General features: G+C 69.5%; 60 protein-coding genes and 1 other RNA gene (1 of these 61 cut by a window edge). 32 read left to right on the top strand and 29 right to left on the bottom strand.

Annotated elements, in window-relative coordinates; all coding sequences use genetic code 11:
- Positions 1-295, top strand: the end of a protein-coding gene (locus tag QQJ79_RS04050) for a S41 family peptidase (protein ID WP_284221371.1). 947 nt of this gene lie to the left of the window's left edge; the window shows 295 of its 1,242 coding nt (coding positions 948-1,242); its start codon lies off the left edge, out of view; the stop codon is at positions 293-295.
- On the opposite strand, the gene purT is transcribed toward QQJ79_RS04050, so the two are convergent.
- Genes purT through tkt form a run of 3 tightly spaced genes read right to left on the bottom strand, consistent with a single transcriptional unit; the run spans position 292 to position 3,835 of the window.
- Positions 292-1,485, bottom strand: a complete 1,194-nt coding sequence (purT, locus tag QQJ79_RS04045; protein ID WP_284221370.1) for a formate-dependent phosphoribosylglycinamide formyltransferase — start codon at positions 1,483-1,485, stop codon at positions 292-294. The two genes, QQJ79_RS04050 and purT, sit on opposite strands and share 4 nt — an antisense overlap.
- A 1-nt stretch (position 1,486) precedes the next feature.
- The gene (locus QQJ79_RS04040; RefSeq protein ID WP_284221367.1) at positions 1,487-1,882 is read right to left on the bottom strand and encodes a VOC family protein; all 396 of its coding nucleotides are present in this window, start codon (positions 1,880-1,882) and stop codon (positions 1,487-1,489) included.
- A gap of 3 nt (positions 1,883-1,885) precedes the next feature.
- Positions 1,886-3,835 (bottom strand): transketolase, encoded by a 1,950-nt coding sequence (gene tkt / locus QQJ79_RS04035; RefSeq protein WP_284221379.1) that lies wholly within the window; start codon positions 3,833-3,835, stop codon positions 1,886-1,888.
- 142 nt (positions 3,836-3,977) lie between these two features.
- Here tkt and QQJ79_RS04030 point away from each other — a divergent pair, with 142 nt between their 5' ends.
- From QQJ79_RS04030 to QQJ79_RS04000, 7 genes are all read left to right on the top strand, one after another.
- Complete coding sequence (locus tag QQJ79_RS04030; RefSeq protein ID WP_284221365.1) at positions 3,978-4,235, top strand: hypothetical protein; 258 nt, start codon at positions 3,978-3,980, stop codon at positions 4,233-4,235.
- Complete coding sequence (locus tag QQJ79_RS04025) at positions 4,235-4,546, top strand: cell division protein ZapA (RefSeq protein WP_284221364.1); 312 nt, start codon at positions 4,235-4,237, stop codon at positions 4,544-4,546. Before QQJ79_RS04030 ends, QQJ79_RS04025 begins: the two co-directional genes overlap by 1 nt.
- Positions 4,547-4,622: 76 nt before the next feature.
- Positions 4,623-5,105, top strand: a complete 483-nt coding sequence (locus QQJ79_RS04020) for a MarR family winged helix-turn-helix transcriptional regulator (protein ID WP_284221362.1) — start codon at positions 4,623-4,625, stop codon at positions 5,103-5,105.
- On the top strand, positions 5,102-6,454 hold the full coding sequence (locus tag QQJ79_RS04015) for a S41 family peptidase (RefSeq protein WP_284221360.1): 1,353 nt from the start codon (positions 5,102-5,104) through the stop codon (positions 6,452-6,454). Before QQJ79_RS04020 ends, QQJ79_RS04015 begins: the two co-directional genes overlap by 4 nt.
- A gap of 50 nt (positions 6,455-6,504) precedes the next feature.
- Positions 6,505-6,665, top strand: a non-coding RNA gene (ssrS, locus tag QQJ79_RS04010) — 6S RNA.
- Between the two features lie 112 nt (positions 6,666-6,777).
- Positions 6,778-7,323: a 5-formyltetrahydrofolate cyclo-ligase gene (locus QQJ79_RS04005; protein ID WP_284221358.1), complete on the top strand. Its 546-nt coding sequence runs from the start codon at positions 6,778-6,780 to the stop codon at positions 7,321-7,323.
- Positions 7,320-8,144, top strand: a complete 825-nt coding sequence (locus tag QQJ79_RS04000) for a TIGR00282 family metallophosphoesterase (protein ID WP_284221355.1) — start codon at positions 7,320-7,322, stop codon at positions 8,142-8,144. Before QQJ79_RS04005 ends, QQJ79_RS04000 begins: the two co-directional genes overlap by 4 nt.
- 13 nt (positions 8,145-8,157) lie before the next feature.
- Here the strand turns inward: QQJ79_RS04000 and QQJ79_RS03995 are convergent, their stop codons facing one another.
- Positions 8,158-8,346, bottom strand: a complete 189-nt coding sequence (locus tag QQJ79_RS03995) for a hypothetical protein (protein WP_284221353.1) — start codon at positions 8,344-8,346, stop codon at positions 8,158-8,160.
- Between the two features lie 170 nt (positions 8,347-8,516).
- Between QQJ79_RS03995 and QQJ79_RS03990 the strand changes: the two genes are divergently transcribed.
- The 3 genes from QQJ79_RS03990 (at position 8,517) to QQJ79_RS03980 (ending at position 10,218) form a co-directional block, all read left to right on the top strand.
- On the top strand, positions 8,517-8,957 hold the full coding sequence (locus tag QQJ79_RS03990; protein ID WP_284221352.1) for a hypothetical protein: 441 nt from the start codon (positions 8,517-8,519) through the stop codon (positions 8,955-8,957).
- 5 nt (positions 8,958-8,962) lie between these two features.
- Positions 8,963-9,280, top strand: coding sequence for a BlaI/MecI/CopY family transcriptional regulator (locus QQJ79_RS03985; RefSeq protein WP_284221351.1), 318 nt, complete (start codon positions 8,963-8,965; stop codon positions 9,278-9,280).
- Between the two features lie 107 nt (positions 9,281-9,387).
- Positions 9,388-10,218, top strand: a complete 831-nt coding sequence (locus tag QQJ79_RS03980) for a DUF5694 domain-containing protein (RefSeq protein WP_284221349.1) — start codon at positions 9,388-9,390, stop codon at positions 10,216-10,218.
- Positions 10,219-10,224: 6 nt separating this feature from the next.
- Here the strand turns inward: QQJ79_RS03980 and QQJ79_RS03975 are convergent, their stop codons facing one another.
- The 4 genes from QQJ79_RS03975 to QQJ79_RS03960 form a co-directional block, all read right to left on the bottom strand.
- Positions 10,225-11,793: an alkaline phosphatase D family protein gene (locus tag QQJ79_RS03975; protein WP_284221348.1), complete on the bottom strand. Its 1,569-nt coding sequence runs from the start codon at positions 11,791-11,793 to the stop codon at positions 10,225-10,227.
- Positions 11,794-11,846: 53 nt separating this feature from the next.
- Positions 11,847-12,278: a DUF305 domain-containing protein gene (locus QQJ79_RS03970; protein WP_284221346.1), complete on the bottom strand. Its 432-nt coding sequence runs from the start codon at positions 12,276-12,278 to the stop codon at positions 11,847-11,849.
- A complete protein-coding gene (purL, locus tag QQJ79_RS03965) occupies positions 12,278-14,494 on the bottom strand; it encodes a phosphoribosylformylglycinamidine synthase subunit PurL (protein WP_284221342.1) in 2,217 nt (738 codons plus the stop codon). The genes QQJ79_RS03970 and purL overlap by 1 nt, the downstream gene beginning before the upstream one ends.
- Positions 14,495-14,576: 82 nt before the next feature.
- The gene (locus QQJ79_RS03960) at positions 14,577-15,374 is read right to left on the bottom strand and encodes a hypothetical protein (protein ID WP_284221337.1); all 798 of its coding nucleotides are present in this window, start codon (positions 15,372-15,374) and stop codon (positions 14,577-14,579) included.
- A 110-nt stretch (positions 15,375-15,484) separates the two neighbouring features.
- Here QQJ79_RS03960 and QQJ79_RS03955 point away from each other — a divergent pair, with 110 nt between their 5' ends.
- A complete protein-coding gene (locus QQJ79_RS03955; RefSeq protein WP_284221335.1) occupies positions 15,485-15,715 on the top strand; it encodes a hypothetical protein in 231 nt (76 codons plus the stop codon).
- 45 nt (positions 15,716-15,760) lie between these two features.
- A complete protein-coding gene (locus tag QQJ79_RS03950; protein ID WP_284221334.1) occupies positions 15,761-16,795 on the top strand; it encodes an aspartyl/asparaginyl beta-hydroxylase domain-containing protein in 1,035 nt (344 codons plus the stop codon).
- Here QQJ79_RS03950 and QQJ79_RS03945 read toward each other — a convergent pair.
- From QQJ79_RS03945 to purC, 7 genes are all read right to left on the bottom strand, one after another.
- Entirely contained in the window at positions 16,792-17,343 is a 552-nt protein-coding gene (locus QQJ79_RS03945; protein WP_284221332.1) for a sugar O-acetyltransferase, read from the bottom strand. The genes QQJ79_RS03950 and QQJ79_RS03945 overlap by 4 nt on opposite strands.
- A 70-nt stretch (positions 17,344-17,413) precedes the next feature.
- Positions 17,414-18,076, bottom strand: coding sequence for a phosphoribosylformylglycinamidine synthase subunit PurQ (purQ, locus tag QQJ79_RS03940; protein WP_284221330.1), 663 nt, complete (start codon positions 18,074-18,076; stop codon positions 17,414-17,416).
- 33 nt (positions 18,077-18,109) lie between these two features.
- Positions 18,110-18,853 (bottom strand): HD domain-containing protein, encoded by a 744-nt coding sequence (locus QQJ79_RS03935; RefSeq protein ID WP_284221326.1) that lies wholly within the window; start codon positions 18,851-18,853, stop codon positions 18,110-18,112.
- The gene (locus tag QQJ79_RS03930) at positions 18,850-19,323 is read right to left on the bottom strand and encodes a YbhB/YbcL family Raf kinase inhibitor-like protein (RefSeq protein WP_284221324.1); all 474 of its coding nucleotides are present in this window, start codon (positions 19,321-19,323) and stop codon (positions 18,850-18,852) included. Before QQJ79_RS03930 ends, QQJ79_RS03935 begins: the two co-directional genes overlap by 4 nt.
- Positions 19,324-19,370: 47 nt before the next feature.
- Positions 19,371-19,502, bottom strand: coding sequence for a hypothetical protein (locus QQJ79_RS03925; RefSeq protein ID WP_284221322.1), 132 nt, complete (start codon positions 19,500-19,502; stop codon positions 19,371-19,373).
- The gene (gene purS / locus QQJ79_RS03920; RefSeq protein WP_284221321.1) at positions 19,499-19,738 is read right to left on the bottom strand and encodes a phosphoribosylformylglycinamidine synthase subunit PurS; all 240 of its coding nucleotides are present in this window, start codon (positions 19,736-19,738) and stop codon (positions 19,499-19,501) included. Before purS ends, QQJ79_RS03925 begins: the two co-directional genes overlap by 4 nt.
- A complete protein-coding gene (purC, locus tag QQJ79_RS03915) occupies positions 19,738-20,496 on the bottom strand; it encodes a phosphoribosylaminoimidazolesuccinocarboxamide synthase (protein ID WP_284221376.1) in 759 nt (252 codons plus the stop codon). Before purC ends, purS begins: the two co-directional genes overlap by 1 nt.
- A gap of 274 nt (positions 20,497-20,770) precedes the next feature.
- On the opposite strand from purC, the gene QQJ79_RS03910 reads away from it, so the two are divergent.
- Entirely contained in the window at positions 20,771-21,094 is a 324-nt protein-coding gene (locus tag QQJ79_RS03910) for a DUF1476 domain-containing protein (protein WP_284221319.1), read from the top strand.
- A gap of 76 nt (positions 21,095-21,170) precedes the next feature.
- Here the strand turns inward: QQJ79_RS03910 and QQJ79_RS03905 are convergent, their stop codons facing one another.
- The 4 genes from QQJ79_RS03905 to purB all read right to left on the bottom strand — a co-directional run bounded on the left by QQJ79_RS03905 (position 21,171) and on the right by purB (position 24,088).
- The gene (locus QQJ79_RS03905) at positions 21,171-21,764 is read right to left on the bottom strand and encodes a fasciclin domain-containing protein (RefSeq protein WP_284221312.1); all 594 of its coding nucleotides are present in this window, start codon (positions 21,762-21,764) and stop codon (positions 21,171-21,173) included.
- Positions 21,765-21,884: 120 nt separating this feature from the next.
- Positions 21,885-22,373: a DNA-deoxyinosine glycosylase gene (locus tag QQJ79_RS03900; RefSeq protein WP_284221310.1), complete on the bottom strand. Its 489-nt coding sequence runs from the start codon at positions 22,371-22,373 to the stop codon at positions 21,885-21,887.
- A 4-nt stretch (positions 22,374-22,377) separates the two neighbouring features.
- Positions 22,378-22,788 (bottom strand): hypothetical protein, encoded by a 411-nt coding sequence (locus QQJ79_RS03895; RefSeq protein WP_284221309.1) that lies wholly within the window; start codon positions 22,786-22,788, stop codon positions 22,378-22,380.
- A 1-nt stretch (position 22,789) separates the two neighbouring features.
- Positions 22,790-24,088, bottom strand: a complete 1,299-nt coding sequence (purB, locus tag QQJ79_RS03890; RefSeq protein WP_284221308.1) for an adenylosuccinate lyase — start codon at positions 24,086-24,088, stop codon at positions 22,790-22,792.
- A gap of 125 nt (positions 24,089-24,213) precedes the next feature.
- On the opposite strand from purB, the gene QQJ79_RS03885 reads away from it, so the two are divergent.
- Complete coding sequence (locus QQJ79_RS03885) at positions 24,214-24,864, top strand: glutathione S-transferase (RefSeq protein ID WP_284221307.1); 651 nt, start codon at positions 24,214-24,216, stop codon at positions 24,862-24,864.
- 186 nt (positions 24,865-25,050) lie between these two features.
- On the opposite strand, the gene QQJ79_RS03880 is transcribed toward QQJ79_RS03885, so the two are convergent.
- Both QQJ79_RS03880 and QQJ79_RS03875 read right to left on the bottom strand, forming a co-directional pair.
- The gene (locus tag QQJ79_RS03880; RefSeq protein WP_284221306.1) at positions 25,051-26,670 is read right to left on the bottom strand and encodes a lytic transglycosylase domain-containing protein; all 1,620 of its coding nucleotides are present in this window, start codon (positions 26,668-26,670) and stop codon (positions 25,051-25,053) included.
- Positions 26,671-26,878: 208 nt separating this feature from the next.
- Positions 26,879-27,667: a uracil-DNA glycosylase gene (locus QQJ79_RS03875; RefSeq protein ID WP_284221305.1), complete on the bottom strand. Its 789-nt coding sequence runs from the start codon at positions 27,665-27,667 to the stop codon at positions 26,879-26,881.
- Between the two features lie 96 nt (positions 27,668-27,763).
- Between QQJ79_RS03875 and QQJ79_RS03870 the strand changes: the two genes are divergently transcribed.
- A complete protein-coding gene (locus tag QQJ79_RS03870) occupies positions 27,764-29,515 on the top strand; it encodes an electron transfer flavoprotein-ubiquinone oxidoreductase (protein ID WP_284221302.1) in 1,752 nt (583 codons plus the stop codon).
- A gap of 1 nt (position 29,516) precedes the next feature.
- Here the strand turns inward: QQJ79_RS03870 and QQJ79_RS03865 are convergent, their stop codons facing one another.
- Positions 29,517-31,409 (bottom strand): S9 family peptidase, encoded by a 1,893-nt coding sequence (locus tag QQJ79_RS03865; protein ID WP_284221300.1) that lies wholly within the window; start codon positions 31,407-31,409, stop codon positions 29,517-29,519.
- Positions 31,410-31,559: 150 nt separating this feature from the next.
- Between QQJ79_RS03865 and QQJ79_RS03860 the strand changes: the two genes are divergently transcribed.
- The 3 genes from QQJ79_RS03860 to QQJ79_RS03850 are packed head-to-tail and all read left to right on the top strand — an operon-like array spanning position 31,560 to position 35,275.
- Entirely contained in the window at positions 31,560-33,428 is a 1,869-nt protein-coding gene (locus tag QQJ79_RS03860; RefSeq protein ID WP_284221299.1) for a tetratricopeptide repeat protein, read from the top strand.
- Positions 33,429-33,431: 3 nt separating this feature from the next.
- Positions 33,432-34,298, top strand: coding sequence for a 4-(cytidine 5'-diphospho)-2-C-methyl-D-erythritol kinase (locus QQJ79_RS03855; RefSeq protein WP_284221297.1), 867 nt, complete (start codon positions 33,432-33,434; stop codon positions 34,296-34,298).
- Positions 34,299-34,351: 53 nt separating this feature from the next.
- Entirely contained in the window at positions 34,352-35,275 is a 924-nt protein-coding gene (locus QQJ79_RS03850; RefSeq protein WP_284221294.1) for a hypothetical protein, read from the top strand.
- Positions 35,276-35,278: 3 nt separating this feature from the next.
- On the opposite strand, the gene QQJ79_RS03845 is transcribed toward QQJ79_RS03850, so the two are convergent.
- Entirely contained in the window at positions 35,279-36,019 is a 741-nt protein-coding gene (locus tag QQJ79_RS03845) for a polysaccharide deacetylase family protein (protein WP_284221292.1), read from the bottom strand.
- A gap of 115 nt (positions 36,020-36,134) precedes the next feature.
- Between QQJ79_RS03845 and QQJ79_RS03840 the strand changes: the two genes are divergently transcribed.
- From QQJ79_RS03840 to QQJ79_RS03830, 3 genes are all read left to right on the top strand, one after another.
- Positions 36,135-37,022 carry a glycine--tRNA ligase subunit alpha gene (locus tag QQJ79_RS03840; protein ID WP_284221290.1) on the top strand — a complete coding sequence of 296 codons (888 nt, stop codon included), beginning with the start codon at positions 36,135-36,137 and terminating at the stop codon, positions 37,020-37,022.
- Positions 37,022-39,085: a glycine--tRNA ligase subunit beta gene (gene glyS, locus QQJ79_RS03835; RefSeq protein WP_284221288.1), complete on the top strand. Its 2,064-nt coding sequence runs from the start codon at positions 37,022-37,024 to the stop codon at positions 39,083-39,085. The genes QQJ79_RS03840 and glyS overlap by 1 nt, the downstream gene beginning before the upstream one ends.
- Before the next feature lie 82 nt (positions 39,086-39,167).
- Complete coding sequence (locus QQJ79_RS03830) at positions 39,168-39,617, top strand: DUF3592 domain-containing protein (RefSeq protein WP_284221286.1); 450 nt, start codon at positions 39,168-39,170, stop codon at positions 39,615-39,617.
- 279 nt (positions 39,618-39,896) lie between these two features.
- Here the strand turns inward: QQJ79_RS03830 and QQJ79_RS03825 are convergent, their stop codons facing one another.
- From QQJ79_RS03825 to QQJ79_RS03805, 5 genes are all read right to left on the bottom strand, one after another.
- Entirely contained in the window at positions 39,897-40,847 is a 951-nt protein-coding gene (locus QQJ79_RS03825) for a glycerophosphodiester phosphodiesterase family protein (RefSeq protein WP_284221285.1), read from the bottom strand.
- Between the two features lie 52 nt (positions 40,848-40,899).
- Complete coding sequence (locus QQJ79_RS03820) at positions 40,900-41,805, bottom strand: cobalamin biosynthesis protein CbiG (protein WP_284221279.1); 906 nt, start codon at positions 41,803-41,805, stop codon at positions 40,900-40,902.
- Between the two features lie 234 nt (positions 41,806-42,039).
- Positions 42,040-42,546 carry a hypothetical protein gene (locus QQJ79_RS03815; RefSeq protein WP_284221375.1) on the bottom strand — a complete coding sequence of 169 codons (507 nt, stop codon included), beginning with the start codon at positions 42,544-42,546 and terminating at the stop codon, positions 42,040-42,042.
- 11 nt (positions 42,547-42,557) lie between these two features.
- Positions 42,558-43,355 (bottom strand): exodeoxyribonuclease III, encoded by a 798-nt coding sequence (locus tag QQJ79_RS03810; RefSeq protein WP_284221277.1) that lies wholly within the window; start codon positions 43,353-43,355, stop codon positions 42,558-42,560.
- Positions 43,356-43,462: 107 nt separating this feature from the next.
- Complete coding sequence (locus tag QQJ79_RS03805; protein ID WP_284221276.1) at positions 43,463-44,455, bottom strand: hypothetical protein; 993 nt, start codon at positions 44,453-44,455, stop codon at positions 43,463-43,465.
- Positions 44,456-44,595: 140 nt separating this feature from the next.
- On the opposite strand from QQJ79_RS03805, the gene QQJ79_RS03800 reads away from it, so the two are divergent.
- The 6 genes from QQJ79_RS03800 (at position 44,596) to QQJ79_RS03775 (ending at position 49,494) form a co-directional block, all read left to right on the top strand.
- Positions 44,596-45,687 carry an MBL fold metallo-hydrolase gene (locus tag QQJ79_RS03800; RefSeq protein WP_284221274.1) on the top strand — a complete coding sequence of 364 codons (1,092 nt, stop codon included), beginning with the start codon at positions 44,596-44,598 and terminating at the stop codon, positions 45,685-45,687.
- Positions 45,684-46,457: an enoyl-CoA hydratase gene (locus tag QQJ79_RS03795; protein ID WP_284221273.1), complete on the top strand. Its 774-nt coding sequence runs from the start codon at positions 45,684-45,686 to the stop codon at positions 46,455-46,457. The genes QQJ79_RS03800 and QQJ79_RS03795 overlap by 4 nt, the downstream gene beginning before the upstream one ends.
- A gap of 34 nt (positions 46,458-46,491) precedes the next feature.
- Positions 46,492-46,980, top strand: a complete 489-nt coding sequence (locus QQJ79_RS03790; RefSeq protein ID WP_284221271.1) for a GNAT family N-acetyltransferase — start codon at positions 46,492-46,494, stop codon at positions 46,978-46,980.
- Between the two features lie 86 nt (positions 46,981-47,066).
- Positions 47,067-47,633 (top strand): DUF1285 domain-containing protein, encoded by a 567-nt coding sequence (locus QQJ79_RS03785; protein WP_284221268.1) that lies wholly within the window; start codon positions 47,067-47,069, stop codon positions 47,631-47,633.
- Positions 47,630-48,289, top strand: a complete 660-nt coding sequence (locus QQJ79_RS03780) for a CoA pyrophosphatase (protein ID WP_284221266.1) — start codon at positions 47,630-47,632, stop codon at positions 48,287-48,289. Before QQJ79_RS03785 ends, QQJ79_RS03780 begins: the two co-directional genes overlap by 4 nt.
- Positions 48,290-48,339: 50 nt before the next feature.
- Complete coding sequence (locus tag QQJ79_RS03775) at positions 48,340-49,494, top strand: CCA tRNA nucleotidyltransferase (protein WP_431307568.1); 1,155 nt, start codon at positions 48,340-48,342, stop codon at positions 49,492-49,494.
- 50 nt (positions 49,495-49,544) lie between these two features.
- Here the strand turns inward: QQJ79_RS03775 and QQJ79_RS03770 are convergent, their stop codons facing one another.
- Entirely contained in the window at positions 49,545-50,459 is a 915-nt protein-coding gene (locus QQJ79_RS03770; protein WP_284221263.1) for an endonuclease/exonuclease/phosphatase family protein, read from the bottom strand.
- A gap of 114 nt (positions 50,460-50,573) precedes the next feature.
- On the opposite strand from QQJ79_RS03770, the gene QQJ79_RS03765 reads away from it, so the two are divergent.
- From QQJ79_RS03765 to QQJ79_RS03750, 4 genes are all read left to right on the top strand, one after another.
- The gene (locus tag QQJ79_RS03765) at positions 50,574-51,047 is read left to right on the top strand and encodes a DUF4112 domain-containing protein (RefSeq protein WP_284221260.1); all 474 of its coding nucleotides are present in this window, start codon (positions 50,574-50,576) and stop codon (positions 51,045-51,047) included.
- Positions 51,048-51,108: 61 nt separating this feature from the next.
- The gene (locus tag QQJ79_RS03760; RefSeq protein WP_284221257.1) at positions 51,109-51,669 is read left to right on the top strand and encodes a sigma-70 family RNA polymerase sigma factor; all 561 of its coding nucleotides are present in this window, start codon (positions 51,109-51,111) and stop codon (positions 51,667-51,669) included.
- Positions 51,666-52,394: an anti-sigma factor gene (locus QQJ79_RS03755; protein WP_284221255.1), complete on the top strand. Its 729-nt coding sequence runs from the start codon at positions 51,666-51,668 to the stop codon at positions 52,392-52,394. Before QQJ79_RS03760 ends, QQJ79_RS03755 begins: the two co-directional genes overlap by 4 nt.
- A gap of 281 nt (positions 52,395-52,675) precedes the next feature.
- Positions 52,676-53,512, top strand: an 837-nt coding sequence (locus tag QQJ79_RS03750) for a DUF2793 domain-containing protein (RefSeq protein WP_284221254.1), incomplete at its 3' end; no start/stop codon positions are given.

Here is a 53,512-nt window from a genome sequence, read left to right as displayed (position 1 = left end):
CCTTCAGGAGGCGCGACGCGCGGTGGTGATCGGGGCGCCGACGGCGGGAGCGGTGCTGATCTCGCAGGAGACACGTTTGCCGGACGGCGGAAGGCTGAGTCTGAGCCGGGCCGACTTCGTCACCTCGGGCGGGGTTAGGCTGGAAAAGCGCGGCGTGACGCCCGACGTGGCCGCCCCCCTGACGCTGGAAGACCGCCGCGCCGGACGCGACCCGGGGCTCGAGGCCGCCCTGGCGGCCCTGGCCGGGCCACGCCTGGAACCGGCGATGGCGCTCCAGGCTGCGCCGTCGCTCTAGCCGGGGACGACGCGAACTCTCGAAGCCGCTTCGCGCGCCCGTTCGCGGGCCTGTTCCACGGTTTCGCCACGCGCCGTGGCCACGCCCATGCGGCGGCTGACATAGCTCTCGGGCTTGCCGAACAGGCGCAGGTCGGCGGTCGGCACGGACAGGGCCTCGGCCACCCCCTCGAAGGCGACGCCCACCGCATCCACGCCTCCATAGATCACGGCGCTGGCCCCGATGTCGCGCTGGCTGACGTCGACGGGCAGGCCGAGGATGGCGCGGGCATGCAGGGCGAATTCGCTCATGGTCTGGGTGGCCAGGGTGACGAGGCCGGTGTCGTGCGGCCGCGGCGACACTTCCGAAAACCAGACCTCGTCGCCCTTCACGAACAGCTCGACCCCGAAGACGCCGAGCCCGCCCAGCGCGTCGGTGACCTTGCGGGCGATGTCCTGCGCCGTGGCCAGGGCGGCGGGCGTCATCGCCTGCGGCTGCCAGCTCTCGACATAGTCGCCCTTGACCTGCCGGTGGCCGATGGGGGCGCAGAAGTCAGTGCGCACCGCGCCATCGCGCAGTGAGCGGACGGTCAGCAGGGTGATCTCGAAGTCGAAATCGATCCGGCCCTCGACGATCACCGTCGCCGTCTCGACCCGGCCGCCGGACTGGGCGTAAGCCCAGGCGTTGGCCGCGTCCTCCAGGGCGTCGATCATCGACTGGCCCTTGCCCGAGGAGGACATCACCGGCTTGATGAAGACCGGCAGACCGATGCGGTGCGCGGCCTCGGCCAGTTCTGCGGCCGATGTGGCGAAGGCGTAGGGACTGGTGGGCAGGCCGAGCTCTTCCGCCGCCAGCCGGCGGATGCCCTCGCGGTTCATGGTCAGCTGGGTGGCGCGCGCGGTGGGGATGACCGTGGCCAGTCCGGCGGCCTCGATCTGCGCCAGCACGTCCGTGGCGATGGCCTCGATCTCCGGCACGATGATGTGCGGCGCCTCGACCATGATGACGCCGTTCAGGATGTGCGCGTCGGTCATCGGGATGACATGGCTTCGGTGCGCCACCTGCATGGCCGGAGCGTTGGGATAGCGGTCGACGGCGATGACCTCGGCCCCCAGCCGCTGCAGCTCGATGGCCACCTCCTTGCCCAGCTCCCCGGCGCCGAGGAGCAGGACGCGCACGGCGCTGTCGGAGAGGGGGGTTCCAAGACGCATATCAGTCTCCGGTGTGGGCAGGCTCGATCAGGTCCCAGGCGTTGCCGTACAGGTCCTCGAAAACCACCACCTTGCCATAGGTTTCATGCCGCGGGGTCTCGCGAAAGACGACCCCGGCGGCGCTCCATTCGGCGTGGTCGCGCATCAGGTCGTCGGTCTCGAGAAACAGCCAGACCCGGCCGCCGGCCTGGTCGCCGACACGGGCGCGCTGTTCATCGTTGGCGGCCTTCGCCAGAATTAGCGAGGTGTCGCCACCCCTCGGCGTCACCCGCACCCAGCGCTTGCCGCCGCCCATGTCCGTGTCCTCGCTCAGCGCGAAGCCGAGCTTGCCGACATAGAAGGCGATGGCCGCGTCATAGTCCCGGACCAGTAGGCTGACGGCGCCGAGACGGGCCATGGTCTAGAGGCGCGCCTTCGCCGCCGCGACCACGGCCGCCGTGGTGATCCCGAACTTCTCATACAGCACCTCGGCCGGGGCGCTGGCGCCGAAGCCGGTCATGCCGACGAAGGCGCCGTCCTCGCCGATGAACCGCTCCCAGCCCTGCTGGATGGCGGCCTCGACGGCGACGCGGACCGTGCCGCGGCCGATGACGCTGTCCTGGTATTTCTTCGGCTGCTGGAAGAAGAGTTCGAAACAGGGGACCGAGACGACGCGGGTCGGCGTGCCCTCGGCCTCCAGCGCATCGGCGGCGGCCAGGGCCAGCGCCAGTTCCGTCCCCGTGCCGAACAGGGTGACCTTCGCTTCGCCCTTGGCGGCGCGGATCTCATAGGCGCCTTTCGCGGACAGATTCTCATGCGACGCGACCGTGCGCACGGCCGGCGTCTTCTGGCGCGACAGGGCCAGGGCCGAGGGCGCTGCCTTGTGCTCCAGCGCCGCCTGCCAGCATTCCATTGCCTCGACCGTGTCGGCGGGGCGGAAGACCAGCAGGTTGGGGATGGCGCGCAAGGCGGCCAGATGTTCGACCGGCTGGTGCGTCGGGCCGTCCTCGCCCAGTCCGATGCTGTCGTGGGTCAGGACGTGGATGGCGCGCACCCCCATCAGGGCGCCGAGGCGGATGGCCGGACGGCTGTAGTCCGAGAACACCATGAAGGTGCCGCCGTAGGGGATGACCCCGCCATGCAGGGCCATGCCGTTCATGGCCGCGGCCATGCCGAACTCGCGGATGCCCCAGTTGACGTAGCGACCCTCATAGGTCGGGGCGTCGAAGATCGGCGTGCCCTTGACGAAGGTGTTGTTCGAGCCGGTCAGGTCGGCCGAGCCGCCGATCAGTTCGGGAATGGCGGCGAACAGTTCGTCCAGGGCCGCGCCCGACGACTGGCGCGTGGCCTGGGCCGGCCTGGTCTCGATCAGTTCGGCGATGCGGGCGTTCAGGGCGTCGAAGGCGCCGGCGGGCAGGTCGCCCTTCATGGCGCGGGTGAAGTCTGATGCCTGGGACGAGGCGTTCAGCCGGGCTTCCCAGGCCTTGCGCTCTTTCACGCCGCGCTTGCCGACCTTCTTCCAGGCCTTGTCGACGGCCTGGGGCAGTTCGAACGGCTCGTGGGTCCAGGCCATGCCCAGCCGGGTGGCGGCGATCTCGGCCGCGCCCAGGGCGGCGCCGTGGGTCTTGTGGCTGCCTTCCATGGTGGCGGCGCCGCGACCGATCTTGGTCTTGCAGGCGATGAGGGTGGGCTTGTCCTGGCGGGTCGCCCACTGGAGGGCCGACTTGATGGCCTTCATGTCGTGGCCGTCGATCGCCTTTACGGCCCAGCCTGCGGCCTTGAAGCGTCCCTTCTGGTCGGTGGCGTCCGACAGCGACACCGCCCCGTCGATGGTGATGCTGTTGTCGTCCCAAAGCACGGTCAGCTTGTTCAGCCTGTAGCGGCCGGCGAGGGCGATCGCCTCCTGCGACACGCCTTCCATCAGGCAACCGTCGCCGGCGATGACCCAGGTCCGGTGGTCAACCAGATCGTCGCCGAATCGCGCCGCCAGATGGCGCTCGGCCATGGCGAAGCCGACGCTGTTGGCCAGACCCTGACCCAGCGGGCCGGTGGTGGTCTCGACGCCGGGCATATGGCCGAACTCGGGGTGGCCCGCGGTCTTCGAACCCCACTGGCGGAAGTTCGACAGCTGGTCTTTCGTCGCCGCCTTGTAGCCTGTCAGATGCAGCAGGCTGTAGATCAGCATCGAGCCGTGCCCGGCCGACAGGATGAAACGGTCGCGGTCGGCCCAGTCCGGGCGGCTGGCGTCGAACTTCAGGAATTTCGAAAACAGCACCGTCGCGACGTCCGCCATGCCCATCGGCATGCCGGGGTGGCCGCTCTTGGCCTTCTCCACCCCGTCCATCGACAGCACGCGTATGGCGTCGGCCATCTGTTTGGCTGTGGCTTTTTCGGATACGGTCTTGCTGTCGGCCACGGGAGGACCTTTCGTCGGGAGGCGGAAAAAGGGAGGCGCGCCGCTTTACCCCGGCGCGTCGGCGGGTTCTATACGGATTCTGGAGGATGTGACCCGAATGGACGCTGCATCGGCCGCCAAGGACCGAGTCGACCGCGCGCTGGCGCTGCTGGAACGCCGCCTGCTCGAGCTCAAGAGCCGGGCGGCCGGGACCAGCCGCGTGCCGGACGACGACCTGTTCGCGCCTGAACCCTCGACCGAGACCGACCGCGCGAGAATCCATGAACTGGAAGCCGCCGGCCGGGACGCCGCCGAGGCCCTGTCCCACGCGGCGGACGCCATCCGCGACAGTCTGGCCGAACAGGAGTCCCGCTGATGGCGACGGTGACCGTCGAGATCAACGGCCGCCCCTACGCCGTCGGTTGCGCCGACGGCCAGGAGGAGCGGGTCCGCATCCTGGCCAAACAGTTTGACGGCCATGTGCGTCAGGTGGCGGGCGAGGTCGGCCATGTCGGCGACATCCGCCTGTTCCTCATGGCGGGCCTCATGCTGGCCGACGAACTGCATGAGGTTCGCCTCGGCAATCCGGGCGCGTCCGCCGTCGCCGCCGCCGCATCGAGCGATGGCGTGGCCGAGGCGCTGAACGCCGTGGCCGCGCGGCTGGAGAAGATCGCCCAGGGACTGTGACGACGAACACACCGACGCCTGAAGGCTGTCGAATTTGTCATTTGAGGAGATATATAAGCCCTTATATATCTCCCCCATGCCTTATTCTCTCCAGACCCACGGGGTCCTTCTTCGCCGGCTCATCGACCATCTGGATGGAGCGGTCGAACAGGCCTACGCCGACGCGGGGCTGGATTATCGGCCCCGGTTCACCCCCATCTTCCGCGCCCTGCTCAACAAGGGCCCGGCGACCCTTCGCGCGCTGTCCCGGCACACCGGGGTCAGCCATTCCGCCGTCAGCCAGACCATCACCCAGATGGCGGCGCGCGGCTGGGTCTCGCTCGAAGCGGGGACCGACGCCCGCGAGCGCATCGTGACGCTCACCCCGTTCGCGAGGGAGAGCCTGCCTCGACTGGAGCAGTGCTGGGCCGCCACGGAGGCCGCCTCCCGCTCGCTGGACGAGGACGTCGGCCAGCCCCTCGCGGGCGTCCTGATCCGGGCGCTCGAAGCCCTCGAGCGCCGTCCTCTCGCCGACCGCCTCGCGGCGGCTTCTTCCGACAATCATGGAGTCAATCGATGAACCGGGTTCGCCTGTTCCTGTCCGTCTGCGCCCTGGCCGGCCTCGCCGGGACGCCTGCCCTGGCCCAGCAGGCGGCGCCGGCGCCGGTCGCCCGCGCTGAAGCCATGGCCCCGTTGAACGGCGGGCAGCGCGCCGCCGCCGTCGCGACGATCCTCCAGACGGTGCAAACCCGGTATGTCTTTCCCGATCGCGTCGCCGCCATCCGGGACCGACTGAACGAAGGACTGTCCAGCGGACGTTACGACACCGCCGACCCCAGTGTTTTCGCCGAGCGCGTGACCGCCGACCTGCGCGAGTCGAGCGGCGACGGCCACATGTATCTGAACCATGCGCCGGATGAATACGCGGCGGTCGCGGGGTCCGAGGTGGAGACCGCGGACAATCCGGCCTTCCAGGCCATCTGGGCCGCCGCCGCACTGCGCAGCAACCACGGCCTGACCGAGATGCGCATCCTGCCCGGCAATATCCGGTACCTCCGCATCGGCCAGTTCCACTGGGTCGCCGACCGCACGGGACAGGCCTACGACGACGCCATGCGCTTCCTGCGCGACGGCGACGCCCTGATCATCGATCTGCGGGGCAACGGAGGCGGGGACCATGCCGCCGTGCGCTACCTGCTCAGCCATTTCATGGAGCCGGACCAGCTCGACATCACCTTCCTGGAGGCGGGCAAGGATCCGGTCCAGTCACGCACGCTCGACAATCTTCCGGCCGGGCGCGTGCGCGGCAAGCCCCTCTATGTCCTGATCAACCGGCAGGTCGGATCGGCGGCCGAGGCCTTCGCCTATGACGTCCAGCAATTCCGGCTGGGAACGCTGATCGGCGCGACCACGGCCGGGGCGGCCAACAACAACACCTTCTTCCCCGTTGCGCCCGGCTTCATGCTGAGCGTCTCCTACGGCCGCCCGGTTCATCCCCTGTCCGGAACGAATTGGGAGGGCGCCGGCGTCAGCCCGGATGTCGCCGTGGATCCGGACGCCGCGCTGGACACGGCGGCGGCGCAGGCGCTGGAGACGCTGCTGGCCCGGGCCGGGGCCGACCCGGTCGACCGCGCCGGTTGGGAATGGGCCCAGACCGCCGTCCGCGCCCGGCTGCATCCGCCCACCATCGCGCCCGACCGTCTGCAGGCCCTGGCGGGAACCTACGGCGGCCGCGTCATCCTGTTCGAGGACGGCGGCCTGGTCTGGCGACGCGCCAATGGCCAGAAGGCGAAGCTGGTGCCCATGACCGCCGATTCTCTCTTCTCGGTGGAAGGCTACGACGACCGGTTGCGCTTCCGGCTGACTGGCGACGCCCTCGAGATGCAGCGGATCGACGAGCCGGCGCCGTCCCGGTTCACGCGGGACTGAGTCCGGCCATTGTTCCGCCCCGGCTTAGGGACTATCTTGCTCGACGGCGGGTCCTGCTGCGGCTCTCGTCGAAGGCAACATTTCCTTGCGACCTTAATTCACTCAAAGGGAGCTGTCCCTGATCAGGCCCGTGGGCCTGGGCACACGGCGCCCACCTGGCTACCCAGGTCGAGAGGATTTAAACGCCCTTCACGGTTCTTGCGGCGCCGCCAACCTTCCCTTCCTGCGCTATTGCTCGCCGCGCGGCGGCTCACGGCTTGAGCGCGGTCCGCGCGCGCGTTAGGGCTGCGGGGCGTGTTCGACGCGGCCGGACGGTTCCTCCCATGACCGACAAGCATCAGCTTCGCGCCGCGATGCGGGCCACGCGCAAACGTCTGGCCGGGCTGGATGCGGGCGCCGCGGACCGCGCGGCGGAACAGGCCGGAGCCCTCCCGCCCGGCCGGATTGTCGCCGTCTATCGCGCCATCGGCTCGGAACTGGACGTGGCGGCCCTTTCGCTGGCCTTGGAGCGGGCGGGCCGCGAACTGTGCCTTCCGGTCGTGGTGGAGCGCGATGCGCCGATGATCTTCCGCCGCTGGTCGCCCGGCGAGCCGCTGGAACTGGACGAGGCGGGTGTGCCGGCCCCGTTTCCGCTCGCCGGGGTCGTCGATCCCGACCTGATCCTGACGCCGCTACTGGCCTTCGACGCCCGGGGCGGACGTCTGGGGCAGGGTGGGGGCTATTACGATCGGACCTTCGGGGCGCGCCCCGACGTCGCCCGGATCGGCTTCGCCTATGCGGGGCAGGAGGTCGATGAACTGCCCGTCGAGGCCCACGACGTCCGTCTGCATGGCGTTCTGACCGAGACCGGCTATAGACCCTTCGCATGAGACTGGCTTTTTTCGGTGATGTCGTCGGCAAGTCTGGACGGGACGGCCTGAGCGACCACCTGCCCGGGCTGAAGCGCGACCTGAAACTCGACTTCGTGGTGGTCAACGCCGAGAACGCCGCGGGCGGATTCGGCATCACCGAGAACACCGCGCGCGAGCTGTTCATGGCCGGCGCCGACTGCCTCACCCTGGGCAACCACAGCTGGGACCAGCGCGAGGCCCTGACCTATATCGTGCGCGAGCCGCGCCTGATCCGCCCGCTCAACTACCCCCGCCTGATGGACGCCCCCGGCGCCGGCGCCAATCTGTTCGAGACCCACAGCGGCAAGACGGTGCTGGTCATGAATGTGCTGGGCCGCATCCACATGGACCCGATGGACTGCCCGTTCAGCGCGGTCGAGAAGGAGCTGGCGGCCTGTCCCATGGGCGCCGTCGCCGACGCCATCATCGTCGACATGCATTGCGAGGCGACGTCGGAGAAAATGGCCATGGGCCATTTCTGCGATGGCCGCGCCTCGCTTGTGGTCGGAACCCACACCCACGTCCCGACCGCCGACTGCCAGATCCTGCCCGGCGGCACGGCCTATCAGACCGACGCGGGCGGCTGCTGCGACTACGACAGCGTCATCGGCAATGAGAAGGAAGAGCCGCTGCGGCGCTTCACCACCCGCCTTTCGGGCGGCCGCTACGTTCCGGCGCACGGCCCGGCGACGGTCTGCGGCGTCTATGTCGAGACGGACGACAGGACGGGACTGGCCACACGGGTGGAGCCGATCCGGGTCGGCGGTCGGTTGAGCCAGGCGGTTCCTGTTCTGGCCTGATCCGCGCCGCGCCTTACAGGCGCGTCAGGGCCGCCATCATCTCGCCGATGCCCAGGGCGATCCCGAGGATCACCGGCGCGCCCTTGAACAGCACCAGACCGGCCAGAGCGACGATCAGCCAGGTCTCGATTTTCTCGGCCCGTGCGCGCCGCCTGTCGGCCTGCTCGATTCGCCTGCATCTCGCGGCTCCGGCGTCGTTCATGAAGAATCTCCAGGGGGCGTCTGTTGCTCAAGGCGACTTGACAGGGAGGTTTACAATCGTAATCTCACAAGATTACAGCTGTAGTCAATGTGTGGCGGCAGGCCCCCGCCTTTCCCGAATTTCAACCAAGGAGCGCCTCGATGTCTGATCCTCGAATTTCCGGAGCCGGTATGGCCGTCCTCCTGGCCGGGCTGGCGTCGCCGGGCGTGGCCCTGGCGGCGCCCCCCGGACTCACGCCGGGCGATGTGTTCGGTGATGCGGCGCCGAGCGTGAAGCTGGTCATGCTGGCGCTGGTCGTGGGTGCGCTGGCCGCCGTGATCGTCACAGCGCTCAAGCTGGCGTCCGGGCGGCGACTGTCGGGGGGCTCGGCCTATGTTTCCGCCTTGCGGTTGGGCGGTCCGTTGCTGGGGTTGATGGGTGCGATGTACGTGCTGCTCATGGGCTTCATCGGCATCGCCAACGCCAGGGCAGCCGTCCCAGTGGCGGTATTGGCGCCGGGCTTCGCCGAGGCTGCCCTGCTGTTTCTGCTCGGACTGCTGGCGGGCGTCGTCGGCGTGATCTGTCACTGGATCATCGAGGCGCGCATCGACCGCACCGTCCTGGGATCCTGAAGGCGGTGCGCCTGCACGTCACCGAGGCTGAAAGCGCGATCCTCGCCGCCCTCTGGTCCCGCGGCCCGCTCTCCTTCGCCAGCCTCATCGAGGAGGTGAAGGCCGCCAACGCCTGGGGCGACGCGACGATCAAGACCCTTCTGCATCGCCTGATGCAGAAGGGCGCCGTCCGCTCGCAGAAGGAGGACGGACGCCAGCGCTATCATGCCGTGATCGACCGCCAAGCCTATGTGGAGGGCGAGGTCCAGGACCTGCTCGACCGCCTGTTCGACGGCAAGCCCGACCGCCTCGTCGCCCTGCTGGCGGACCGGCTGGACCTCTAGGCTACGGGTCAGGTCCGCCGCCGCTGCTTCCCGTCGGAAAAAATCGCGGCCGCTGCATCCGAACGGTCGGGTTCCGGCCTCTCGTCTCCAGACCCGGAGCCCTGCCCATGCTGAAACTTCTCGCGGCCGTGATGGCCCTCGTCCTGCCGACCGCCGCCATGGCCCAGACGCCCGAACCGGCGCCGATCGAGGTCATGGTTCTGGGGACCTACCACATGGGCAACCCGGGTCAGGACCTGCACAACGCCCGTATTGATCCGGTCACCACCCCGGAGAAGCAGGCGGAGCTCGAGGCTGTCGCCGAGGCGCTGGCCCGGTTCCAGCCGACCGCCGTCGCCGTCGAACGGATCGCCCGCGACCAGTCCACCCTGCTGGATCACCGCTACCCGGACTTCACCCCGGCGGACCTGACGACCAACCCCGACGAACGGGTCCAGGTCGCCTATCGGCTGGCCCACCGGCTGGGGCTTGCGCGCGTCTACGCCATCGACGAGCAGGACCGCGAGGGCCAGCCGTCCTATTTTCCCTTCGAGGACGTGCAGCTCTGGGCCGAGGCCAACGGCGCCGGCGAGCGTCTCGGCGCCATGCATGGCGAGATCGCGACCATGCTCGCTGACCTCGAGCGACGCCAGGCGACCGAAACCGTTAGCCAACTGCTGGCGCGGATGAATACGCCCGAGCGGGTGCGATGGGACCAGGGCTTCTATGCGCGCCTGATGACCTTCGGGGCCGGAGACGCCCAGCCCGGCGCGGTGCTGAACGCGCGCTGGTACGCCCGCAACGCCCAGATATTCGCCCGTCTCCTGCAGGTCGCGCGGCCCGGGGATCGCATCGTCGTCGTCTACGGCTCGGGCCACAACTACTGGCTCCGGCAGATGGTGGAGACGACGCCGGGGTTCCGCCTCGTCGAGCCTGCGGAATACCTGCCGACCTCCTGACGGCTGTCAGGCCGGGACTACCCGGGCGTCGCCGCTGGCCACCGCGAATTTCGCCCGGGTGCTCAGCGTCCCGCCGCGCTCCGACACCTTGTCCAGCACCTTGAACTCGGTTTGCCAGCGTTCGGGCGTGACGTCGCAGACGACATAGCCGCGCTGGGCGTTGTTGAATTTCAGGAACGGATTGTCGGCCAGATAGCGACGGCCCTCGGCGCGCTGGTCCTGACCGTCGCCCGATGAGCTGATCGAGGTCGCGACGAACTCCGAGGCGATCGGCGCGCCCTCGGGGTTGCGGCTGTCGCGATACAGCTCGCCGGCGTAATTCTGGTGTTCGTCCCCGGTCAGGACCACGGTGTTGCCGATGCGGCGCTCGCGCAGCCGGTCCAGCAGCCGCTGGCGCGGGATCGAATAGCCGGCCCAGCTGTCGAGGTTGTAGCCGGGCTCAGGTCCCTCCTTGCGGTCCAGGTCCATCACCATGATCTGCTGCGCCAGCACCTTCCAGTGGGCGCGCGACTGGTCGAGGTTTCTGTACAGCCAGGCTTCCTGCGCCTGGCCCAGCACCTGGGCGTTCGCGGCCGAGACCCCGGCGCAGGTCGTGGCCCAGGCGTCGTCGCAGGGCTGGTCCGAGCGGTGGGAGCGGGTGTCGAGGAAGTTCAGGTCCAGCAGGTCGCCCCAGGCCGCGTGGCGGTACAGCTGCATCTCCGACCCGCGCGGGAAGGCCGAGCGGCGCAGCGGCATGTGTTCGTAGAAGGCCTGGGCCGCCGCCTGCCGCCGCAGCAGGAACACCTCCGGCGGCACGCCGTCGTCGAGGTCCGAAACCCAGTTGTTGGCGACCTCGTGATCGTCCCAGGTCACGTACCACGCCGTCGCCGCGTGGCTGGCCTGCAGGTCCGCATCCAGCTTGTACTGGGCGTAGCGCCGCCGGTAGTCGTCGAGGCTGTAAATCTCGCCGCCCAGATGCTGGCGCGGGTTTTCGACCGTGCCGCCGGAGCCGGTGTAGGTGCGGTTGCCGCGACCCTCGTAGATGTAGTCGCCATAGCAGTAGACGAAGTCGAGGTCCTCGCCCGCCGCCTTGCGATGGGCGGTGTAGAAGCCCTGCTCATAGGCCTGGCAGCCGAGCACGCCGAACCGGGCCCGGGCCACTGCGGCGCCCGCCGTCGGCGCCGTCTTCGCACGGCCCGAGGGGGTGCGCTCGGCCCCGGCGATGAAGCGGTAGAAATAGTCCCGGCCGGGCTCCAGCCCCGTGACCTCGACATGGACCGCGTGGCCGAGTTCGGGTCGAGCGATCACCTCGCCTCTCTGCGCCACGTTGGAAAAGCCGCGATCCGTTGCGATTTCCCACCTCACCGGCACGGGCGCCGAGGGCATGCCGTGGCCGATCTCGAGCGGTCGGGGGGCCAGCCGGGTCCAGATGACGAACCCGTCGGGGGCGGGATCGCCGGCGGCGATGCCCAGCTGGAAAGGATATTCGGCGAACACCGGATCGGCCAGCGCCTGGCGGCCTGAGCCCACAGCGACGCCGCCGGCGCCCAGCGCCAGCATCAGTCCACGGCGGGAGACGGAATCAGGCAGGCGCATAGGGACCTCCGGGGCTGCGAAGATCCTGACCTAGCCCGGAAATGTGACGCCCGTCACGGGGCGGGTCTGGCGGCAGGCCTCCACGCCCGCATCTCGGCGATCTCGCGCGTCTGGGCGTCCTTGACCAACCCCGCCATGCGGCGGATTTCCGGGTCGCGCGATTGCGCCAGCGCCACGTCGGCCATGGCCACCGCGCCGCGGTGGTGTTCGATCATCTTGGCGATATAGGCCTCATCCACCGTCGCGCCGGACGCCCTCGCCATGCCTGTGTGCATGGCGGCTTCCGAGGCCGCGAAGGCCTCGTCGCCCGGCGTCGCGCCATGGTCCGCTGCGTGGGCCGGCGCGGAAACAACGCCCTCCTGCACCGTCGCGGCATGGTTTTCCGCCGAGGCGTCGCGCAGGGCCTGTTGGACAGGATCGCCTCCGCCGTCACAGGCCGACAGGGTCAGAGTCAGGGTGGTCAGGGCGATGGGTGCAAGGCGCATCAGGCGTTTCCTTCAATCCAGCCCGGCATCCAGCCCTCATGCATCTCGCGCAGATGATCCAGCGGCAGGCGGAAAAGGTCGCCGCCCGGCCCGCCCGAGGCGAAGTCGCGGCCCTTGGCCCGGCCGACCACGGCGGCGCGCACGCCGGCCGCCTGGGCCGCGGCGAGGATCTCCGTCGCGTCCGCCACGGCGACCAGATAGCGGGCCTGGTCCTCCCCGAAGAGCAGGATGTGGGCATGGGCTTCCGAGGTGGCGTCCAGTTCGACGCCGCAATCCGAGGCGAGGGCGATGTCCGCGGCGGCGCCGATCAGCCCGCCGTCCGACAGGTCATGCACGCAGGTCAGGGCCCCGGCTTCGATCTGCTGGCGTACGAAGTCGCCGGTCTTCCTCTCCAGCGCCAGATCGACCGGCGGCGGCGCCCCGTCCTCGCGCCCCAGCACCTCGCGCAGATAGAGGGACGAGCCCAATTCGCCCTTGGTTTCGCCGATCAGCACGAGCACGTCGCCCTCGACCATGCCGCCGAAGCCGACGACGACGTCATAGTTGGTCAGCAGGCCGACCGCCCCGACCGTCGGGGTCGGCGGAATGGCCGCGCCGTTGGTCTCATTGTAGAGCGACACGTTGCCGCTCACGACCGGGAAGTCCAGCACCCGGCAGGCCTCGGCCATGCCGTCGATGGCGCGCACGATCTGGCCCATGATCTCGGGCCGTTGCGGATTGCCGAAATTGAGATTGTCAGTGATGGCGATGGGCAGGCTGCCGACGGCGGTCAGGTTGCGCCAGGCCTCGGCCACGGCCTGTTTGCCGCCTTCATACGGATCGGCCTGGACGTAGCGGGGCGTGCAGTCCGAGGTCATGGCCAGACCCTTGTCGGTGCCGTGGACCCGCACCACGCCCGCGTCGGCGGCGGTGGCCGAGTCGTGCAGGGTGTCGGCCATGACGTGGCGGTCGTACTGCTCCCAGATCCAGCGCTTGGAGGCCATGTCGGGGCAGCAAACCACCTTGATCACCGCATCGACCCAGTTCTCGGGCGCGGGCACATCCGCAGGCGCCAGGCGCGCCTGCAGCGCGGGCTGGACCCACGGACGGTCGTACAGGGGGGCATCGTCGAACAGCGGGGCCAGCGGCACGTCGCACACCGTCTCGCCGTGGTGCTTCAGCACCAGATGGCCGGTGTCGGTGGTCACGCCGATGACGGCGGCGTCCAGACCCCACTTCTTGAAGATGCGGTGGCCGTCTTCCTCGCGGCCCGGCTTCAGCACCGCCAGCATCCGTTCCTGGCTTTCCGACAGCATCATCTCATAGGCCGTCATGCCCTCTTCGCGCTGGGGCACGGCGTCCATGTTCAGCTCGATGCCGACCGCGCCCTTGCCGGCCATCTCCACGGAGGAACTGGTCAGTCCCGCCGCGCCCATGTCCTGGATGGCGGCCACGGCCCCCGAGGCCATCAGCTCCAGCGTCGCCTCGATCAGCAGCTTCTCGGCGAAGGGGTCGCCGACCTGCACGGTGGGACGCTTCTCGTCGGAATCCTCGTCGAACTCGGCCGAGGCCATGGTCGCGCCGTGGATGCCGTCGCGGCCCGTCTTCGACCCGAAATAGACCACCGACAGGCCCGGCGCGGGCGCCGCCGAATAGAACAGGGCGTCGGCCTTGGCCACGCCGACGCACATGGCGTTGACCAGAATGTTGCCGTTGTAGCCGCGGTGGAAATTGGTCTCGCCGGCCACCGTCGGCACGCCGACGCAGTTGCCGTAGCCGCCGATGCCCGAGACCACGCCCTTGACCAGCCGTTTCGTCTTCTCGTGCGACGGGTCGCCGAACCGCAGGGCGTTCAGCAGGGCCACGGGGCGCGCGCCCATGGTGAAGACGTCGCGCATGATCCCGCCCACGCCCGTCGCCGCACCCTGATAGGGCTCGATGAAGCTCGGGTGGTTATGACTCTCCATCTTGAAGATGCAGGCGTCGCCGTCGTCGATGTCGATGACGCCGGCGTTCTCGCCCGGACCGCAGATGACGCGCGGCCCCTTGGTCGGGAATTTGCCGAGATGAATTTTCGACGACTTGTACGAGCAGTGCTCGGACCACATCACCGAGAAGACACCCAGTTCGACGTGGTTGGGCTCGCGCCCCAGCCGGTCGAGGACGACCTGATACTCGTTCGGGGCCAGGCCGTAGTCGGCGGCCAGTTCGGCCATGGTCTTCTGGGGAGCGCTCATGGGGGCGCCTTCTAGCCGCTCAACGGAGTCGTGTCAGCCACTGCGGCGGAACATCGTGGCGACCGGTCCGTCGGCGTGTCTGTCAGCCCGCCGTCCGCTCGACGCCGGAGCTCAGCCGGAATGTCAGAACGATCGCTCCCACCAGCACGGCCACGGCGGCGGCGAGGGCCACATAGGCCAGCACGGGATTGCGCGGCTGCTCCGCCACGAAGGCGCCCAGCAGGCCCCAGGCGATCGGCAGGCCATAGGCCAGGGTGCGCAGGCGCAGGGTCACGCCGAGGGCGACAACGCTCACGACGAGGACGGCCAGGATCGCCCAGACGGTCGGCGTCAGCGCGCCGGGCAGGGCGTCATTGCCGGTCGCAACCGTGATCAGGTTCAGCGGCGCGGCGACGGTCAGCCAGCCGGCGAGCAGGCTCAGGGGCCAGACCGTCATCCAGCGGTCGCGGTCGCCGCGCGGCAGGGCGCGGATGGCGTCGGCATTGGCCAGCAGGGGAACCAGCAGCGCCGCCAGCGACCCGAAGATCAGCACGATCGTCGCCATCTCCCAGTCGAAGGCCGCGGCCACAACCCACCAGCCGATGCCGAGGAGGGCGGCGACCGAGGGCCAGCCCAGCCGATGGATCAGCAGGCTCTCGCCCGTCTGCGGCAGGGCCTGCCGCACCGCATAGACCAGCAGCCACAGATAGATCACGCCCCAGATGGCGAAGGCGTAGCCCGCCACCCGCAGCGTGGCGTCGCTGTCGGCCGAGAATTCTGCGGGGGACTGGCCCCAGCCCAGCAGGACCTGCGTCTGGCCGATCACGACGGAGAAGACGGTCGCAGCCAGAACCAGCAGGCGGCGGGTCATCTGGGCGGACGTGGGACGAATGATGGACATGACGGCTCCCGGCGACGATCGTCAGACTACGCCTGCGCGCTGTGAAGGTTCAATCGCAAGGAACCCGCCGGCGCCGGAGGCGGTTGTTTCCCTGTAGCAGGAACCCCGCCATGACAGACCCCAATCGCCCCCCTCGGACCGTTTCGCCCGACGGCGGAAGCTCCGGACCCGAAGATCCCGACTCCGCGGCCCCACGCGACCCCGCCGCCGACCGCACCGGAGAGGCGGCCGGGGTCGAGAGCTCCGGCGGCGGCGGCGGCGACCCCGATGCGCTCGACCAGTCGGTCGGCCGGGACGAGGCGGGTCAGGGCGATGCGCGGACCCGCGACGGGGCGATCTGACGCTTTCGCCTTGACGAGCGCGGCTCGCCGACCTCCGATCATCGGATGGCTGATACGGAACAGGACCGCCGCGCCGCGCTCGAGGCGGCTGATCGGGCGCTTGCGCTCGATCCCCGCGACCTGAGCGCGCTGATCGCCAAGGGCGACGCCCTCGCCGGACTGGGCGACGACCGGGCGGCGGCCAGCTTCTACAGTTCGGCCCTGCGCGCGGCGGGCGACGGCAAGGGGCTGGCGCCCGAAGTGATCGCTGACCTGCGCCGCGCCCGGACCGCGGTTCAGGCCCAGGCGCAGCGGTTCGAGGCCCATCTGGCGACCAGCCTCGCCGGGGCCGGTTTTTTCGAGGCGGCGACGTCCAGCGACCGCTTCGCCCTGTCGCTGGACCTGATGGCCGGCCGCAAGCGGCTGTATCAGCAGGAGCCGCGCTTCTACCTGTTTCCCGGCCTGCCGCAGATCCAGTTCCAGCCGCGCGAGACCCTGCCCTGGCTGGCGGGCGTCGAGGCGGCGACCGAGGACATCCGCGCCGAACTGGACGCGCTCCTCGCGGAGCCCGAGCTGTTCCGCCCCTATGTCGAACCGCGCGCCGACCGACCCAACCGGGACGCCGTAGGCATGATGTCCAACGCCGACTGGAGCGCCCTGTTCTTGTGGAAGGACGGCGAGGAGCAGCCCGACATCGCCCGACGCTGCCCCCGAACGCTGGCGGCCCTGGCCGAGGTCCCGCTGTGCCGGGTGCCGGGACGGACGCCGTCGATCCTGTTTTCGAAGTTGAAGGCCGGCGCGCGCATTCCGCCGCATCACGGTCTGATCAACACCCGGCTGATCTGCCATCTGCCCTTGATCGCGCCCCCGGGCAGCCGCTTCCGCGTCGGCAATGACACGCGCGACTGGCGCGAGGGTCAGGCCTGGGCCTTTGACGACACGATCGAGCACGAGGCCACGAACGACAGTGGTCAGGACCGCACCATCCTGATCTTCGACGTGTGGAAGCCGGAACTGAGCGAGGAGGAGCGGGCGCTGGTCTCGGCCCTGTTTCAGGCCGTCGACGGGTACGGCGCCGGCGGCCAGGCCTGGGGGGTCTAGGTCTTCACCCGGGCGGGGTTGCCCACGGCGGTGGCGCCTTCGGGTACGTCGCGTGTCACCACCGACCCGGCGCCGATCACCGCGTCATCGCCGATCGTGACGCCCGGCAGGATGATGGCGCCGCCGCCGATCCAGACGTTGCGGCCGATGACGACCGGCTTGCCGAACTCGACGCCCTCGGCCCGCTGGGCGGCGTCGCGCGGATGGTCGGCGGTGAGGATCTGCACGGCGGGACCGAGCTGGGTCTGGTCGCCGATCTCGACCTCGCAGACGTCCAGGATGATGCAGTTGAAATTCATGAACACGCCGCGGCCCAGGCGGATGTTGTACCCGTAGTCGCAGTGGAACGGCGGGCGGATGATCGCGCCTTCGCCGACCTCACCCATGCGCTGGCGAAGCAGGTCGCGGCGTTCGGCGGGACTGGCGGCCATGGCGGCGTTGTAGCGCGCCATCCATTGTTTCGCGGCGGTCTGGTCGGCCTGAAGCTCCGGATCGCCGGGATCGTACGGCAGGCCCGAGATCATTTTCTGGCGTTCGCTCATGAACATCGGTCGGCCCCCGGTCTGTGCCGTTGGAGATCGACTGACAGGAGGCGTCAGGTCAAGTCCGCAGGCCGCTTCAGGCGGCGGCGAAGACGCTGCGGAACAGGGTCGCGCCGTCGGCGGAGCCCAGTTCTTCCTCGAAGGCCCGGTCGGGGTGGGGCATCAGGCCCAGCACATTGCCGCGTGCATTCTGGATGCCGGCGATGTCGGCGACCGAGCCGTTGGGATTGTCGACATAGCGGAACACCACCTGTCCCTCGCCTTCGATCCGGGCCAGGGTTTCGGCGTCGGCGAAATAGTTTCCGTCGCCATTGCCCTGGGTCATGACCACCTCGCGCTGGCCCTGATAGCCGGCGGTGAAACGGGTCTGGCCGTTGGCGACGGTCAGGGCGATCGGCTTGCAGACGTATTTCAGCCCCGCGTTGCGCAGCAGCGCGCCCGGCAGCATTCCGGCTTCGCACAGGATCTGGAAGCCGTTGCAGATGCCGACCACGGCCACACCGTCGTCCGCGGCCTTCTTCACCGCCTGCATCACCGGCGACAGCGCCGCCATGGCCCCGCAGCGCAGGTAGTCGCCGTAGGAGAAGCCGCCCGGCAGGACGATCAGATCGAGGCCCGACGGCAGTTCCGTCTCCTGGTGCCAGACCATTTCGACCTGCTCGCCGGTCGAGCGTTCGATGGCGACCTTGCAGTCGCGATCGCAGTTGGAACCCGGAAAGACGATGACGGCTGCGCTCATGGCGCGGCCCTGTAGCAGCGTTTGTCGGTCATGTCAGGGCCTGGCGCCCTCGGGCGTCTCGCGCCGCACCTCGGCGAGGAAATCCGTCATCACCGCGATGCGCTGCGTGGCCAGATTGCGGGCTGCGGCGGTCTTGAGGCGCGGCGGGATGTCGACGGCGAATCGCTCGATCCGCCCCAGCGCCTGATCATAGTCCGGCCGGTCTCCGGTCGCCGCCAGCAGCCGGGCCGCCCCCAGGGCCCCCAGAAAATCCAGCGCGTCCGCGTCGTGCAGCACGACCGCCTCGGCCCCCTCCGGCTCCTTGTCGTACATATGCCCCAGGATCGCGGCGCGGACGGCCGGGAATTTCTCCATCGGGAAGCCGGCTTCAGTCAGGAAGGGTTCGGCCAGCTCCACCGAACGCACCGCATGGTCCGTGCCCGCGACGGCGAACGGCGCGATCCCGCCCCAGTCGTGCAGGAAGGCGGCGGCGAACAGGACGTCCGCATCGACGGTCAGGCCCTCCGCCCCGGCGAGGGCCATCCCCAGCACATAGTTGCGCTCCGAATGACGCACGCCCCAGCTCGGATGCCGGAGGTGGGTGTTCGCCTGTTCGTACACCGCGCGCCGCCAGGCGCTGTCCAGCGGAACGCCGGCGGGCGTCGCCGTCGGAGCCGCAGCGACCACGGGGGCCTCCTGCGCCGCCGGTGCGCTGGCGGCGGTCAGCAGGAGCGCGCTCGCTGCGATGGCCAGAACCAGGGTCTTCATGCCGCCCCTCCCGATGATGGCGTGGCTCATCCCCGGTTCTCGTACACGCCCGTGATGGAGGCCCGACCCAGGGTGTGGAAATGCAGGTTGAAGCCGAACACGGCGCCCGAGTTGTCCGGCGTCACGTCCAGCCGCTCCGTGTCCACGGCGAAGACCGTGAAGATGTAGCGGTGCGGGCCATGTCCGGGAGGCGGCGCGGCGCCGCCGAAGCCGGGCTCGCCGAAATCGGTTCGGCCCTCCACCGCGCCCCTGGGCAGTCCGGCGGGCGAAGCGCCCTCGGCCAGTTCGGTCACATCGGCGGGGATGTTGGCCACGGTCCAGTGCCAGAAGCCCGAGCCGGTCGGCGCGTCGGGGTCGAAACAGGTGACGGCGAAGCTCTTCGTGCCCTCGGGGGCGCCGGACCAGCTGAGCTGCGGCGACCGGTTGCCCCTGGCGTGAACCTGGGCGTCGGGGAGGGTACCGCCGTCGGTGAAACCGGTTGAGGTGACGGTAAAGGTCATGGAGCGCTCCTCGCTGCGGCTTGACTGATCCCGGCGCATGAACGCGGCTAGTGGGCCGCTTCCCTGGCTGCAGGCGTGAAGGCCGAATCGTCGGTCAGCCCACCGGCCAGCGCCGCGGCGAAGATCAATACTCCGACCAGAACGAAGGCCGCGACCGAGAACTGGATCAGCCGTTTCATTCGACCTCGATGCGGTAGCTTTCGATCACGGTGTTGGCCAGCAGGGTCTCGCACATGCGCTTGACCTCGGCCGCCTTGTCCTCGACCCCGTCGCCGATGTCGAACTCGATCATCTTGCCGACGCGGGCGTTCGATACATCGGCCCAGCCCAGTCCATGCAGCGCGCCTTCAACGGCCTTGCCCTGGACGTCGAGCACGCCGGGCTTGAGGAAGACGTGGACCTTCACCTTCGCCATCAGTGCAACCCTCCCTGAATCACGGTCGGCATATCCTTCATGATGCCGAGGCGGCGGGCCACCTCGGTATAGCTTTCGATGACATTGCCCAGATCGCGGCGGAAGCGGTCCTTGTCCAGCTTCTCGCCCGTATTGGTGTCCCACAGGCGGCAGGAGTCCGGGCTGATCTCGTCGGCCAGGATGACCCGGCTGAAGTCGTTCTCCCACACCCGACCGAACTCGATCTTGAAGTCCACCAGGGTGATGCCGACCGCGCCGAACATGCCCGACAGATAGTCGTTCACCCGCACGGTCATGGCCAGGATGTCGTCCAGCTCCTGGGTCGTGGCCCAGTTGAAGGCGGTGATGTGCTCTTCGGTGACCATCGGGTCGTTGAGCTCATCCTTCTTCAGATAGAATTCGATGATCGAGCGCGGCAGGGGCGTGCCCTCGTCGATGCCGAGGCGCTGGCTCATCGAGCCGGCGACGATGTTGCGGCACACGACCTCAAGCGGGATGATCTCGACCTCGCGGATCAACTGTTCGCGCAGGTTCAGCCGCTTGATGAAGTGGTTGGTCACGCCGATGCCGTTCAGGCGCGACATGATGAACTCGCTGATCCGGTTGTTGATGACGCCCTTGCCCTCGAGCTGGGCCTTCTTCTCGCCGTTGAAGGCGGTGGCGTCGTCCTTGAAATACTGGATCAGGGTGCCGGGCTCGGGTCCCTCATAGAGGATCTTGGCCTTGCCCTCGTAAATCTTCTTGCGCTTGACGTTCATCATGGTTGGTCCGGGCGGGCCGCGACGGAAACGGCTGTCGCGCGACCAGATGGAGATCTGGGCGGCTCAATCCGGAATCGGGCGGGCGGGAAAAAGTCGCGGGAACCCTTAGCGGATGCGGCGCGGCGACACAAACCGACGGCGTTCCGGCACGGCGGGTCGACGCGGTGTCGCAACCCGGCGAGTTCCGGTTGCGTTCGGCCATGGGGCGGCTATAGACCACCTCGACTGCGGCCATGCTTTCAGGCCGCCCAAACGGAGCCTCGCGACGCCCATGACCACCTTCGACGATCGGGAAAAGGGCTTCGAGTCCAAATACGCCCTCGATCAGGAACAGGAGTTCAAGGCGGTCGCCCGGCGCAACAAGCTGCTGGGCCTCTGGGCCGCCGAGAAGATGGGGCTGAACGCCGATCGCGCGGAAGAATACGGCCGCGCCATCGTCAAGGCCGACTTCGAACAACCGGGCGAGGAAGACGTCTACCGCAAGATCGCCCAGGACCTGGAAGGCGCCGGCCTGACCGTCTCGGAGGGCGAAATCCGCCGCAAGATGGACGAGCTGTCCTCGGTGGCGCGCGAGCAGATCCGCAACGACGAATAGTCCGCGGCTTTCTCGCCAACGAAAAAGGGCCGCTCCATCGCTGGAGCGGCCCTTCTCGTATCCGGCGCTGGCCGGGTTAGTTCGGCATCACCACCGTATCGATGGCGTGGATCACGCCGTTCGAGGCGGGGACATCGGCCTGGACAACGCGCGAAACGCCGCCGTTCTCGTCGGTCAGGGTGACCGAACCGTCGGCGCCGACGCGAGCGGTCAGGACGCCGCCCTCGACCGTGGTCAGGGCGGCGCTGCCGCCGCCGGCCTGGATCTGCTGCGTCAGGGTCGCGGCGTCCACCCGGCCCGGAACCACGTGATAGGTCAGGATCTTGGTCAGGTCGGCCTTGCCGGCGGGCGCCATCAGGCTCTCGCGCGTCGCGGCAGGCACCTTTTCAAAGGCGGCGTTGGTCGGCGCGAAGACGGTGAAGGGGCCGGCCCCGCCGAGGGTCCCGGCCAGGTCGGCGGCCGTCACGGCGCTGACCAGAGTGGTGAAGTCCGGGTTGCCCTGGGCGACGGCGACCACGGTGCCGCTGGCGGTCGGCGCCGGGGCCATGGCGGATGCGTCGGTTGCGGCCGCGTCGGCCGGGGCGGCTTCTTCGGCGTTGTTGCAGGCGGACAGGGCCAGCAGGGCGGCGATTGATACGCCGGCGAACGCGGCGGTGCGGGTGATCTTCATGGGTCTACTCTCCTGAGCGACCGCCGTGTCGGCGGTTCGCGGGGAGGTACTGTTCAGCGGCTCAAAGGATGCACGATCGCCCGCTACCGGGGCGCGACACGTGACCGCACCCCTTCCCACCTATTGGAGAAATGTCTCCAGCACCGACCAGGCCGCCGCCTTCTCCGTCAGCGGCCGGGTGTAGGCGGGGCTGGAGGAGGGCAGGTCGATCAATTCAACGCCCGCGCGGGGCTTCAGCCTGCGCCGACCGAGCCGCGCCGCTGTCCCGCCGTTGAAGGCGATGGCCCGCAACGCCGGCAGGGTGTCGATCAGCCGGTCCAGATCGGCGGCCTCGACGTCGCGGATGGCGGTGTCCAGGCTGCCGGAGCGTTTGGCGCTCGCGATCACATCCCACAGACCCACCCCCGCCGACTTCAAGGCCTGGAGGCGTTCAGGATAGGGCAGGGCGACGAGATCGACGCCGGTCACGCCGCCGACCAGGCGCCAGAAGCCGTTCTGCGGATGGCCATAGTACTGACCGGCTTGCAGCGAGGCGTCGCCGGGCAGGCTGCCGAGGATCAGGAGACGGGTGGTCGCAGAGACGACGGGGTCGAAGGCCCGCTTGATCACCGGGCTAGTGGAAATTCGTGACCGAGACGCTGAGCCGGACCGGAATCGTGACCGGGCCGCCGTTCGCCGGCTGCCCGTCTGCGTCGGTGAACCGGTAAAGGGGCGCCAGGCATCGGGCGGCCGCGCGATGCCGGACCGGATACTCGCGTCCGCCTTCGAGCTGGCAGGCCCTCGGTTCACCGTTCTCTACGCGCTCGCAACGCACAGTCATCCGGGAGTCGGCCGTTCCGTCAGCGCCCAGGGGCCGCATGCACTGCTGCCAGCCCTGCTGGTCCGGCCGCGCCACTGTCCAGCCCGCCGGAATCTGCGCGCCGGACTGCGATGCCGGGGCCTGGTCGGCGGGACCCTGGGCCGCGCGAGCGTGCTCCTGGCCGGACATGGCCGCCAACAGCGCCAGCAGTTGCCAGAACATCATCTCAGCCTCCGAATACTCGCGCGAACACAGTGTCCACATGCTTGGTGTGGTAGCCGAGGTCGAACAACGCCTCGAGCTGCGCCGCCGGCAGGGTCACGCGGGCGTCGGCCTTGAGGAAGTCGAGGAACCGGCCCTCGCCGCGCCAGACCTTCATGGCGTTCTCCTGCACCGCGGCATAGGCGTCCTCGCGGGACACGCCGGCCTGGGTCAGGGCCAGCATCACGCGCTGCGAATGCACCAGCCCGCCCAGCAGGTTGAGGTTCTTTTCCATATTGGCCGGATAGACGTTCAGCCGCTCGACCACGCCGGCCAGCCGGTGCAGGGCGAAGTCCAGGTGGATGGTGGCGTCTGGGCCGATGCCGCGCTCGACCGAGGAATGGCTGATGTCCCGCTCGTGCCAGAGGGCGACATTCTCCATCGCGGGCACCACCGCCGATCGCACGAGGCGGGCCAGGCCGGTCAGGTTCTCGGTCAGGATCGGGTTGCGCTTGTGCGGCATGGCCGACGAGCCCTTCTGGCCCTTGTCGAAGAACTCCTCGACCTCCAGCACTTCGGTGCGTTGCAGATGGCGGATCTCGATCGCCAGCCGCTCGACCGAACTGGCGACCACGCCGAGCGTGGCGAAGAAGGCGGCGTGGCGGTCGCGCGGTATCACCTGGGTCGAGACGGGCTCGATCGCCAGACCCATCCTGTCGGCGACGTAGGCCTCCACCGCCGGATCGACATTGGCGAAGGTGCCGACCGCGCCCGAGATGGCGCAGGTCGCGATCTCTTCCTTGGCGGTGAGCAGGCGGCGTTTGGCGCGCTGGAATTCGGCGTGATAGCCGGCCAGCTTGAGGCCGAAAGTCACGGGCTCGGCGTGGATCCCGTGGCTGCGCCCGACGCAGGGCGTGAGCTTGTGCTCCATGGCCCGCTTCTCAAGCGCCGCCAGCACGCGATCGACCCCTTCGATCAGCAGATCCGCCGACCGCGCCAGCTGGACCGCGAAACAGGTGTCCAGCACATCCGAAGAGGTCATGCCCTGGTGCAGGAAGCGGGCTTCCTCGCCGACGATCTCCGACACATGGGTCAGGAAGGCGATGACGTCATGCTTGGTGGTGCGCTCGATCTCGTCGATACGGTCGGCGTCGAACACCACGTCCTTGCCCTTGGCCCAGATCGCCTCGGCGGCCTCGGTCGGGATCACGCCCAGTTCGGCCATCTTCGTGGCGGCGTGGGCCTCGATCTCGAACCAGATCCGGTATTTGGTCTCCTGGGACCAGATGGTGACGGCGGCGGGGCGGGAATAGCGGCTGATCATGGGGGCGGGGTGTCAGGCGAGGGCGCCGTCGAGTCAAGCGCCGCTTGTGCCGGACCGCTTCGAACTGATTGGCGGGACGCCCGCAACCGCCCTATGCCTGAGCGTCACCACAGTGGAGCGCGACCATGGAACTGATCATCGGACCCCGACTGTATTCGACCTGGTCGCTGCGGCCGTGGCTGGTGCTGAAGCGGTGCAAGGCCGAGTTCACCGTGCGCGAGATCGACATCTATTCACCCGAGGGTCAGGCCGAGCTGGAGCGGGTTTCGCCGTCCCGCCTCGTTCCCTTGCTCAGGGTCGAGGGCGTGACGATCTGGGACTCGATGGCCATCTCGGTCTGGTGCGCCGAACGCTATCCGGAGACGCGGCTCTGGCCGGCCGATCCCCATGCCCGCTGGCTGGCGCGCTCGGCGGCCTGCGAGATGCATGGCGGCTTCATGGGGCTGCGCACCGACTGCGGCATGGGGCCGGACCACACCATGGTCGGATCTGACCGCTCATCGTCCCCCACGGGCGAGGCGGTGGAGCGCGACATCCGCCGTATCGTCAGCCTGTGGCGGGAGATGCGGGGCCGCTTCGGCGCCGGCGGGCCATACCTGTTCGGCGAGTGGTCCGTGCCCGACGCCTTCTTCACCCCCGTGGCGGCGCGGTTCCGGCATTACCAGATCGACCTGGCCGCCCATGGCGACGACGGCGTGGCCGCGGCCTATCGCGATACGCTGCTGGCCCAGCCGGACTTCCTTGAATGGTCCGAACAGGCGCTGGCGGACCGTTAACCGCCCCGCGGAACCCGGTCTTAAGACAACGGCGGTATGTGTCTCTTTCAGGAGCGCAGAAGCGTTCAGGGGTCCGCCGATGTCCATGCCCGCCGAACAGCCCGGAGCACGCCGTCCCAGCCTGATGGTCTATGGCCTGATGATCGTGATCGCCTGCTGCCTGCCGGCCCTGCTGCTGGTCAATATCTAGTTGGCGCTGGCCGTCGGGGCCGAGGCCACCTCGACCGGCAGGACCGGTGTGGGCGGCGGCGGGACGTAGTCCAGCGACAGCGGAATCCACGTCGCGCCCGAGGCGACGGCGTCCAGGGTGTGCAGCGGCCGGCCATTCATACGCTGGTAGATCCAGTAGGCCGCCACGACCTTTTCCACATATTCGCGGGCCTGGGGGACGTCGATCGTCTCGATCAGCAGCAGCGGATCAGCCTCCTGGCCCAGTTTGCGGACGGCGGCGACCATCGGGCCGGGCCCCGCATTGTAGGACGCCGCTGCGCGCAGCAGGTCGCCGTTGATCGCCGGCAGGGCCAGAACCCGGTTCACATAGGCCTGACCCAGGCGGGCGTTGACGTTGGGCTCGAACAGCCGCTCGGGATCGCTGACGAAGGCCCGGTCGCCGGTCAGCTCGGCGGCGGTGGTCGGCATGACCTGCATCAGCCCATAGGCGCCGGCCCCTGAACGGGCGCGGGCGTTGAAGCCGGTTTCCTTGCGGGCGATAGCGTAGACCAGCGACCGTTCAACGGTGAAGCCGCCGTCCGGCTCGATCACCGGCTGGGCGTAGTGGGTGGCGTCGATGCGGCGTACGTCGTCGCCCGAACCCGTGACCCGCGGACCCAGGGCCCGGCCCAGGGCGGCCCACAGCTGGCGGCCCCGATCGGTGACGGCGGCGCGCAGGCCGGTCCGAAGCTCTTCGCGCGCATCCGAGCGGCGTCCGATCTCAAAGAAGGCCACGGTGCGACGTGCGCGCGGCTCGGACCGGATGAATTCGTCCAGCTCGTCGGCGTCAACGCCGATGGGCTCTTCGGCCTGGTAGGAGACGCGACGCAGGTTGCCGGCGGCGTAGGGTGTCGGCCCGAGGTTCTCGATCGCCGGCTCTTCGCCCAGCTGGCGCAGGGCGATCTGCCCGTAGAAGGTGGCGGGCCAGCTTCCCGCGCGATGCAGCAGGGGCTGAACCCGGTCCTGCTGTCCGGACCGTCCGGCCGACCGCGCGGCCCAGAAGGCGGCGCCAGAGCGGACCCAGCCGTCCTCGGTCGGGTCGTCCAGAACGCGTTCGAAGGCGATCTTGGCGGCCGCGAATTCACCCAGCCGGTACTGGGCCAGGCCGACCGTCCACCAGTCGCCGATCTGTTCGCCGATCGTGACCGCGCCGGTCAGGTCGTCGCGATTCAGGGCGACCCGGGCCGCCTTCATCGGGTCAGCCTCGGTGTTTCCGCCCGCGGCCTCGATCCGGTTCCAGTAGCGCCCGCCGCCCATCCGTGAAGGTTGACGCGGTTCGGCCGCGCCGTCAGGGCGGCGGCGCATGGCCAGGTTCCAGGCGCGTTCCGCGGCGGGGAGGTCCGAATACTCCTCCAGCCACGCCGCCAGCTCCTCAAAGGTGGCGGTGTAGTCGGCATGGAACAGGCGCTCGAATTCGACCTGTCCCAGCAAAACACGGTCATTGGCCTGGCGCGCCGAGGCGCGGGCGGCCTCCAGGTCGCCACGGCGCAGGGCGTCGAAGGCGGTGGTGTAGTTGAGGCGGTCCGCGGCGCTGAGCGTGGAGAGCGCGCGACGATCGCCCTCTTCGGCGTGCACGGCGCCGGCCAGGGCGCTCAACGCCAAAGCCAACGTCGGCGCGAAAATCGCGCGGCGGAAATCAAATCGCACTAAGGCGGCCCCCCTGAGAGCGGCGAGCGACCCGTCTCGACTCGGGTCAATTCGCGCTGTTCGTTCGGTCGTCAGGCCAGAAAGGCGCCAGCGCCCCGACCCATGTCAAGATTTCACCCCTTTTTGGGGCAGTTTTGAGTCTGAAGCATGAACGAGCTTAGCCGTCCGCCTCGATCCGGGCCGCCAGCGACAACAGATCCGCCCAGACCTCGCGCTTGGCGATGGGTTGCCGCAGCAGGAAGGCGGGGTGCAGGGTCGGCAGGGCCGGAGCTGACACGGCGCCTTCCGGGAGCCGCCATTCCCGCCACTGTCCCCGCATCCGCATGATCCCCTCGTCGGTCGCCAGCACCGATTTGGCCGACGCCGCGCCGAGCAGCAGCACGGCCTTCGGCTTCAGCAGGGCGAAGGCGCGTTCGACAAAGGGCGCGCAGACCGCCTGTTCGGCCGCCGTCGGCGTGCGGTTGCCCGGCGGCCGCCAGAACACCGTGTTGGTGATGAAGACCCGGCCCTCAAGTCCCGCCTCGGCCAGCATCCGGTCCAGCAGCCGTCCGGCCTTGCCGATGAAGGGTTGGCCGCGTTCGTCCTCTTCAGCGCCGGGTCCTTCGCCGATGACCAGCACCTCGGCCTCAGGATTGCCGCGACAAAACACCGCCTGTTTCGCGCCCATGCCGCGCAGCGGACAGCCTTCGAAGCCGGCGATGGCCAGACCGAGGGCCTCCAGGGTATCGGCGCCGGCGGCCAACCGCCGGGCCTCTGACAGGGCGTCGCCGGTTGCGGCGATCGGCGTCACCGAGGCCGTGGCCCTGGTCACCGCCTTGACGGCCGGCGGCGGAGCGACGTGCGTGCGATCGACCGGGGCGTCCTCGAAACAGGCGTCGACGCCCGCATCGCGCCAGAAGGCGAGCAGGCTTTCGGCGCTGGCGCTGTCGAGGTGAGGCGTGGTCATGGGGCGATCCGCACAGGGATAGTCCTTGACCACCCTTGCGTCACCTTCGGATAAGCGGAAAACAGCAAGACCCCACTGACACCGAGGATTCTGGTCATGGCCGACAACGCCATCGAAGGCGGCGCAACCAACGCCTGGCAGGAAGCCGTGATCGACAAGCTGCCGCCCGCCGAGGCCCTGGCCGGGGTCGAGCGCGAGGTGATGGAGTATGACGTCGTGATCGTCGGCGGCGGTCCCGCCGGCCTGTCCGCCGCCATCCGCCTGAAACAGCGGGCGGAAAAGGACGGCAAGGACATCACCGTCGCCGTGCTGGAAAAGAGCGCGGAGGTCGGCGGCCACATCCTGTCCGGCGCGGTGATCGACCCGCGCGCCCTGACCGAACTCTTCCCCGACTGGAAGGGACGCGGCGCGCCGCTGGAGACCCCGGTCACCGAGGACCGGTTCATGATCCTGGGCCCGATGGGTCAGGCCTCCTTGCCCATGCCCCTGTTGCCGCCGATCATGCACAACGACGGCTGCTACATCGCCTCGCTGGGCAATGTGGCGCGCTGGTTGGGCGAGCAGGCCGAGGCCCTCGGTGTCGAGGTCTATCCCGGCATGGCCGCCAGCCATGTGGTCTGGGACCAGCCGTCCGGCCGGGTGAAGGGCGTCGTCGCCGGCGTCTTCGGCATCGACCGGCACGGCAAGCCGACCGACGACTTCCAGCCCGGCATCGAGCTGCACGGGAAATATGTCTTCATCGCCGAGGGCGTGCGCGGCTCGCTGGCCAAGACCATCATGGCCCGCCACAACCTGTGCGACGACGCCCAGCCGCAGAAATTCGGTATCGGCCTCAAGGAGTTGTGGCAGGTCCCGGCGGAAAAGCACCGCCCCGGCCTGGCCCAGCACACCACCGGCTGGCCGCTGGACGAATTCACCGGCGGCGGCAGCTTCATGTACCATTTCGGCGACCGCTACGTGGCCATCGGCTATGTCGTGCACCTGAACTACAAGAACCCCTTCCTGTCGCCGTTCGACGAGTTTCAGCGGTTCAAGCACCATCCCGCCATCGCCGAGCACCTCGAGGGCGGGACCCGCATCTCCTACGGCGCGCGCGCCATCACCGAGGGCGGTTTCCAGTCTGTGCCGAAGCTGAGCTTCCCGGGCGGCGTCCTGATCGGTTGTTCCGCCGGCTTCGTGAACGTGCCGCGCATCAAGGGCAGCCACAACGCCATGAAGACCGGCATGCTGGCCGCCGACGCCGCCTATGAGGCGGTGCAGGCCGGGCGCTCGGGCGACCAGCTGGTCGAATACCAGGCCGCCTATGAGAAGAGCTGGGTCTACAGGGAGCTGAAACAGGTCCGGAACGCCAAACCCTATCTGTCAAAATTCGGCACGACGATCGGCGGGGCGCTGGGCCTGTTCGACATGTGGTTCTCGTCGCTGTTCCGCGTGAACCTGCCGTGGACCCTGAAGCACGGAAAGACCGACGCCGGATCGACCGAGAAGGCCGCAAGGCACAGGCCGATCGCCTATCCGAAGCCGGACGGGAAGCTGTCGTTCGACAAACTGTCGTCGGTGTTCATCTCGAACACCAACCACGCCGAGGAACAGCCGGCGCACCTCAAGCTGCTGGACCCGTCGATCCCGATCCGGGTCAATCTGCCCGAGTATGGCGAGCCGGCGCGGCTCTACTGCCCGGCGGGCGTCTATGAGGTCCTGTACGACGAGGCGGGGAACAATCCGCGCTTCCAGATCAACGCCCAGAACTGCGTCCACTGCAAAACCTGCGACATCAAGGATCCGTCCCAGAACATCGTCTGGACCACGCCGGAGGGCGGCGGCGGGCCGAACTATCCGAACATGTAGGTCAGGGCCGAGGCCCCAACGTCCGTTCGAAGAAGCTCACGAGGGCCGTCGTCGAGCGGATGCGGTTGGGCAGTTTGCGCCAGCCGTGACCCTCGTCGGGGAACAGGACGTATTCGACCGGCACATCCCGCGCCCTCAGGCTGTTGACGATCTGCTCGGCCTCGACGACCGGGACATTGGTGTCGTTCGCCCCGTGCAGGATGATCAGGGGCGTCGTCACGATGTCGATCTTGTGGATCGGCGACAGGGCCCGGAGCATGTCGGCCTCGGTGACCGGATTGCCGTATTCGACGGTCGAGATCGCCGCCATCCAGGGCTCGGTCTGGGCGAAGAAGGTCTCGAAATTGACCACGCCGAACAGATTGGCGCCACCCGCGAACATCTCCGGATATTCTGTGACGCCGGCCATCACCATGTAGCCGCCGTACGAACCGCCCATGATGCCCAGCCGCCCCGGATCGGCGATTCCGGCCGCCACCAGGTGATCGGTCGTGGCCTTGATGTCGCGCACGCCGTCGACCCGCAGGGCGCCGTTGTCGAGATTGACGAAGCGCTTGCCGAAGCCGGACGAGCCGCGAACATTGGGAGCGAAGACGGTGATGCCGCGCGCCACCAGCGCCTGGGTCACGTCGCTCATGGACGGCCGGGACTGCCCCTCGGGGCCGCCGTGATAGTTGAAGACCACCGGTCCTGGTCCGGTCGCGCCGTGCGGCCGGTACAGCCAGCCCGACAACTCCACCCCGTCATGGGCCTGATAGGTGACGAGGGTCGGCCGCACCAGCGTGTCCAGATCGACGCCGTCGTGGGCGCTGTGGGTCAGCTGGACCAACGTTCCCGCGGCGATGTCCAGCCGATGGATGTCTCCCGGGCGGTTCGCGCCCGAGCCCGACAGCGCCAGCGTCTCGCCGTCCCGCGACAGGGCGCTGGCGGAGACGATGTCCATCGGCAGGGCGGGTCCGGGCGTGACCGCGCCGCTGTCGGTATCCAGCCAGGACAGTTCGCTGCGACCGGAGGCGTTCCAGAACAGGGCGGCCCGCCGTCCGTCATGCGACAGGCTCGCCGATTCCGCCTCGGCGTCCGCCCGCTCCGCGATGATCCGGATCGGACCCGGCGCACCATCGGGCTCTAGATCGATCACCCCGAAGGCCAGCCGGTCGCGCCCGCCGTTTGAAAGCACATGGATGCGCCTTCCGTCAGGCGAGAACTCGCCCCAGCCGAAGGTCGCGGTCTCCGTATGGGGAGTCAGCAGGGTCTCGGCGCCGGTGGTCAGATCGACGAGATAGAGGTTGTTGTCGCCGCGGCTGACCAGCCGGGTGATGACCGCATGACGGCCGTCGGGGCTCAGGTCCAGCAGCCGGCTGACCCCCGCGCCGTCGCTGACCGGCGTCGCCACGCCCGTCGCGACATCGATCAGCACCGGTTCGAACCGCGCCGGATCGCGCGAATTGGAGGCGGCCATCAGCCGCCGGCCGTCGTCGGTCCAGCCCGTCAGCGCGTTGTTTTCCCTGCCCCCGGCGGTCAGGCGACGCGCGTCGCTGCCGTCGGGGCGGCTGACATAGATCTGGACATTCAGCCCGCCGCCGGGGGCGACGTCCCAGGCGAGCTGGTCCCCGGACGGCGACCAGTCGACCGACTGCACGGGATCGTTGAGGCGGGTGATCTGCCGCGCCTCGCTTCCATCTGCGGCCATGGTCCAGAGCTGGGGGATGCCGCTGGTGGATGAGATATAGGCGATCCGCGAGCCGTCGGGCGAGAAGCTGGGTCCGCCCGCCGAACGGATGCTGGCGATCGCCTCGACCGTGCGCGCGACATCGGAATCGGAAGCAGACTGGGCCATTCCCGGAGTCGCCGCCGCCAGAAAAGCGGTCGCCATGACCGACGCGAGAATTCGCATATTGACCGGCTCCCCTTGCTGAGCGGAACGGTCACACGCGCAGGGATTCGGGGCAAGGGTCGTCGCGCCCGGGCAGCGCGCGTCGAATATGTGACGCGCGCCGGGCGAGGGGCCTTGTCGCCGCCTCATAAAGCGGGAAGGTTCGTGGTCATGCGTCTTTCCCGCCTTTCCCTGCTCCTGACCGTCGGCGCCCTGACCGCGCTGACCGCGCCCGCGTGGGCGCAGGATGCGCCGGTTGTCGTCGACCAGCCGCTGGTCCAGCCGTCGGCCATAGTCCCTGCTCCCCAGAACGAGACGCCCGGGCCGGTCAATATCCTGCCGCCCCTCGTGAACCCGGCGGAGCCGGTTGCGGCCGGGCCGGCGGAACCCGTCGCGCCTCCCATTCCGGCGGTATGGGCGCCGGTACCCGTCGATGCGGCGGGACAGTCCGCTTATGGTCTCTACCTGTCAGGTCTGAGCGCCAGCCTACGCGGGGACTACGCCGAGGGTTCGGACCTGTTGGCGCAGAGCCAGAGCCTGGTTCCGGAACAGCCTCGGGTGGGGTTCGACGCGTTCCGCGCGGGCCTGATGGCCGGCGATCTCGACGCCATCGTCCGGATTTCGCCCGCCCTCCAGAATGAACCGGCGCTCGCCGACGCGGGACGACTCGCCGGGGCGGTCGACGCCATGCAACGGGGTGATGCGCGAGCCGGACTGGCGATTCTCGATGCGGGGGAGTTTGATGCGGCCTTTGCCTTGGCGGCGCGCTTCCTGCGGGCTCCCGTCGCCGCCGCGGCTGACGACTGGGACTCGGCCCTGACGCCGGTGTCGTTGATGCCCGGCGATCCCGCCACCCTGATATTGCTGCACCAGCACGCCCGCCTGCTGGAGAGCCGCCGCCGGTATGCCGAGGCTGAGGCGGCCTTTCAGACCTTGCTTGAAGTCCCGGTCGCCACCCAGCTGTTCGCGCGGGACTACGCCGACTTCCTGAAGCGGCTCGGCCGGAACGACGAAGCCTTCGCCTACTACCAGCGGGTGCTCGGTGCAGCCGCAACGGACGGAGCGGACACCTCGGCCGAAGCTCGGGGACTGGTGCAGATTCGCCCGCCCGCGGCGCCCACGCCGGTCGAACTGGCGGCCCAGGGGCTCAGATATGCCGCCATCTTTCTCGGTTCCAACCCTGAGGCCCGGTCGCAGGTCGTCGTCTACTTGAGGATGGCGGAGAATCTGCACCCGGACGACGAGATTGCCCTGCATCTGGGACAGACCCTGGCCGCCGGAACCCAACAAGCGGAAGCCCGGGAGGCGTTCGGCAGGGTCGGGCCCGAAAACCCGATCCGGTACGCCGAGGCCCAGGTCGGCATGGCGGTCAGTTTCGCGCGGGAAAATCGCGCTGCCGAGGCCCTCGCCGCCTTCGAACAGGCGCGCGCGGTCTCGCCCGGCGAACCCCAGATTCTCAGATTGCTGACGGCCCAGCTGAACGACCTTGGCCGTCATGAGGAAGCCCTCGCCGCCATCGACGATCCAAGCGCGAACGCCGCGCGGACCCATCCGGACATCCGGGAAATCCGCGGCCTGACGCTGCAGGAGCTTGGTCGCATCGAGGAGGCCGAGGCCGAGCTGTGGGCGGCGCTTCAGGCCGCGCCGGACAGCCCGTCACTGCTCAACTCTCTCGGCTATATGTGGGTCGACAGCGGCCGCCGGGTCGAGCAGGGGGCCGAGATGCTGGCCCGCGCGCACGCCGCCGAGCCCGAGAACGGCAATATCCAGGACTCGCTCGGCTGGGCCCAGTTCCGGCAGGGTCAGTACGACATCGCCGTCGAGACGCTGGAAGGCGCGGTCGGCAAGGAGCCCGCCAACGCCGAGATCAACGACCACCTCGGCGACGCCTACTGGCAGGTCGGACGCCAGCGCGAGGCCCGGTGGCAGTGGAATCGCGTGCTGACGCTGGAGCCCGACGCCGAACGCCGCGCCGAGGTGGAGCAGAAGCTGGCCAAGGGCCTGTCGATCGCGCCGCCGGTGGCCGCCGGCCAATCCTGATCCATGGAGGCGATCGCCCGGCTCGCGCCCGCCAAGGTCAATCTGTTCCTGCACGTCGGGCCGCTTGAGGCCGACGGCTACCACCCGCTCGCCAGTCTGGTGGTCTTCGCCGATGTCGGCGACCGGCTGACAGTCGAAGCGGCGGACGGGCTGTCGCTGGCGGTCACAGGGCCCTTCGCCGACGCCCTCCAAGCGGAGGACGACAATCTGGTCCTGAAGGCGGTCCGCGCCCTGGGTGCGGCGGCTGGCATCGGCGAGCCGGGGCTGCGGATCACCCTCGACAAACAGCTGCCGGTGGCGGCCGGGCTGGGCGGTGGTTCGTCGGACGCCGGGGCCGTGCTGAAGCTCGCGCGGGATGCGCTGGGCCTGCCGTTCGACGATGCGGCGCTGGCGGAGATCGCCGCCGCCCTCGCCGCCGACGGCCCCATGTGCCTGCACGCCCGCGCCGCCTGGGCCGAGGGGCGGGGCGACGTCCTGACCTTCGAGGCCGGCCTGCTGGCGCTGCCGGCCTTGCTGGTCAATCCGGGCGTGCCCTCCTCGACCGGGGCCGTCTATCGCGCGTTTGACGCCGGGTCCCCGGGCGAAGCGCGTAGGCCCGCCCCCCCATCGGATTGGGACGCAGCGTCCGTCATCGACTGGCTGGCGATCCAGCGGAACGATCTGGAGGCGCCCGCCGCAGCCCTCGCCCCGGCGATCGGCGAGGCTCTTGCGGCGACGGCGGACCTGCCCGGCGCGCGCCTGACCCGGATGTCGGGCTCGGGCGCCACGGTCTTCGCCCTCTTTGATACGGCCCGCGCGGCCGAGGTCGCCGGGCGGGCGTTGGCGGCCCTCCACCCCGACTGGTGGGTGCGGCCGACCGTCCTGCGCTAGCCGCCGATCGCCGCCTTAACCGTCGGCAAACCCGTGTCTGGCAGAGTGGCGATATGGAAACGCTCTCGCCCGCCCAGATCGCCGCGTTCGAAGCCGTGCTCGCCAGGGTCCCGGTCGAGGATCGCGCCCGGCTCCACGCTCTCAAGGACGCCGCCGCGGCCGCGGCCGCCGCCTCGGCCCCGCACTGGGATTTCGACCAGCCCGGCCACCGGGCGGAAGAGGCCCTGACCGAGGCCTTCGGCGCCGCCCTGACCGATGACCACCGCCGCGCCCTCGTCGCGCTCTGGGCGCTTGAGATGCCCGCGCGCGTCCCGGCGGCTGACCTGCCGCAGGCCTCGCTCGAGCTTTATCCGGAATGGATCCAGCGGCTCGCTGATTTCCTGACCGCCGCGGCCGATCCCTATGACCGCGACTTCTGGGCCAAGGACGTGCGCATCTCGCTGGTCCTCAGCGTGCCCGGCGCCCGCACCCAGATGATCGACCTGTCCTCGCCCATGGGGCCGGGGCAGGTGCTGCGTCATGCCCGCGAGGGCTGGGGCTGGTCCGTGATCCCGGCCTATGCCGCCGCCCAGGCGTGGAAGCCCTGGCTGGAGGTCCATACCGAGAGCCGCGAACTGTCGGACTTCAACGAGGCCGGCTGGGACCGCGCCTGGGCCACCGCCGCCGAGATCTGCAAGCGCCGTCCGGAGATGGCCGGCATGCTGGGGTCCAGCTGGTTCTATGATCCGCCGCTGGAACAGATCAGCCCGCGTCTGGCCTATCTGCGCCTCAACCTGCTGAAGCACGGCGCCTTCATGGTGCATCAGGGGCCGGGCGAGATTCACACCCAGCGCGCCGCCACCAGTTCGCCGACCCGCGCGGCCCTGATCGAGAAGGGCGAGTACACGGCCCGTTCGTGGATCGTCGCCTTCCCCCGCGCCGCCCTGATCCGCTGGGCCGACGCGCGCAAGGCCGCGATGATGCGCGAAGCGGCCTGACGATCAGGCGCTGGCTACCCGGCTCCACGCCTCGCCGACGGGCGCGATCTCCAGCCCGGCCGCCTTCGCCAGACCCAACACCCGATCCAGATCGGCCGGGGTGCAGCCATAGTCAGTGGGCCGGTCCGAGACGTCGTGACCGTAGGCGGTCAGCCAGCCGTTCGACGCTGCGGCCTCGGCCATCAGGCCTTCGAGGTCGTAGCCGGGGAGGCGGCGGCGCTCCAACCCGATCGACTTGACGAGCGCCCGATCTTCACGCCCGGCGTTGACGCCGTCGCGGACGCCGCGGGCCATGGCGAAGCGGCGGCGCACCAGTCTCTTGGCCGAGACCGTCGCATCGCCGAACGGCCAGGCGAAGGTGGTCATGCGGCAGCCGTCCAGCCGTTCCGCCACCCAGGCGGCGTTGGCGTCAAGGCTGAGGCGCAGGGCCCCGGCGTCCATGCGCAGGGCGCTGGTGTGGCCGAAGGTGTGGCAGCCGACCTCGTGGCCGGCGGCGTGCAGGGCCTGCAGGTGTTCGACCTCGAACTGGTCGCGGTCCATGTTGACCCCGCCGGCGAGGCCGCCGCAGACGTAGTAGGTGGCCTTCACGCCGTGCTCGGCCAGCACCCGTCCGGCCTCGGTCCAGGCGCTGGCGGGGAAGTCGTCGAAGCTCAGCGAGAAGACCCCGCGCGGCGGCGCGATGGTCACCGCCTCGATGTCGAGATAGCGCGCGGCGCGGCGGCGCATCTGGTCGATCTGCTTCATGCGGCGGTCATAGCGCGGGGGCGCTTAAGGAAGCGTATGGCGGGGCTTCGCCTTGCCCGCCAAGGGCCGCCCGTCTAGGGTCCGCCGCCTTCTTCCCCGGACGAAAAAGCTGCCCGTGACGACCGAACCGCTCGCCTTCCAGGACCTGATCCTGACGCTTCACAAATACTGGGGCGATCAGGGCTGCGCGATCCTGCAGCCCTATGACATCGAGGTCGGCGCCGGGACCCTGCATCCGGCGACCGTGCTGCGGGCGCTCGGGCCGCGCCCTTGGAAGGCCGCCTATGTGCAGCCGTCGCGGCGGCCCGGCGATGGGCGCTATGGCGAAAATCCCAATAGATTACAGCACTATTACCAGTATCAGGTGATCCTGAAGCCGAACCCGGACGACCTGCAGGCCCTGTATCTGGGCTCGCTGGCGGCGATCGGCATCGATCCGAAACTGCACGACATCCGCTTCGTCGAGGACGACTGGGAGAACCCGACCGTCGGCGCCTGGGGGCTGGGCTGGGAGGTCTGGTGCGACGGGATGGAGGTGACGCAGTTCACCTATTTCCAGGGCGTTGGCGGGATCGAGGTCGACGTCGTCTCGGGCGAGCTGACCTACGGGCTGGAGCGTCTGGCCATGTACGTCCAGGGCGTCGACAACGTCTACGACCTGAGGTTCACCAAGGAGGGCCTGACCTATGGCGAGGTCTTCCTCGAGAACGAGCGCCAGCAGTCGGAGGCCAATTTCCACGGCTATGACGTCGACGGGTTGAAGCGCCGGTTCGAGGACATGGTTGGCGAGGTCGGGCGCTTGCTGGCGATGAAGGGTCCGCAGGACCAGGCCCTGGTGCTGCCGGCCTATGACCAGGTGCTGAAGGCCAGCCACCTGTTCAATCTGATGGACGCCCGCGGGGCGATCGCCGTCGCCGAACGCCAGAGCTACATCGGGCGCATCCGGGATCTGTGTAAGGCCTGCGCCACCGAATGGGTCGAGCAGGAAAGGGGGCGCGTCTGATGGCCCAGTTTCTTCTCGAACTCTTCTCTGAAGAAATCCCGGCCCGCATGCAGGGCGGGGCGGCGCGTGACCTGGAGCGGATGGCCGCCGAGCGGCTGAAGGCCGCTGGCCTGACCTATGACGCCCTGACGACCTTCGCCGGGCCGCGGCGGTTGACGCTGGTGGTCGAAGGGCTGCCCAAGGCGACGCCGGACCGCGAGGAAGAGGTCAAGGGCCCGCGGGCCAATGCGCCGGAACAGGCCCTGGAAGGCTTCCTGCGGAAGACCGGTCTGACGAAGGACCAGCTGGTCGAGCGCGACGGGGTCTTCTTCGCTGTCCTCAGCAGCAAGGGCCAGCCGACCGCCGAACTGATCCCCGGCATGGTCGACCAGATCGTGCGCGGCTTCCCCTGGCCCAAGTCGATGCGCTGGGGTTCGGGGACGCTGCGCTGGGTGCGGCCGCTGAAGCGGATCGTGGCCCTGTTCGACGGCCATGTCGTGCCGTTCGAGATCGACGGGATCGCCTCGGGCGAGCTGACCGAGGGGCATCGCTTCCTCGGCTGCGGCCGGCCGTTCGCGGTCAAGGATTTCGCGGATTACCGGGCGAAGCTCGAGAGCGATTTCGTCCTGCTGGACGCCGTCGACCGGCGGCTGAAGATCCTCGAGGCGGCGCAGAAGGTCTGCGCCGACCGGGGCTTCGCCCTCGTCGATGACGACGGCCTGCTGGACGAGGTGGCGGGGCTGGCCGAATGGCCGACGCCGATCCTGGGCGACATGGACCCGGCCTTCCTGAGCCTGCCCCCCGAGGTGGTGCGGCTGTCGATGAAGGTGCACCAGAAATATTTCGCGGTGCGCGATCCGGCCAAACACGGCCTGGCCCCGCATTTCGTGGTCGTGGCCAATGTCGAGGCGACGGACGGCGGCAAGGCGCTGGCCGCCGGCAACAGCCGCGTGCTGTCGGCGCGTCTGGATGACGCGCGCTTCTTCTGGGACGAGGACCTGAAGACCGGGTTCGAGGTCTGGTCGAGGAAGCTGGAGGGGGTGACCTTCCACGCCAGGCTGGGGACGCTGGCCGAGCGCGTCGAACGGATCGCGGCGCTGGCCCGTGAGATCGCGCCGCTGGTCGGGGCCGATCCGGATCAGGCGGAGGCGGCCGCGAAGCTGGCCAAGGCTGATTTGTCGGCCGCCATGGTCGGGGAGTTCCCCGAACTGCAGGGCGTCATGGGCGGCTACTACGCCCGCGCCGCCGGCCATCCGGACGCCGTCGCCGATGCCGTGCGCGATCACTACAAGCCTCAGGGCCCGGCGGACTCGGTGCCGACCGCGCCGCTGACGGTGGCGGTGGCGCTGGCCGACAAGCTGGACACGCTGGTCGGGTTCTTCGCGATCGATGAGAAGCCGACGGGGTCGAAGGATCCGTTTGCGCTGCGGCGGGCGGCGCTGGGGGTCATCCGGCTGGTGCTGGATAATCAGGCGCGGATCGGACTGTCCAACCAAGCTGTCGCTCCTGCCTTGGCGGGTCTCTCGGGCCTAGCCAGGGCCGTCGACAAACTGTCGATCGAGACCGAAGTGGTCGCCTTCTTCGCCGACCGCCTGAAGGTCCTCCTCCGCGATCAGGGCAAGCGTCACGATCTCGTCGACGCCGTCTTCGCGCTCGGCGACGACGACCTCGTCCGCATCGTGCGGCGGGTGGAGGCGCTGGACGGCTTCCTCGCGACGGACGACGGGGCCAATCTGCTGGCCGGGTACAAGCGGGCGTCCAACATCCTCAGGGCAGAGGAGAAGAAGGGGGCCGTGCCGACCGGCATGGTCCGGACCGGCCTGCCCGGACAGCCGGAACAGGAGACGGCCCTGGCCTTCGCCGCCGCCGCCGCCGCGACCGCCGTGGACGCCGCGCTGGAGACCGAGGATTTCGCCGCCGCCATGACGGCGCTGGCGCGGTTGCGGGCGCCGGTGGACGCCTTCTTCGACAAGGTGATGGTCAACTCCGAGGTGGCCGAGGAGCGGGACAACCGGCTGAAACTGCTGGGGCAGGTCCGCGCGGTCATGGGCCGGGTGGCGGACTTCGGGATGATCGCGGGCTGAATCCCGCAATTGGGGGACGCCCGACTCGCCGCGTTTTGGTTGACTGACCTCTGGTCTGTCAACTTCCGGTGAGGCGTCCGTCATGGTGTTGGGAATCTTCGGTGTGGCCATCGCGTTGATCGCGCTCACCTGGTGGTGGCATGGCCGTCGGATGAAGAAGGTCAGGTCGCAGGCGGCATGGCCCACCGCCGAGGCCGCCATCCAGTCCTCCGGCATCCGCGAGGCCGAAGAGGTCGACTACGAAGGGGCCCGCGAAACGGCCTATTATCCGGAGATCGCCTTCAGCTATGCGGCGGGCGGCCAGAGCCACGTCGGCAAGGCCATTCAGCCGGGCGCTGCGCTGAGCTATACCAGCCAGGCCCGGGCGCAAGAGGTTTGCGCCCGCTATCCGGTCGGCGGCAAGGCGAAGGTCCGCTACAATCCGGCGGCGCCCTCGGAAGCCTATCTGCAGATCCCCAAGGCGGACCTGGGCATGCCGATCATCGTGACCATCGCAGTGGTCGTGATCGCCTTCTTCGCCGCCGCCGCCTGATCTCCCGGCATTACCGGGGCCTTCCCCCGAAAAATCGCGAAAAGCTGTCTTCTCGACCCTGTCGGGGCGTGGGCCAGCGGTGGCTGGGCCGTGGGTTACACCGCGCCTGGAGCGGTCGCGGGGGTGTGGCTTGTCAAAGACCGGCGGCGGTTCGGGGACCGACAGGGTCTATTTTACCGGGGCGCCAACCTGCGCTGAGGAGAAAAATTTCGCGCAGGGGCGAGAAGGGCGCTTTGGGGGTCGAAAGGGGACGGAGGATCGGGGGCGGGAAGAAAGGCCTCAGCGGGCGAGGGCCGGCTGGTCCATGAAGGCGGCGTCCAGCCCATACTCCGCGAACCGCGCCAGCCGCTCCCGCAACCGCCCGTGCCCGGCCGGGTCGGCGCCGATGCGGTCGGCTTCGGGCAGGAAGATGTTCTCGGCGCGGAAGGTCCAGGCGGCGACCTTGAGGCCGGCGGCGTGGGCGTCGGGGATCAAGGTGGTGGGCGCGCCGGGGGGTGGTTCGATCAGGGCCGTGTCGGCGCCGATCCAGTCGGCGTATCCGCCGACAGCGGCGAGGCCCTGCGGCGTGGTCATGGCGGCGTAGTCAAGGTCCGGCCGGTCGAAGGGGCCGCCGGACGCGGCGATCAGTTGCAGCAGGGGGGCGGCGAGGCGGGCGCGGAGGCGCTGCAGCGGGCCGACCTCGAAACACTGGATCAGGATCGGGGCGTCGGCGCCGGTCAGGCCGCGCCGCTTAAGGATGGCGACGAAGGCGTCCTCCACCGGCAGGCCGAGGGCGGCGAAATACGTCGGGTGTTTCAGTTCGGGGGCGACGCCGACGCCGGCTGAGGCGGCGAGGTCGAGGACCTCCTCGAAGGTCAGGATCGGCTCCTGTCCGTCGAAGGCGGTGTTGGCGGGGCGCAGCTCGGGCAGGCGTTCGCGGGCGCGCAGGGTCTTCAGTTCGGCGAGGGTGAAGTCCTCGGTGAACCAGCCTGTGACGGATTCGCCGTCGATGGTTTTCGTGGTGTGGCGATCGGCGAATTCGGGGCGGGCGGCGACGTCGGTGGTTCCGCTGATCTCGTTCTCGTGGCGGACGATCAGGACGCCGTCCCGGGTCATGACCAGATCGGGCTCGATGAAGTCCGCGCCCTGCTGGATGGCCCGTTCATAGGCGGCGCGGGTGTGTTCGGGGCGTTCGCCCGAGGCGCCGCGGTGGGCGATGATGAGGGGGCGGGACGGTGTTTGCATGGGCATCCCCCTCATCCGGCCCTCCGGGCCGCCTTCTCCCCCAAGGGGAGAAGGAACGCTACGCCCCCAGAATCCAGCCCTCTTCCTGTTCGACCTGCGCGATCAGGGCCTCGCTCGCGCCCTTGGGCGGGGCGAAGGCGGCGGAGAGGGCGCCGGATTCGTCGAGTTTGGCGAAATGTTCGGCCGTGACCCGCACCTGGGCCTGGTCCTTGAACTCGCCCTCAGCGGGTTTGGCGTCGAACATGGACGGCCAGACCTCCACCACCAGGGCCGAGAGCGGTTCGACGTCGGCGGCGTCCAGCGCGCGCCAGCCGGTGCCGAAGGGCCAGACGGCGCCCGAGGGGCCGAGCTTCTCGAGCAGGCGGCGCACCGCCGGAATGCCGACCAGGGTCTGGCCGCCGACCGCGCCGGCGCCGTGCATCTGCCAGACCGACTTGGGCTGGAGCTTGCCCTTGCGGACCGCGTCCTGCGTCGCGCGGTATTCGGGGATGTCGGCGCCCGAGCCGGCCGGGGGCTTGGTCGTGGTCAGCCAGCGCTGGGCCTGATTGGCCGGCGCGCCCCACATGGGCCAGGCGTTGTCGGTCATCAGCCGGTTGATCTTGGCCGCGACCTGGTAGCGGTTGTTGGTGTTGTCGGGCTTGTCGACCACGTTGGCGGCGAGGAATTTCCACATCGCCGACCAGGGGGTTCCGGTCAGCTTCAGCCGCGCGGCCGTGCCGGCGGGGAAGCCGAAGTTGAAGTCGAAGCCGACCAGCACCCGGTCGCCGCGCTTGCGGTGTTCGGCCAGCAGGGAGGCCAGCAGGGCCTCGCCCTCGGCCCGGGTCGCGACGTTGTGGGTCTCGGTATAGAGGCGGAAACGCACGTCGCGTTTGGCCACGCCGAGCCACAGGGACGTATCGCCGAGCTTCTTGCCCTCGGCGGCGGTCCAGTCAGCGATGATGTAGGCGTCGAACAGGCGGGCCACGGGGGCTCCTCAGGGTACTCGGTCACAGGGAATGGGGGGTTCTAGCGGTCCGGGGGCGGGGGCGGAAGGGCTCTGCTGTCTCCTCCCCACATCGTGGGGAGCGGGACCGCCGGAACGGCGGTGGAGGGGTGATGCGGCGGGTCGTTGGATCGCATGCGATCCGCCTCCACCCCTCCACCATCCTTCGCCTGCGGCTCCGGATGGTCCCCCTCCCCGCAGAGCGGGGAGGAGACACTAGCCTTTGAGCAAGGCCTCCAGGTGCGAGAGCCAGCGGCGGCCGAGGCGGAGGGCCTCGCCGGGGGAGCTGGTCTGGACCGGCAGGGTGGCGTCCCACAGGGCCAGTTCGAACTCGGGATGTCGGGCGTCGGCGAACATCAGCCGCAGCACCACCTGTTCGGCGTCGGGCGCCATGAGGTCCAGCGCCTTGCGGGCCTCGCCGCGGCGGACGCGGGCGACGACATGGCCGTCGACGATGATCTCGCCGCCCTCGATCTCCTCGAAGGCGTAGACCAGACCGGAGCCGCCCCGGTTCCAGAGCACCGCCACCTGGGCCCCGTCGAAGTCGAGACCGGCGGCGCGGCCCTCGGCGGGCGACAGGGCCTCGGCCTCGGGCACGGCGCCGAGCGATTTCAGCAGGGCCCGGCGCATGCGGCGGATCGGCTCCATCCACCAGGCCAGGACCAGGGCTCCCGTGGTCAGGGCCGCCGCCGCCAGGGCCACCAGCAGTATGACCCTGAGCACATCGGCCAAGCTCAGTCCTCCAGCTCGACGACGACGGGGACGTGGTCCGAGGGCTTGTCCATGTCGCGGGCGTCGCGATGGGTCTCGACGCCGACGAAGCGGTCGGCCGCCTGCGGGGACAGCAGGTGGAAGTCGATGCGGATGCCGTGGTCGCGCTGCCAGGCGCCGGCCTGGTAGTCCCAGAAGGTGAAGGTCCCGGGCGGCTGTTTGCCGAGTTCGCCCGCGTCCGACAGGCCGAGGTGGCGCAGGGCGCGGAAGGCGGCGCGGCTCTCCGGCTGGAACAGGGCGTCCGCAGCCCAGGCGGACGGGTTCCTGGCGTCGTCGGGCGTGGGGATGACATTGTAGTCGCCGCACAGGGTGAAGGCCTCTTCCTGCCGCAGCAGGTCGCGGGCGTGGGCCTCGAGGCGGTCCATCCAGGCGAGCTTGTAGGCGAATTTCTCCGTGCCGATCGGATTGCCGTTGGGCAGGTAGAGGCAGCCGACGCGGACCGGGCGCGGGCATTCGATCACGGCCTCGATGTAGCGGGCCTGTTCGAACTCCGCCTCGAAGCCCGAGGCGTCGACGCCGGGCAGGCCGCGCCGCACGTCGCTGAGCGGGTGTTTCGAGAGCAGGGCGACGCCGTTGTAGGTCTTCTGGCCGTGGGTCTCGACGTTGTAGCCGAGCGACTCAAAGGCCTCGCGGGGGAATTTCTCGTCCAGGCATTTGATCTCCTGGAAGCCGACCACGTCGGGCTGCGCCGCTTCCAGCCAGGCCAGCACCGTCGGCAGGCGGGCGTTGACGGAGTTCACATTCCAGGTGGCGATACGCATACGCCATGCTTACGGCGCGTCGGGGCGGTCTGTGAAGCGGGGATCGCCCAAACGAAAACGCCCCGGAGCGAACTCCGGGGCGCTGACTCGAAGGAATATCCATCCGACTATTCGGCCAGGGCGGGAGCCGGGGTGAACCGGCAGCCGCCGCCGATGCGCTGGGCGGTGGCGCAGGGATAGATCTGCTGGGTCACGCCCTCGTTGTTGAGGCGGGCGATATAGCCTTCGCCCTCGGCGGCGCATTTGGCCTCGTAGAAGCGGCCGTTGGCGTTGGAGCCCATCAGGCGGACCTGGGTGACGTCGCAGGCCGCGGCCTCGGTGCCGGCCAGTTTGGGCTCGAAGCCGTCGGCCTGTTCCTGGCCCGTGGTGAAGCGGCAGGTTCCGCCGGTCGAATTGACCTGCAGGCAGTCCTTCAGGTCCCAGCCGGTCCCGACGCGCTCCAGCCAGTAGCCGTCCGCGCCGGCGCAGCCGACCTCATAGACGATGTTGTCGGCGTCGCTCTTGCCGATGGCGACGGCCTCGTCGACCGTGCAGGTCACGCCAGCGGTGCGAGCCCAGCCGCCGATGACGGCCAGTCCGTTCTGGTTGGCGGGCAGGAGGCACTGCTGGCCGACGTCGGCGGCGGGATCGCGCAGCCGGGCGGTGTAGGCGGTGCCGGCCAGCTCGAGGCAGTTGAAGCTCTGGGGCGGGGTCGACTCGATCAGGATGAGGCCGGGGCCTTCCGAACAGGCGGCTTCATAGATTTTCTGCTGTTCGGCGTTGATGCCGGGCTGGGCGGCCTCGGTCACCTGGCAGGCGGCGCCGGCGGCGACGACGAGGGCCTGGGCGGCGGCCTTGATTTCCTCGGGCGTGGGAGCGGCCGGGGGCGGAGCCGCGCGCTGGCGGGTGGCCCGGCTGTCCGGCACGCGATCGCGACGACCGCCGCCGATGCGGCCGGGCATGACGCTCTCGCCGCGAATGGTTCCGGAGGCCCGGTCGGATTCCGAACGGCCGCCCGGATCGGGATTGTCGGGGACATCCTGGGCGAAGGCGGGCTGGGCCGCGACCAGCGCCAGGGCGAGGGCGCCGCCCACGAGCGCGAGCAACTTTTTGTGGAACACGAGAACACTCCGGATGGGAAAACCGTCGGCTCAACCCTTGGCGGGCCGATGTGGCGGGGTCAAGGCATGCCCGCGCGGGCGGCTGGACGCCGGCGGCCGCTTCGGCGTATCAAGGTCATGAGTTGCAATTGGAGACGGACTTGGCGGACGGAGTCGCCCCGGCGGAGATCGATCAGGCGGCGCGCGACGGGCGCGGCCTGACCTATCCGCATCCCGTACCGCCCGGTTTCGGCGAGGCCGTGGCGGTCGCGCCGGGCGTGCTGTGGATGCGGCTGTCGATGCCGATCGCGCTCAACCACATCAATGTCTATGCGGTCGAGGACGGCGAAGGCTGGGCCGTGATCGACACCGGGCTGAACATTCCGGATTCGCGCGACCGCTGGGAGGCGATGCTGGCGGGGCCCCTGGGCGGCCGGCCGGTGACGCGGGTGATCTGCACCCATATGCACCCCGACCACATCGGCCTGGCCGGCTGGCTGTGCGAGCGGACGGGCGCGCCGCTGGTGATGACGCGGGTGGAATATGTCACGGCGCGGATGCTGCTGGCGGATACGGGACAGCCGGCGCCGGAGGCGGGCGCGGTCCATTACCGCGCGGCCGGCTGGGACGAGGCGCAGGTCGAGACCTGGCGTCGCGAATACGGCCAGTTCGGGCGCGCCGTCTCGCCCATGCCCGCCGGCTATGTGCGGATGCGCGAGGGAGACCGGCTGAGCATCGGCGGGCAGGACTGGCGGGTGGTGGTCGGCGAGGGGCACAGTCCGGAGCACGCCTGCCTGTGGCGCGAGGCCGACGGCGTGGTGCTGGGCGGCGACCAGATCCTGCCGCGGATCTCGTCGAACGTGTCGGTCTGGCCGACGGAGCCCGAGGCGGATCCGCTGGGCGACTGGCTGGACTCGCTGGAGCGGATGAAGGACGTCCTGCCCCACGACGGACTGATCCTGCCGTCGCATGGCGAGCCGTTCCACGGCGTGCACACGCGGCTGGACGCCCTGATCCGGGGCCATGAGGTCTCGCTGAAGCGGCTGGAGAAGGCGTTGAAGACGCCGAAGCGGGCGGTCGACGTGTTCGGCGCCTTGTTCGCCCGCGCGGTCGGGGACGGGGTGCGGGGCATGGCCACGGGCGAGGCGATCGCGCATCTCAACTATCTGCTGCATCGGGGCCGGGTCAGCCGGGTCCGGGACGCTGACGGCGTGGACTGGTGGACGATGATCAAACGGAGAGAGGCGGCGTGACCGACCAAATTCAGACCGAACTGGCGGGCGGCGTCCTGACCGTCACCCTGGCGCGGCCGGAGAAGAAGAACGCCATCACCCAGGCCATGTACGCCGTGCTGGCCGAGGCGACCAATCGGGCGCGGACGGACGACGCCGTGCGGGTACTGGTCTTCAAGGGGCAGGGCGACAGTTTTTCGGCGGGCAATGACATCGCCGACTTCATCGCGCTCGGTTCGCAGGGCCAGCAGCCGGCCCAGATGCCGGTGTTCGACTTTCTCAAGGCGCTGGCCGATCTGGACAAGCCGGCGGTGGCCGCGGTCCGGGGGCGGGCGGTCGGGATCGGCCTGACGCTGCTGCTGCACTGCGACATGGTGGTGGTGGCGGAAGACGCCCTGCTGTCGGTTCCCTTCATCAATCTGGCGCTGGCGCCGGAAGCGGCGTCGTCGCTGCTGCTGCCGGCGGTGCTGGGGCATCAGCGGGCGTTCGAGCTGTTCGCCCTCGGCGAGCCCATCGACGGGCGCACGGCGGTCGCCTGGGGCCTGGCCAACCGGGCCGTACCGGCGGACCAGGTCGATGCGACAGCCGCCGAACTGGCCGGCAAACTGGCCGCCCGGGCGCCCAACTCCATCCGCAAGACCAAGCGGTTGATGCGCGACGCCGAACGGCTGTGGGCGTTGATGCAGCGCGAGGGCGAGGCCTTCGGCAGCCAGATGTCGAGCCCCGAGGCGATGGAGGCCTTCATGGCCTTCAGCCAGAAGCGGGCGCCGGATTTCTCAAAAGCCGGTTGATTCGCGGGTCCGCGAGCCCTAGTTGCGCGCCCTCATGTTCGACGCCCCCGTCAGACCCGCGCCCCAAGACGCCCCTTGGCGCATCGAGATCGAAGTCCCCGACGATGCGGCGGCGGTCGAGGGTCTGGTGCTGGCCGCCTTCGGTCCGGGGCGATTCGCCAAGACGGCGGAACGGCTGAGGGAGCGGGCCCGCATCGCCGCCGGCTTCGTGGCGCGTGAGGACGGTCGGATCATCGGTTCGGTGCGGCTGTGGGCCATCACCATCGATGGCGAACCGGCGCTGTTCCTCGGCCCCATAGCCGTTTCAGCCGCCAGCCGCCGTGCGGGCCTCGGCGCCGATCTGGTGCAGGCCTGCCTGGATCATGCCGGGGATGTCGGCATCCTGCTGGTCGGCGATCTTCCCTATTTCGGCCGGTTCAGCTTCCGCCCCGCGCCGGATGTGCGTCTGTCCGGGCCTGTCGACCAAAGCCGCGTCCTGTGGCGCGGCGCGGGCGAACCCGAAGGGCTTGTGGTCGCCAACTGAGCCCTTCCGCCGCAAGGGGGGAAGGGAACGGCGGGGCCAGCCACGGAAGGCATTGCCAGAGTCCTCGCAAACCCTAAGTCTGGGCCATGGCTGAATCCCCGGACAACAAGACCGGACTGGCGGGCGTCGCCGCGGCGGCGAAACAGGCGCCGGGTCGTGGCCTGCCGCCCGTGCACCTGTGGCATCCGGCGCATTGCGGCGAGATCGACATCGTCATCCGCCGGGACGGTCTGTGGATGCACGAGGGTTCGCCGATCGGGCGGGCCGAGCTGGTGCGGCTGTTCTCGACCGTGCTGCGCAAGGATGACGACGGCTATGTGCTGGTCACGCCGGGCGAGAAGCTGTCGATCCAGGTCGAGGACCTGCCCTTCCGGGCGGTGAGCGTGACGCGGCGCGGCGAGGCGCTGGTCTTCACCACCGATGTGGGGGACGAGACAGAGGCGGGGGCGGAGCATCCGATCCGTGTGGAGACCGACCCGGAAACCGGCGAGCCGTCGCCGTCGGTGCATGTCCGCGCCGGTCTGTGGGCGCGGATCGCGCGACCGGTCTTCTATGAACTGGTCGAGATGGCGGGCGTCGAGGACGGACGGCTGACGGTGCGCTCGGGCGGCGTCGCCTTCGCCCTGGGTCCGGTCGGGGCGGGCGTGGAATGAGCCTGGCCACCCTGCGCGAGCGTCTGATCGAGCATCTGGAGCCTGCGGTCAGCTGGACGGCGGATCGCCCCCCCGCGCGGTCGGACTTCGACCTCAACCCGGAGGCGGAGCGGCCCGTGCGGACGCTGAGACCGGCCGCCGTTCTGATCCCGGTGATCGCGGAACCCGACGGGGCGACGGTGCTGATGACGCGACGCTCCGACAGTCTGGCCAGCCACACGGGCCAGATCGCCTTTCCCGGCGGGCGGCTGGATCCCGGCGAGACGGCAGTCGAGGCGGCCCTGCGCGAGGCCTTCGAGGAGGTGGCGCTGGACCCGGCGCTGGTCGAGGTGCTGGGCGTCGGCGAAGCCTATGAGACCGGCACCAGCTTTCTGGTGACGCCGGTGATCGGCTGGTTGACCGCGAAGCCGGCGACGACGCCGTCCCTGGATGAGGTGGCCGAGGTGTTCGAGGTTCCGTGGGACTATCTGATGGACCCCGCCAACCATCGTCGCGATTCCTACGACCGCGAGGGCCAGCCGCGCCGCTGGTACTGGGCCATCACGCATGAGGAGCGCTACATCTGGGGGGTGACGGCGGGGATCGTGCGGGCGCTGCGGACGCGGCTGTATGGCGAGGACGCCGGCCCCGATGTCGTGGCGGAGGACGCGGCGTGATCCGGCTCGATGACCAACCGTGGCTCAAGGCTTCGGCCACGCGCGCCGTGATGGCGGCGCTGGAGGCGGCGGGCGGTCCCGGCTGCGCCCGCTTCGTCGGCGGCTGCGTCCGCAACGCCCTGATCGGGGCACCGGTGGCCGACATCGACATCGCCACGACGCTGAAGCCGGAAGAGACCGACCGCGCCATCCGCGCCGCCGGGCTGAAGTCCGTGCCGACCGGCATCGCCCACGGCACGGTGACGGCGGTGTCAGAGCGGCAGCCGTTCGAGATCACGACCCTGCGCCGCGACGTCTCCACGGACGGCCGAAACGCCACGGTGGCCTTTACCGACGACTGGGCCGAGGACGCGGCCCGCCGCGATTTCCGCCTCAACGCCCTCTATGCCGACGGCGAGGGGCGGGTGTTCGATCCGACCGGCGAAGGCGTCGCGGATGCGGCGGCGGGGCGGATCGTCTTCGTCGGCGATCCGGAGACGCGTATCCGCGAGGATTATCTGCGCATCCTGCGCTTCTTCCGCTTCTTCGCCTGGTACGGCCGGGGCGAGCCCGATGAAGCGGCGCTGAAAGCCTGCCGCGAACTTGCGCCCGGCATGACGCGTCTGTCCGCCGAACGCGTGTCCAAGGAGCTGATGACGCTTCTCGCCGCGCCCGATCCACTCGTCGCCATGGCGGCGATGACGGACGCCGGGGTGTTGGCGCAGATACTGCCGGAGGCGGCGAACGGTCCGTTGTTCGAGGCGGCGGTCGGGCTGAGCGCCGATCCGGTGATCCGGCTGATGACGCTGTTCCCGACCGACGAGCGTCTGGTGAGGGAGGCGTCGGCGCGTCTGAGGTTTTCCAACGCCACCCGGGACCGGCTGGCCGCCGCCGCCGCGGCCGCGCCCGCGGTCAGGCTGACGATGAGCGACCCCGAGGTCCGGGCCGCCGTCTATCGCCACGGCGCCCGGACGGTGGCCGACGCCGTGTACCGGCGGTGGGCGGAGAGCCCCGAGGGGGCGGATGCGGCGCAACGGCTTCTGGCGCTGGCCGAGAGCTGGCGGCGACCGTCCATGCCGGTCGGGGGCCGCGAGCTGGCCCGGCTGGGCGTGGAGCCGGGACCGGAGACCGGGCGGCTGCTCAAGGCGTTCGAGGACGGCTGGATCGCGGACGACTTTCCGTCAGAGGGTCATGCGGAACGACTGGCTGCGCTGGTCAGGCCGTGATTCCGGACTGAAATCCGAGACCTGTCGGACTTCGTCCAGCAAGACCGATTTCAGTCCGCCGCGCGGGTGATTTCGGTCACGACCGGGCGATGGTCCGAACCGGTCGGGCGGCCGAGATGGCGGCTGACGAAGGCGAGATCCCGCGAGGCGTAGACCTGGTCGATGGTGATCGCCAGGGGTGACGGCAGCTTGTCGGGCCAGGTGCCGGGAAAGCCCGGCGCGGGATGAAGGCCGATGTCGCGTTGGATCTGTTTGCCGATGCGGGCGCTGGAAACGCTGTTGAAATCGCCGGCGACCACGACCGGGCCGTCGAGGCCTTCGACGACCGCAGTCAGCGCCATGGTCTGGCTGATCTGGCCCCAGGAGTGCACGAACGGCCATGGCCGGGTCAGGTGGACGCCGACCACATTGACCGGGCCCAGCGGCGTTCGCACCGTCGCGGCCACGGCGTGCAGACCGGGGGAATCGGCCCGCGCCGTGAGGGGCCAGCGCGATGCAATCACCGACCTTGATGGGCCGCGGGTCTGGTCGAGCCGCATCGAGGCGGCGCGGTGCGGATAGCCGGCGAGCAGGTCGTCGATCTCCCGCGCCGGATCGCTGGCCAGCTCGATCAGGACGACGATGTCAGCGTCCGCGGCCTCGATCGACCGGCGGATCCGGGCCGTGTCGTCGTTCAGATAGAAGATATTGGCCGAATAGACCCGCACAATGGCTGCGTCGGGGTCGGGGGCCGGCGCCTTGGGAAACCACTGCGGCCAGACCGCGAGGGCCAGCAGGAGGCTGGTCAGCGCGCCGAGACCCGCCGGAGCCTTCATCCGCAGCAGACCCACCCCGACGGTCAGAAGGACGGTCGCGATCAGCACCGGCGCCGTGAACTGGGCCAGCAGGTCCACCGCGCGGTTGTCGGCGCCCGCGAGCACGAGGACGGCGGCGCCCGCCACCGGGATCAGGCCCGAAAGGAGCAACGCCTCCAGCCACCGCCGCCGGGTCCAGTCCGGCAGAGTGAATCGCGGACCTTGCCTTTCCGGGTGAACGGGGTTCGTCATGGCGCGTTACGGTCTCGCTTCAGGAGGGCAGACATGGCCAGACGGTCCGTCGCGGATATCGAGAAGATCTGGTCCAATGTCGAGGGCGTCAAGAAACTGTCCGACCGGGCGGTCGGCATCGGCCCGTTCGGGATCGGGCTGGACGGCCTCCTGACCTGGATACCGGTCGTGGGCACGGTTTACAGCGTCGGCGCGGCGGCCTGGCTGCTGATCCAGGCCGCTCAGGCCCGGGCCACGCCGGCGACCCTGTTGCGGATGGTCAGCTACCTCGGACTCGACACGGCGACGACGGCGGTGGGCGAGGTGATCCCGTTCGCGCCGGACGTGGTCGACCTTCTGTTCCCCGGCCACCTGATGGCGGCCAAGGCGCTGCAAAAGGACATCGAAAGCACCCACTGGGTCGAGGCCAGCGAGCGGGAGGCGCGCGCCTCGGGGGCGCATGAGGGCCATGTCGCCGACATGCGCCGCAATCCAAAGCTGCGGCGGATCGTCTATCTGCATGACTGAACGGCTTGACGAACTCCCGCCGTCGCCGCCAAGTCAGTCCTCCCCTATGCCGGACCTCTGAATGAGCGCGATTCTGACCCGAGACGAACTGGCCCAGGCGCTCGGCCGCGCGGGCGAAGGGGATCGCGCGGCCTTCCGCCGCGTCTATGAGGCGACCTCCGCGAAGCTATTGGGCGTGACCCTGCGTATCTTGGCTGACCGACAGCTCGCCGAGGACGTTTTGCAGGACACCTATCTGACCGTATGGAGGAAGGCCGGGAGCTTTGATGCGACCCGCGCGAGCCCCATCACCTGGCTGGTGACCATCGCCCGCAACCGGGCGATCGACCGGCTGAGGTCAGGCGCGGCCATGCGCAAATCGACGCCGATCGACGAAACCGTAACTGTCATCGCCGACGACGCCCCGTCGCCGGCCCAGGCCCTGGAGACCGGCGACGACGTGCGCCGCCTCAACGACTGCCTCGGCCAGCTGGACGACCGGACCGGCGGCGCCATCCGCACGGCCTTTATCGAGGGCGTGACCTATGACGCCCTGGCGGTGCGCGAGAATGTGCCGCTGGGCACGATGAAGAGCTGGATCCGGCGCGGATTGATGCGGCTGAGGATGTGTCTCGAATCATGACCGATCCCACGGACATCGGCGGCATGGACGAGGATCTGGCCCTGGCCGGGGAGCTGGCGCTGCGCGTTCTGTCGCCGGAGGACGAGGCCGCGGCCCGCGCCCGTGAGGCCGCCGATCCCGCCTTCGCCGCCCATGTCGAGGCCTGGAACGAGCGTCTGGGCGGACTGGCCGACGGAATCGTCCCGGTCGAGCCCTCGCCCTGGGTCTGGCCGCGCGTCGAGGCGGGGCTGACGCCGCCGGTCGCCGCCAATGACAACAGCATCGTCTTCTGGCGCCGCTGGGCCATCGGCTCGACGGGCCTGCTGGCCGCCAGTCTGGCGGCGGTCGTCATGCTGCTGGCCCAGCCGGAGCCCGCGCCGGTCGCGACGCCGGAGCCGGCGCCTGCGGTCATCCGGGTGGCGACCCTGACGCTGGAAAGCGGCGCGGCGGCGATGACGCTGGCCTATGACGCCAACACCGGCGAACTCTACCTGGCGCCGACGACGGAGATGGCGGGCGACACGCGGGTGCCGCACCTGTGGCTGGTCATGCCCGAGGGCGGGGTCCAGCTGGTCGGCGCCATCGACGGTTCAACCACCTCGCGGCACCATCTGGGTCAGGCCCTGTCCGGCCCGGCCGGATCGGCCAATGCGGTCGCGGTGTCGATGGAAGCGCCCGGACATACGCCGGCCCCGAACAAGCCGGACGGCCCGGTCGTCGCCCAGGGCGCGTTGCAGCGGCTGTAGTCTGCATCCGGCGCCGAACCGCCGCCGTAGCTGTGCTGACGGGTTCGTAGCGGTCTCGCGCAAGCGCGCCGCCTGGTCCTGACAGCCTGCGGGCCCGTCTGCGGGGAGGCCGTCCAGCCCTTCCAACTACGGCCTCCCCGCTACCTTTTCGCCGATTGTCAGCATATTCCGACGCGCCAGATCGTTGATTATGCGACGTTTCGTGTCGCCTGCAGCGTCACCAGCCCGCCTGAGGAAGCCCTCCCGCCAGACTGATCTCCGACACGATTTCGGAGATTTCCATGAGCGACGATCACAGCGCGAGGCTGGCCCTGCCGTATCTGGCGGCCGGGCAGATGCAGAAGCACGTCACCCTGAATGAGGCCCTGACCCGGCTGGACGCCCTGGTCCAGACCGTTGTGGTCAGCCGCACGACCACGGCCCAGCCGGGCGCGCCCGCCGACGGCGGCCTCTGGATACTGCCGGCCGGGGCGACGGGCGCGGACTGGAGCACCCGGCCCACGGGCGCGCTGGTGCGGGCGGAGGGCGGCGGCTGGACGGTCGTACAGACCGGCGACGGCCTGATCGCCCTGGTGGAGGACGCCGACGAGGTCGTGGTGCGGCATGGGGGCGACTGGGCGCCGCTGGGAGCGCGGCTGGGCGTGGCGCAGGCGCTGAGTCGGCTGGGGATCGGGACGACGGCGGATGCGGCCAATCCGTTTGCGGCGCGGTTGAACACGGCCCTGTGGACGGCGCTGGAAGCCTGGGCCGGGGGCACGGGCGATCTGCGGCTGACGCTGAACAAGGAGACGTCCGGCGACGTGCTGTCGCTGCTGTTCCAGAGCGGCTGGGGCGGGCGGGCGGAACTGGGGCTGGTCGGGGATGACGACCTCAGGCTCAAGGTCAGCGCCGACGGTTCGAGCTGGCATGACGCCTTCGCGGTGGACCGCGCCACGGGCCGGATGACCTTTGCGCAGGGCGCGGGGCGGCGGGCCGTGACGGTCCTCACCGCAGATGGAAGCTATGCCGTGCCGGCGTGGGCGCGCAGCGTCGAGGCCGTGATGGTCGGAGGCGGCGGCGGGGGCGGAGCGGGCGCCTTCGGCGCATCCGGCTCGCGCTTCGGCGGCGGCGACGGCGGG

Source organism: Brevundimonas denitrificans (assembly GCF_030160755.1).
GTDB classification, from domain to species: domain Bacteria; phylum Pseudomonadota; class Alphaproteobacteria; order Caulobacterales; family Caulobacteraceae; genus Brevundimonas; species Brevundimonas denitrificans.
The sequence above is the reverse complement of the archived record's forward strand: the minus strand, read 5'-3'. Positions and strand labels throughout refer to the sequence as shown.

Excerpts from the sequence above, each read along its gene's own strand:
- QQJ79_RS04020 (WP_284221362.1), top strand. The coding sequence starts at position 4,623 with ATGCCTTATTCTCTCCAGACCCACGGGGTCCTTCTTCGCCGGCTCATC.
- QQJ79_RS03930 (WP_284221324.1), bottom strand. The coding sequence starts at position 19,323 with ATGACCTTTACCGTCACCTCAACCGGTTTCACCGACGGCGGTACCCTC.
- purB (WP_284221308.1), bottom strand. The coding sequence starts at position 24,088 with ATGATCAGCCGCTATTCCCGCCCCGCCGCCGTCACCATCTGGTCCCAG.
- QQJ79_RS04005 (WP_284221358.1), top strand. The coding sequence starts at position 6,778 with ATGACCGACAAGCATCAGCTTCGCGCCGCGATGCGGGCCACGCGCAAA.
- QQJ79_RS03775 (WP_431307568.1), top strand. The coding sequence starts at position 48,340 with ATGGCGGCGCTGGAGGCGGCGGGCGGTCCCGGCTGCGCCCGCTTCGTC.
- QQJ79_RS03950 (WP_284221334.1), top strand. The coding sequence starts at position 15,761 with ATGGCTGATACGGAACAGGACCGCCGCGCCGCGCTCGAGGCGGCTGAT.
- purC (WP_284221376.1), bottom strand. The coding sequence starts at position 20,496 with ATGAACGTCAAGCGCAAGAAGATTTACGAGGGCAAGGCCAAGATCCTC.
- purQ (WP_284221330.1), bottom strand. The coding sequence starts at position 18,076 with ATGAGCGCAGCCGTCATCGTCTTTCCGGGTTCCAACTGCGATCGCGAC.
- QQJ79_RS04040 (WP_284221367.1), bottom strand. The coding sequence starts at position 1,882 with ATGGCCCGTCTCGGCGCCGTCAGCCTACTGGTCCGGGACTATGACGCG.
- QQJ79_RS03850 (WP_284221294.1), top strand. The coding sequence starts at position 34,352 with ATGGAAACGCTCTCGCCCGCCCAGATCGCCGCGTTCGAAGCCGTGCTC.
- QQJ79_RS03765 (WP_284221260.1), top strand. The coding sequence starts at position 50,574 with ATGGCCAGACGGTCCGTCGCGGATATCGAGAAGATCTGGTCCAATGTC.
- QQJ79_RS03960 (WP_284221337.1), bottom strand. The coding sequence starts at position 15,374 with ATGTCCATCATTCGTCCCACGTCCGCCCAGATGACCCGCCGCCTGCTG.
- glyS (WP_284221288.1), top strand. The coding sequence starts at position 37,022 with ATGGCCCAGTTTCTTCTCGAACTCTTCTCTGAAGAAATCCCGGCCCGC.
- QQJ79_RS03910 (WP_284221319.1), top strand. The coding sequence starts at position 20,771 with ATGACCACCTTCGACGATCGGGAAAAGGGCTTCGAGTCCAAATACGCC.
- QQJ79_RS03970 (WP_284221346.1), bottom strand. The coding sequence starts at position 12,278 with ATGCGCCTTGCACCCATCGCCCTGACCACCCTGACTCTGACCCTGTCG.
- QQJ79_RS03975 (WP_284221348.1), bottom strand. The coding sequence starts at position 11,793 with ATGCGCCTGCCTGATTCCGTCTCCCGCCGTGGACTGATGCTGGCGCTG.
- purL (WP_284221342.1), bottom strand. The coding sequence starts at position 14,494 with ATGAGCGCTCCCCAGAAGACCATGGCCGAACTGGCCGCCGACTACGGC.
- QQJ79_RS03895 (WP_284221309.1), bottom strand. The coding sequence starts at position 22,788 with ATGATGTTCTGGCAACTGCTGGCGCTGTTGGCGGCCATGTCCGGCCAG.
- QQJ79_RS03855 (WP_284221297.1), top strand. The coding sequence starts at position 33,432 with ATGGAGGCGATCGCCCGGCTCGCGCCCGCCAAGGTCAATCTGTTCCTG.
- QQJ79_RS03810 (WP_284221277.1), bottom strand. The coding sequence starts at position 43,355 with ATGCGTATCGCCACCTGGAATGTGAACTCCGTCAACGCCCGCCTGCCG.
- QQJ79_RS03885 (WP_284221307.1), top strand. The coding sequence starts at position 24,214 with ATGGAACTGATCATCGGACCCCGACTGTATTCGACCTGGTCGCTGCGG.
- QQJ79_RS03760 (WP_284221257.1), top strand. The coding sequence starts at position 51,109 with ATGAGCGCGATTCTGACCCGAGACGAACTGGCCCAGGCGCTCGGCCGC.
- QQJ79_RS03860 (WP_284221299.1), top strand. The coding sequence starts at position 31,560 with ATGCGTCTTTCCCGCCTTTCCCTGCTCCTGACCGTCGGCGCCCTGACC.
- QQJ79_RS03990 (WP_284221352.1), top strand. The coding sequence starts at position 8,517 with ATGGCCGTCCTCCTGGCCGGGCTGGCGTCGCCGGGCGTGGCCCTGGCG.
- QQJ79_RS04025 (WP_284221364.1), top strand. The coding sequence starts at position 4,235 with ATGGCGACGGTGACCGTCGAGATCAACGGCCGCCCCTACGCCGTCGGT.
- QQJ79_RS03925 (WP_284221322.1), bottom strand. The coding sequence starts at position 19,502 with ATGAAACGGCTGATCCAGTTCTCGGTCGCGGCCTTCGTTCTGGTCGGA.
- QQJ79_RS04015 (WP_284221360.1), top strand. The coding sequence starts at position 5,102 with ATGAACCGGGTTCGCCTGTTCCTGTCCGTCTGCGCCCTGGCCGGCCTC.
- purT (WP_284221370.1), bottom strand. The coding sequence starts at position 1,485 with ATGCGTCTTGGAACCCCCCTCTCCGACAGCGCCGTGCGCGTCCTGCTC.
- QQJ79_RS03935 (WP_284221326.1), bottom strand. The coding sequence starts at position 18,853 with ATGAGCCACGCCATCATCGGGAGGGGCGGCATGAAGACCCTGGTTCTG.
- tkt (WP_284221379.1), bottom strand. The coding sequence starts at position 3,835 with ATGGCCGACGCCATACGCGTGCTGTCGATGGACGGGGTGGAGAAGGCC.
- QQJ79_RS03875 (WP_284221305.1), bottom strand. The coding sequence starts at position 27,667 with ATGACCACGCCTCACCTCGACAGCGCCAGCGCCGAAAGCCTGCTCGCC.
- QQJ79_RS03780 (WP_284221266.1), top strand. The coding sequence starts at position 47,630 with ATGAGCCTGGCCACCCTGCGCGAGCGTCTGATCGAGCATCTGGAGCCT.
- QQJ79_RS04000 (WP_284221355.1), top strand. The coding sequence starts at position 7,320 with ATGAGACTGGCTTTTTTCGGTGATGTCGTCGGCAAGTCTGGACGGGAC.
- QQJ79_RS03905 (WP_284221312.1), bottom strand. The coding sequence starts at position 21,764 with ATGAAGATCACCCGCACCGCCGCGTTCGCCGGCGTATCAATCGCCGCC.
- QQJ79_RS03955 (WP_284221335.1), top strand. The coding sequence starts at position 15,485 with ATGACAGACCCCAATCGCCCCCCTCGGACCGTTTCGCCCGACGGCGGA.
- QQJ79_RS03785 (WP_284221268.1), top strand. The coding sequence starts at position 47,067 with ATGGCTGAATCCCCGGACAACAAGACCGGACTGGCGGGCGTCGCCGCG.
- QQJ79_RS03995 (WP_284221353.1), bottom strand. The coding sequence starts at position 8,346 with ATGAACGACGCCGGAGCCGCGAGATGCAGGCGAATCGAGCAGGCCGAC.
- QQJ79_RS03845 (WP_284221292.1), bottom strand. The coding sequence starts at position 36,019 with ATGAAGCAGATCGACCAGATGCGCCGCCGCGCCGCGCGCTATCTCGAC.
- purS (WP_284221321.1), bottom strand. The coding sequence starts at position 19,738 with ATGGCGAAGGTGAAGGTCCACGTCTTCCTCAAGCCCGGCGTGCTCGAC.
- QQJ79_RS03790 (WP_284221271.1), top strand. The coding sequence starts at position 46,492 with ATGTTCGACGCCCCCGTCAGACCCGCGCCCCAAGACGCCCCTTGGCGC.
- QQJ79_RS03865 (WP_284221300.1), bottom strand. The coding sequence starts at position 31,409 with ATGCGAATTCTCGCGTCGGTCATGGCGACCGCTTTTCTGGCGGCGGCG.
- QQJ79_RS03980 (WP_284221349.1), top strand. The coding sequence starts at position 9,388 with ATGCTGAAACTTCTCGCGGCCGTGATGGCCCTCGTCCTGCCGACCGCC.
- QQJ79_RS03945 (WP_284221332.1), bottom strand. The coding sequence starts at position 17,343 with ATGTTCATGAGCGAACGCCAGAAAATGATCTCGGGCCTGCCGTACGAT.
- QQJ79_RS03830 (WP_284221286.1), top strand. The coding sequence starts at position 39,168 with ATGGTGTTGGGAATCTTCGGTGTGGCCATCGCGTTGATCGCGCTCACC.
- QQJ79_RS03755 (WP_284221255.1), top strand. The coding sequence starts at position 51,666 with ATGACCGATCCCACGGACATCGGCGGCATGGACGAGGATCTGGCCCTG.
- QQJ79_RS03870 (WP_284221302.1), top strand. The coding sequence starts at position 27,764 with ATGGCCGACAACGCCATCGAAGGCGGCGCAACCAACGCCTGGCAGGAA.
- QQJ79_RS04030 (WP_284221365.1), top strand. The coding sequence starts at position 3,978 with ATGGACGCTGCATCGGCCGCCAAGGACCGAGTCGACCGCGCGCTGGCG.
- QQJ79_RS03825 (WP_284221285.1), bottom strand. The coding sequence starts at position 40,847 with ATGCCCATGCAAACACCGTCCCGCCCCCTCATCATCGCCCACCGCGGC.